General features: G+C 70.2%; 56 protein-coding genes and 1 tRNA gene (1 of these 57 only partly in view). 31 read left to right on the top strand and 26 right to left on the bottom strand.

What is annotated here, in order from left to right; all coding sequences use genetic code 11:
• The coding region (locus QNJ12_RS03075; protein WP_300618625.1) for an SDR family NAD(P)-dependent oxidoreductase at window positions 1-506 on the bottom strand (506 nt) is incomplete at its 3' end.
• A 116-nt stretch (window positions 507-622) separates the two neighbouring features.
• Here QNJ12_RS03075 and QNJ12_RS03070 point away from each other — a divergent pair.
• The 4 genes from QNJ12_RS03070 to QNJ12_RS03055 are packed head-to-tail and all read left to right on the top strand — an operon-like array spanning window position 623 to window position 3,838.
• The gene (locus tag QNJ12_RS03070) at window positions 623-1,531 is read left to right on the top strand and encodes a MoxR family ATPase (protein WP_300618623.1); all 909 of its coding nucleotides are present in this window, start codon (window positions 623-625) and stop codon (window positions 1,529-1,531) included.
• A gap of 6 nt (window positions 1,532-1,537) precedes the next feature.
• Window positions 1,538-2,668, top strand: a complete 1,131-nt coding sequence (locus tag QNJ12_RS03065) for a VWA domain-containing protein (protein ID WP_300618621.1) — start codon at window positions 1,538-1,540, stop codon at window positions 2,666-2,668.
• Between the two features lie 49 nt (window positions 2,669-2,717).
• Entirely contained in the window at window positions 2,718-3,035 is a 318-nt protein-coding gene (locus QNJ12_RS03060) for an XdhC family protein (RefSeq protein WP_300618619.1), read from the top strand.
• Window positions 3,032-3,838: an XdhC family protein gene (locus QNJ12_RS03055; protein ID WP_300618617.1), complete on the top strand. Its 807-nt coding sequence runs from the start codon at window positions 3,032-3,034 to the stop codon at window positions 3,836-3,838. Before QNJ12_RS03060 ends, QNJ12_RS03055 begins: the two co-directional genes overlap by 4 nt.
• A gap of 276 nt (window positions 3,839-4,114) precedes the next feature.
• On the opposite strand, the gene QNJ12_RS03050 is transcribed toward QNJ12_RS03055, so the two are convergent.
• A complete protein-coding gene (locus QNJ12_RS03050; RefSeq protein ID WP_300618615.1) occupies window positions 4,115-4,738 on the bottom strand; it encodes a C40 family peptidase in 624 nt (207 codons plus the stop codon).
• A gap of 191 nt (window positions 4,739-4,929) precedes the next feature.
• Between QNJ12_RS03050 and QNJ12_RS03045 the strand changes: the two genes are divergently transcribed.
• From QNJ12_RS03045 to QNJ12_RS03030, 4 genes are all read left to right on the top strand, one after another.
• Window positions 4,930-5,547, top strand: a complete 618-nt coding sequence (locus QNJ12_RS03045) for a nucleotidyltransferase family protein (RefSeq protein WP_300618613.1) — start codon at window positions 4,930-4,932, stop codon at window positions 5,545-5,547.
• Window positions 5,514-6,194 carry an SRPBCC family protein gene (locus QNJ12_RS03040; protein ID WP_300618611.1) on the top strand — a complete coding sequence of 227 codons (681 nt, stop codon included), beginning with the start codon at window positions 5,514-5,516 and terminating at the stop codon, window positions 6,192-6,194. Before QNJ12_RS03045 ends, QNJ12_RS03040 begins: the two co-directional genes overlap by 34 nt.
• The gene (locus QNJ12_RS03035; RefSeq protein ID WP_300618609.1) at window positions 6,191-7,108 is read left to right on the top strand and encodes a DUF501 domain-containing protein; all 918 of its coding nucleotides are present in this window, start codon (window positions 6,191-6,193) and stop codon (window positions 7,106-7,108) included. Before QNJ12_RS03040 ends, QNJ12_RS03035 begins: the two co-directional genes overlap by 4 nt.
• 68 nt (window positions 7,109-7,176) lie before the next feature.
• Entirely contained in the window at window positions 7,177-7,743 is a 567-nt protein-coding gene (locus QNJ12_RS03030) for a GNAT family protein (protein WP_300618607.1), read from the top strand.
• Window positions 7,744-7,800: 57 nt separating this feature from the next.
• On the opposite strand, the gene QNJ12_RS03025 is transcribed toward QNJ12_RS03030, so the two are convergent.
• Both QNJ12_RS03025 and QNJ12_RS03020 read right to left on the bottom strand, forming a co-directional pair.
• A complete protein-coding gene (locus QNJ12_RS03025) occupies window positions 7,801-8,121 on the bottom strand; it encodes a hypothetical protein (RefSeq protein WP_300618605.1) in 321 nt (106 codons plus the stop codon).
• Window positions 8,122-8,330: 209 nt separating this feature from the next.
• Window positions 8,331-9,089, bottom strand: a complete 759-nt coding sequence (locus tag QNJ12_RS03020) for an enoyl-CoA hydratase-related protein (RefSeq protein WP_300618603.1) — start codon at window positions 9,087-9,089, stop codon at window positions 8,331-8,333.
• Window positions 9,090-9,284: 195 nt separating this feature from the next.
• Here QNJ12_RS03020 and QNJ12_RS03015 point away from each other — a divergent pair, with 195 nt between their 5' ends.
• The 8 genes from QNJ12_RS03015 to QNJ12_RS02980 all read left to right on the top strand — a co-directional run bounded on the left by QNJ12_RS03015 (window position 9,285) and on the right by QNJ12_RS02980 (window position 19,100).
• The gene (locus QNJ12_RS03015; protein WP_300618601.1) at window positions 9,285-10,541 is read left to right on the top strand and encodes a BMP family ABC transporter substrate-binding protein; all 1,257 of its coding nucleotides are present in this window, start codon (window positions 9,285-9,287) and stop codon (window positions 10,539-10,541) included.
• Window positions 10,542-10,646: 105 nt separating this feature from the next.
• The gene (locus QNJ12_RS03010; RefSeq protein WP_367281740.1) at window positions 10,647-12,191 is read left to right on the top strand and encodes an ABC transporter ATP-binding protein; all 1,545 of its coding nucleotides are present in this window, start codon (window positions 10,647-10,649) and stop codon (window positions 12,189-12,191) included.
• Window positions 12,191-13,300 (top strand): ABC transporter permease, encoded by a 1,110-nt coding sequence (locus tag QNJ12_RS03005; RefSeq protein WP_300618597.1) that lies wholly within the window; start codon window positions 12,191-12,193, stop codon window positions 13,298-13,300. The genes QNJ12_RS03010 and QNJ12_RS03005 overlap by 1 nt, the downstream gene beginning before the upstream one ends.
• The gene (locus tag QNJ12_RS03000) at window positions 13,300-14,547 is read left to right on the top strand and encodes an ABC transporter permease (RefSeq protein ID WP_300618595.1); all 1,248 of its coding nucleotides are present in this window, start codon (window positions 13,300-13,302) and stop codon (window positions 14,545-14,547) included. The genes QNJ12_RS03005 and QNJ12_RS03000 overlap by 1 nt, the downstream gene beginning before the upstream one ends.
• Before the next feature lie 129 nt (window positions 14,548-14,676).
• On the top strand, window positions 14,677-15,546 hold the full coding sequence (locus tag QNJ12_RS02995; RefSeq protein ID WP_300618593.1) for a phytanoyl-CoA dioxygenase family protein: 870 nt from the start codon (window positions 14,677-14,679) through the stop codon (window positions 15,544-15,546).
• 58 nt (window positions 15,547-15,604) lie between these two features.
• Complete coding sequence (locus QNJ12_RS02990; protein WP_300618591.1) at window positions 15,605-16,684, top strand: adenosine deaminase; 1,080 nt, start codon at window positions 15,605-15,607, stop codon at window positions 16,682-16,684.
• A 207-nt stretch (window positions 16,685-16,891) separates the two neighbouring features.
• Window positions 16,892-17,527, top strand: a complete 636-nt coding sequence (gene upp, locus QNJ12_RS02985) for a uracil phosphoribosyltransferase (protein WP_300618589.1) — start codon at window positions 16,892-16,894, stop codon at window positions 17,525-17,527.
• On the top strand, window positions 17,493-19,100 hold the full coding sequence (locus QNJ12_RS02980; protein WP_300618587.1) for a glycosyltransferase family 39 protein: 1,608 nt from the start codon (window positions 17,493-17,495) through the stop codon (window positions 19,098-19,100). Before upp ends, QNJ12_RS02980 begins: the two co-directional genes overlap by 35 nt.
• Before the next feature lie 6 nt (window positions 19,101-19,106).
• Here the strand turns inward: QNJ12_RS02980 and QNJ12_RS02975 are convergent, their stop codons facing one another.
• Together QNJ12_RS02975 and QNJ12_RS02970 are read right to left on the bottom strand one after the other, a co-directional pair.
• Entirely contained in the window at window positions 19,107-20,702 is a 1,596-nt protein-coding gene (locus QNJ12_RS02975; protein WP_300618585.1) for a phospho-sugar mutase, read from the bottom strand.
• A gap of 223 nt (window positions 20,703-20,925) precedes the next feature.
• Window positions 20,926-21,933 carry an adenosine kinase gene (locus tag QNJ12_RS02970; RefSeq protein WP_300618583.1) on the bottom strand — a complete coding sequence of 336 codons (1,008 nt, stop codon included), beginning with the start codon at window positions 21,931-21,933 and terminating at the stop codon, window positions 20,926-20,928.
• Between the two features lie 116 nt (window positions 21,934-22,049).
• On the opposite strand from QNJ12_RS02970, the gene QNJ12_RS02965 reads away from it, so the two are divergent.
• From QNJ12_RS02965 to QNJ12_RS02950, 4 genes are all read left to right on the top strand, one after another.
• A complete protein-coding gene (locus QNJ12_RS02965) occupies window positions 22,050-24,584 on the top strand; it encodes a M1 family metallopeptidase (RefSeq protein ID WP_300618581.1) in 2,535 nt (844 codons plus the stop codon).
• Between the two features lie 131 nt (window positions 24,585-24,715).
• Entirely contained in the window at window positions 24,716-25,528 is an 813-nt protein-coding gene (locus tag QNJ12_RS02960; protein ID WP_300618579.1) for a DUF4397 domain-containing protein, read from the top strand.
• Window positions 25,529-25,536: 8 nt separating this feature from the next.
• Entirely contained in the window at window positions 25,537-26,367 is an 831-nt protein-coding gene (locus QNJ12_RS02955) for a class F sortase (protein ID WP_300618577.1), read from the top strand.
• A gap of 170 nt (window positions 26,368-26,537) precedes the next feature.
• Window positions 26,538-27,014 carry a nitroreductase family deazaflavin-dependent oxidoreductase gene (locus tag QNJ12_RS02950; protein WP_300618575.1) on the top strand — a complete coding sequence of 159 codons (477 nt, stop codon included), beginning with the start codon at window positions 26,538-26,540 and terminating at the stop codon, window positions 27,012-27,014.
• A gap of 15 nt (window positions 27,015-27,029) precedes the next feature.
• Here the strand turns inward: QNJ12_RS02950 and QNJ12_RS02945 are convergent, their stop codons facing one another.
• Together QNJ12_RS02945 and QNJ12_RS02940 are read right to left on the bottom strand one after the other, a co-directional pair.
• Complete coding sequence (locus QNJ12_RS02945; RefSeq protein ID WP_300618573.1) at window positions 27,030-28,208, bottom strand: UxaA family hydrolase; 1,179 nt, start codon at window positions 28,206-28,208, stop codon at window positions 27,030-27,032.
• A gap of 5 nt (window positions 28,209-28,213) precedes the next feature.
• The gene (locus tag QNJ12_RS02940) at window positions 28,214-28,498 is read right to left on the bottom strand and encodes a UxaA family hydrolase (RefSeq protein ID WP_300618571.1); all 285 of its coding nucleotides are present in this window, start codon (window positions 28,496-28,498) and stop codon (window positions 28,214-28,216) included.
• 235 nt (window positions 28,499-28,733) lie between these two features.
• Between QNJ12_RS02940 and QNJ12_RS02935 the strand changes: the two genes are divergently transcribed.
• On the top strand, window positions 28,734-29,360 hold the full coding sequence (locus tag QNJ12_RS02935) for a hypothetical protein (RefSeq protein ID WP_300618569.1): 627 nt from the start codon (window positions 28,734-28,736) through the stop codon (window positions 29,358-29,360).
• 41 nt (window positions 29,361-29,401) lie between these two features.
• On the opposite strand, the gene QNJ12_RS02930 is transcribed toward QNJ12_RS02935, so the two are convergent.
• A complete protein-coding gene (locus tag QNJ12_RS02930) occupies window positions 29,402-29,647 on the bottom strand; it encodes a hypothetical protein (RefSeq protein WP_300618567.1) in 246 nt (81 codons plus the stop codon).
• 229 nt (window positions 29,648-29,876) lie between these two features.
• Here QNJ12_RS02930 and QNJ12_RS02925 point away from each other — a divergent pair, with 229 nt between their 5' ends.
• A complete protein-coding gene (locus QNJ12_RS02925) occupies window positions 29,877-31,529 on the top strand; it encodes a carboxylesterase family protein (protein ID WP_300618565.1) in 1,653 nt (550 codons plus the stop codon).
• A gap of 45 nt (window positions 31,530-31,574) precedes the next feature.
• Here the strand turns inward: QNJ12_RS02925 and QNJ12_RS02920 are convergent, their stop codons facing one another.
• Complete coding sequence (locus QNJ12_RS02920) at window positions 31,575-32,384, bottom strand: LLM class F420-dependent oxidoreductase (protein ID WP_300618563.1); 810 nt, start codon at window positions 32,382-32,384, stop codon at window positions 31,575-31,577.
• 83 nt (window positions 32,385-32,467) lie between these two features.
• Window positions 32,468-32,830, bottom strand: coding sequence for a VOC family protein (locus tag QNJ12_RS02915; RefSeq protein ID WP_300618561.1), 363 nt, complete (start codon window positions 32,828-32,830; stop codon window positions 32,468-32,470).
• Between the two features lie 201 nt (window positions 32,831-33,031).
• Here QNJ12_RS02915 and QNJ12_RS02910 point away from each other — a divergent pair, with 201 nt between their 5' ends.
• Complete coding sequence (locus QNJ12_RS02910; RefSeq protein ID WP_300618559.1) at window positions 33,032-34,264, top strand: HDOD domain-containing protein; 1,233 nt, start codon at window positions 33,032-33,034, stop codon at window positions 34,262-34,264.
• A 14-nt stretch (window positions 34,265-34,278) separates the two neighbouring features.
• Here QNJ12_RS02910 and QNJ12_RS02905 read toward each other — a convergent pair whose 3' ends face one another.
• Window positions 34,279-35,148, bottom strand: coding sequence for a hypothetical protein (locus QNJ12_RS02905; RefSeq protein WP_300618557.1), 870 nt, complete (start codon window positions 35,146-35,148; stop codon window positions 34,279-34,281).
• 109 nt (window positions 35,149-35,257) lie between these two features.
• On the opposite strand from QNJ12_RS02905, the gene QNJ12_RS02900 reads away from it, so the two are divergent.
• Window positions 35,258-35,863, top strand: coding sequence for a TetR/AcrR family transcriptional regulator (locus QNJ12_RS02900; protein WP_300618555.1), 606 nt, complete (start codon window positions 35,258-35,260; stop codon window positions 35,861-35,863).
• A gap of 104 nt (window positions 35,864-35,967) precedes the next feature.
• Here QNJ12_RS02900 and QNJ12_RS02895 read toward each other — a convergent pair whose 3' ends face one another.
• Together QNJ12_RS02895 and QNJ12_RS02890 are read right to left on the bottom strand one after the other, a co-directional pair.
• Entirely contained in the window at window positions 35,968-36,099 is a 132-nt protein-coding gene (locus QNJ12_RS02895; protein WP_300618553.1) for a hypothetical protein, read from the bottom strand.
• Window positions 36,100-36,240: 141 nt separating this feature from the next.
• Window positions 36,241-37,035: a DUF4386 family protein gene (locus tag QNJ12_RS02890; protein WP_300618551.1), complete on the bottom strand. Its 795-nt coding sequence runs from the start codon at window positions 37,033-37,035 to the stop codon at window positions 36,241-36,243.
• 221 nt (window positions 37,036-37,256) lie between these two features.
• Here QNJ12_RS02890 and QNJ12_RS02885 point away from each other — a divergent pair, with 221 nt between their 5' ends.
• Window positions 37,257-38,156, top strand: coding sequence for a DUF6206 family protein (locus QNJ12_RS02885; RefSeq protein ID WP_300618549.1), 900 nt, complete (start codon window positions 37,257-37,259; stop codon window positions 38,154-38,156).
• Window positions 38,157-38,219: 63 nt separating this feature from the next.
• On the top strand, window positions 38,220-39,521 hold the full coding sequence (locus tag QNJ12_RS02880) for an aminotransferase class III-fold pyridoxal phosphate-dependent enzyme (RefSeq protein WP_300618547.1): 1,302 nt from the start codon (window positions 38,220-38,222) through the stop codon (window positions 39,519-39,521).
• Between the two features lie 57 nt (window positions 39,522-39,578).
• Here QNJ12_RS02880 and QNJ12_RS02875 read toward each other — a convergent pair whose 3' ends face one another.
• From QNJ12_RS02875 to glp, 8 genes are all read right to left on the bottom strand, one after another.
• Window positions 39,579-40,436 carry a hypothetical protein gene (locus QNJ12_RS02875; RefSeq protein WP_300618545.1) on the bottom strand — a complete coding sequence of 286 codons (858 nt, stop codon included), beginning with the start codon at window positions 40,434-40,436 and terminating at the stop codon, window positions 39,579-39,581.
• 320 nt (window positions 40,437-40,756) lie between these two features.
• Entirely contained in the window at window positions 40,757-41,512 is a 756-nt protein-coding gene (locus QNJ12_RS02870) for a hypothetical protein (RefSeq protein ID WP_300618543.1), read from the bottom strand.
• 557 nt (window positions 41,513-42,069) lie between these two features.
• A tRNA-Ala gene (locus QNJ12_RS02865) sits at window positions 42,070-42,142 on the bottom strand.
• A gap of 41 nt (window positions 42,143-42,183) precedes the next feature.
• Complete coding sequence (locus QNJ12_RS02860) at window positions 42,184-42,822, bottom strand: hypothetical protein (protein WP_300618541.1); 639 nt, start codon at window positions 42,820-42,822, stop codon at window positions 42,184-42,186.
• 208 nt (window positions 42,823-43,030) lie between these two features.
• The gene (moaC, locus tag QNJ12_RS02855) at window positions 43,031-43,516 is read right to left on the bottom strand and encodes a cyclic pyranopterin monophosphate synthase MoaC (protein ID WP_300618539.1); all 486 of its coding nucleotides are present in this window, start codon (window positions 43,514-43,516) and stop codon (window positions 43,031-43,033) included.
• Window positions 43,517-43,578: 62 nt separating this feature from the next.
• Window positions 43,579-44,481, bottom strand: coding sequence for a hypothetical protein (locus tag QNJ12_RS02850; protein WP_367281742.1), 903 nt, complete (start codon window positions 44,479-44,481; stop codon window positions 43,579-43,581).
• A gap of 80 nt (window positions 44,482-44,561) precedes the next feature.
• Window positions 44,562-45,563, bottom strand: coding sequence for a GTP 3',8-cyclase MoaA (moaA, locus tag QNJ12_RS02845; RefSeq protein ID WP_300618535.1), 1,002 nt, complete (start codon window positions 45,561-45,563; stop codon window positions 44,562-44,564).
• A 75-nt stretch (window positions 45,564-45,638) separates the two neighbouring features.
• The gene (gene glp, locus QNJ12_RS02840) at window positions 45,639-46,841 is read right to left on the bottom strand and encodes a gephyrin-like molybdotransferase Glp (RefSeq protein ID WP_300618533.1); all 1,203 of its coding nucleotides are present in this window, start codon (window positions 46,839-46,841) and stop codon (window positions 45,639-45,641) included.
• A 107-nt stretch (window positions 46,842-46,948) separates the two neighbouring features.
• Between glp and QNJ12_RS02835 the strand changes: the two genes are divergently transcribed.
• Window positions 46,949-47,500: a putative glycolipid-binding domain-containing protein gene (locus QNJ12_RS02835; RefSeq protein WP_300618531.1), complete on the top strand. Its 552-nt coding sequence runs from the start codon at window positions 46,949-46,951 to the stop codon at window positions 47,498-47,500.
• Window positions 47,501-47,537: 37 nt separating this feature from the next.
• Here QNJ12_RS02835 and QNJ12_RS02830 read toward each other — a convergent pair whose 3' ends face one another.
• Window positions 47,538-48,404 carry a UTP--glucose-1-phosphate uridylyltransferase gene (locus tag QNJ12_RS02830; RefSeq protein ID WP_300618529.1) on the bottom strand — a complete coding sequence of 289 codons (867 nt, stop codon included), beginning with the start codon at window positions 48,402-48,404 and terminating at the stop codon, window positions 47,538-47,540.
• Between the two features lie 138 nt (window positions 48,405-48,542).
• On the opposite strand from QNJ12_RS02830, the gene QNJ12_RS02825 reads away from it, so the two are divergent.
• The 3 genes from QNJ12_RS02825 to QNJ12_RS02815 are packed head-to-tail and all read left to right on the top strand — an operon-like array spanning window position 48,543 to window position 50,314.
• A complete protein-coding gene (locus tag QNJ12_RS02825; protein ID WP_300618527.1) occupies window positions 48,543-48,860 on the top strand; it encodes an FmdB family transcriptional regulator in 318 nt (105 codons plus the stop codon).
• Window positions 48,860-49,660 (top strand): S-methyl-5'-thioadenosine phosphorylase, encoded by an 801-nt coding sequence (locus QNJ12_RS02820; RefSeq protein WP_300618525.1) that lies wholly within the window; start codon window positions 48,860-48,862, stop codon window positions 49,658-49,660. The genes QNJ12_RS02825 and QNJ12_RS02820 overlap by 1 nt, the downstream gene beginning before the upstream one ends.
• 45 nt (window positions 49,661-49,705) lie before the next feature.
• On the top strand, window positions 49,706-50,314 hold the full coding sequence (locus tag QNJ12_RS02815; RefSeq protein WP_300618523.1) for a hypothetical protein: 609 nt from the start codon (window positions 49,706-49,708) through the stop codon (window positions 50,312-50,314).
• A gap of 13 nt (window positions 50,315-50,327) precedes the next feature.
• Here the strand turns inward: QNJ12_RS02815 and QNJ12_RS02810 are convergent, their stop codons facing one another.
• Window positions 50,328-51,158 (bottom strand): undecaprenyl-diphosphate phosphatase, encoded by an 831-nt coding sequence (locus QNJ12_RS02810; protein WP_300618521.1) that lies wholly within the window; start codon window positions 51,156-51,158, stop codon window positions 50,328-50,330.
• Between the two features lie 34 nt (window positions 51,159-51,192).
• Between QNJ12_RS02810 and QNJ12_RS02805 the strand changes: the two genes are divergently transcribed.
• Window positions 51,193-51,987, top strand: coding sequence for an SDR family oxidoreductase (locus tag QNJ12_RS02805; protein ID WP_300618519.1), 795 nt, complete (start codon window positions 51,193-51,195; stop codon window positions 51,985-51,987).
• Window positions 51,988-52,246: 259 nt separating this feature from the next.
• On the opposite strand, the gene QNJ12_RS02800 is transcribed toward QNJ12_RS02805, so the two are convergent.
• Together QNJ12_RS02800 and QNJ12_RS02795 are read right to left on the bottom strand one after the other, a co-directional pair.
• Window positions 52,247-53,614, bottom strand: a complete 1,368-nt coding sequence (locus tag QNJ12_RS02800) for a TldD/PmbA family protein (protein WP_300618517.1) — start codon at window positions 53,612-53,614, stop codon at window positions 52,247-52,249.
• A protein-coding gene (locus QNJ12_RS02795; protein ID WP_300618515.1) for a TldD/PmbA family protein crosses the window boundary here: on the bottom strand, window positions 53,611-54,805 show its 3' portion. 212 nt of this gene lie beyond the right edge of the window; 1,195 of the gene's 1,407 nt are visible here — the last part of the coding sequence; its start codon lies off the right edge, out of view — the gene reads right to left on this strand; its stop codon occupies window positions 53,611-53,613. Before QNJ12_RS02795 ends, QNJ12_RS02800 begins: the two co-directional genes overlap by 4 nt.

Below are 54,805 nucleotides of genomic sequence, written 5' to 3'. Positions count from 1 at the left end.
CGGGCGAGCGTCTTGAGGAAGCCGGTCGCGCCGGCGCGCGCGGTGTTCGACAGGATCAACTGGGGCATCGGTTGCCGGACGGCCACCGACGTGATCGCGACGACTCGTCCCCACCGCTGTGCCCGCATCGCCGGCACGGCCGCCATGCACATCGCGACCACCGACATCAGGTTGAGCTCGATCGCGGGCGGGTACGACCCGAGCGGCGTGGTGGCGAAGTTGCCGTGCGGCGGTCCACCGGCGTTGGGCACGAGGATGTCGATCCCGCCGAGCTCGGCGGCCGCGGCTTCCACGAAGTGAGTCGCGCCCTCGGGTGTCCCGACGTCGGCGACGACGGGGATTGCGTCCGAACCGATTCGCTCGACGGCAGCGTCGAGCCGCGAACGGTCACGACCGCAGATCGCGACCGACGCGCCCTCATCCGCCAGCGCCTTCGCGCTCGCGAAGCCCAGGCCCGTCGATGCCGCCGCGACGGCCGCTCGCCTTCCACGAATTCCGAGATCCATGACCACCGACGGTAGTACCAGTCCGTCGATGGCCAGCCCCCGCAACGACGGCCGGGCGGTCGGGGTCGGCGCGCTCGAAGGCACCGCACCGCGCAGGGGCGGGTAGCGTCGCACCTGTGACTCCGGCCGACGTCTCAGCGGCACTCACCGCGCACGGGTACCTGCCCGACGACGGGCTGTCCACGGCGGTCTTCCTCGCGCTCGAGTTGCAGCGGCCGCTACTGCTCGAGGGCGAAGCCGGCGTGGGCAAGACCGAGCTCGCCAAGGTGCTCGCCTCGTGGACCGGCGGCGAGCTGATCCGCCTCCAGTGCTACGAGGGCATCGACGCGGCACAGGCCGTCTACGACTGGGACTACGCCCGTCAGTTGCTGCATCTTCGAGCCGCCGAGGCGACCGGTGAGACCGAGGGCCGTTCGTCCGACGCGATCGAGGCCGATCTCTACCAAGAGCGGTTCCTGGTCAAGCGGGCCCTGCTGCGTGCGATCGGCCACGGCGACGGGCCACCACCCGTGCTGCTGATCGACGAGGTCGACCGCGCCGACGACGAGTTCGAGGCGTACCTCCTCGAGGTCCTCTCCGATTTCCAGATCACGGTGCCCGAGCTCGGCGTCTACCACACCGACACACCACCGATCGTCGTGCTGACCTCGAACCGCACTCGCGATGTCCACGACGCGCTCAAGCGACGGTGCCTCTACCACTGGGTCGAACACCCGAGCTTCGAGCGCGAGGTGTCGATCGTGCGGCTCCGCGTGCCGGCCTGCTCCGACGACCTGGCCCGCCAGGTGGCGGCGGCCGTCGAGACGATGCGCGACCTGAACCTCTACAAGCCGCCGGGCGTCGCCGAGACGATCGACTGGGCGACCGCGCTCGGCCGTCTGGGCGTCAGCCGGCTGGACGAGCACAGCGTCGCGACGACGCTCGGCACGGTGCTCAAGTACCGCGAGGACCATCGGCGCGTCGAGCAGCACGGTGTTGCGGACATCGTCAAGCAGGCGTTCGAGCGCGGCATGCGCACGGGCTGAGCCCCCATGTCGGCCGCGACGCGTGATGCCGGCGAGATCGCCGTCGCGTTCAGCCGGGTACTCCGCGGGGCGGGCATCGCGGTGCCGACGAGCTCGACCATCGCGTTCGGCGAGGCGTTGACCGCGACCGGCCTCGGCGACCGCGACGTCACCTACTGGGCCGGCCGGGCGACGCTCGTCCGCAAGCCCGAGGACCACGAGGTCTACGACCGCGCGTTCCGGGTGTTCTGGGATCACGATGCGGGCGCGACCGGCGAGACGGTGGAGGACGAGGTGATCCACCTCACGCTCGCGGTCGACGACGACAGCGCGGACGAGGACGATCAGCCCGCCGAGGCCGAGCCGTCGGACGACCCGGTGATCGAGCTGCGCTTCAGCGCCACCGAGGTGCTGCGGAGGAAGGACTTCGCGGACTACACCGCCGAGGAGTTGGCCGAAGCGCAACAGCTGATGGGCCGGCTGCGGCTGATCGGTTCACCACGGCGGTCGTTGCGCCTCACCGCCGCCGACTTCCGCACCGACCGACCCGACCTGCGGCGAACCGTGCGCGAGGCGATGCGGGCCGGCGGTGAACCGGTGCGCCGCCACTTCCGGCGGCCGAGCACACGGAACCGGCGGCTGGTGCTGCTGCTCGACGTCAGCGGTTCGATGGAACCGTACGCGCGGGCGCTGATCCGGTTCGTCCACGCCGCGGTGGCCGGCCGTCAGAAGGTCGAGGCGTTCGCCCTCGGCACGCGGCTGACACGGCTCACCCGCGAGCTCTCCTCGCGCGATCCCGACGAGGCGCTGCGGCGCGCCGGCGACCGCATGGCCGACTACGGCGGCGGCACGCGACTCGGCGACGGCCTCGGCATCTTCAACGACGAGTGGGGCCAGCGCGGCATGGCCCGCGGCGCGATCGTCGTCATCCTGTCCGACGGCTGGGACCGCGGTGACCCCGAAGTGCTCGGCGAGCAGATGCAGCGCCTCCACCGTGTCGCGCACAAGGTGGTCTGGGTCAACCCGTTGAAGGTCACACCCGGCTACGCACCGCTCGCCCGGGGCATGGCGGCGGCACTCCCCCACGTCGATGCCTTCGTCGAGGGCCACTCGATCGAGGCCATCGACGAGCTGGCGCACGTCATCAGCGCGCCCTGAACTGCACCCGACCTGGGGTCGGGCCGCGTCGGTGCGGCAGACTGGGCCCATGAAGGAGCTGCTGGACGATCTCGATCGGTGGCGCGGCGAGGGCAAGCGCGTCGCCGTCGCACGGGTGGTCGACATCGAAGGGTCGGGGCCGCGTGACCCGGGCGCCGCGATGGCGGTCAACGAGGTCGGCGAGGTCGTCGGCAGCGTGAGCGGCGGGTGCGTCGAGGGCGCCGTCGTCACCGAAGCCCTCTCGATCCTCGAGGGCGACCGCGATGCCGGCGTGATCACGTTCGGCTACAGCGACGACGAGGCCTTCGCCGTCGGCCTCACCTGCGGGGGCACGATCCGGCTGTTCATCGAAGAGCTCGACTGGTGAGCGAGATCTACGACGCGCTGTCGACGGCGATCCGCGCCGAGGCCCCGGTCGCGTTGGCGACGGTGATCGAGGGCCCGTCCGTCGGGGCCAAGCTCCTGGTACGCCAAGATGTCGGCCCGCTGGGATCGCTCGGCAACGACGAGCTCGACCGGGTCGCGGCACGCGACGCTCTCGCCGAGCTCGAGGCGGGGCGATCCGGTGTCCGCCACTACGGGCCCGCCGGGGAGACGACTCCCGAGGACCTCGTCGACACGCCGCTCGTGCGGGTGTTCGTCGAGAGTTGGGCGCGGCCGCCGCAGATGTGGATCTTCGGTGCCGTCGACTTCACCGCCGCGCTCGCTCGGGTGGCCAAGGTGCTCGGCTACCGCGTGCTCGTGTGCGACGCGCGCGAGATCTTCGCCACGGCGCGCCGCTTCCCGATGGCCGACGAGGTGCGCGTCACCTGGCCGGGACCGATCTTCGAGGAGCGCGGCGCCGAGCTCGGCCCGCGGGACGCGGTGTGCATCCTGACCCACGACCCGAAGTTCGACGTGCCGGCGGTGCAGGGGGCGCTCGCGTCCCGAGCCGGGTACATCGGCGTGATGGGCAGCCGGAAGACCCACGACAAGCGGCTCGAGCGCCTGGCCGACGTCGGTGTCAGCGACCCAACCGATCTCGGTCGGTTGATGTCACCGATCGGCCTCGACATCGGGGCGCGAACTCCTGAGGAGACGGCGATCTCGATCTGCGCCGAGATCAGCGCCAGGCACACCGGCCGCACCGCCCCGTCGCTCCGCGACGGCTCCGGCCCGATTCACTCGTAGCGGGCTGCGCACGTGGCGCCGCTGATGTAGCGGCCGCCCTCCGGAGCTGCGGGGCGAACCAGTTCTCGCAGAGAACTGGCGCGCTCCTCGCCTCCCCGCCCTCGAGGTCGCGGTCTGACTCCCGCGAGATGACTGGCTACGCCTGACCGAGCTCGCATCTCCGCTCCGCTCCGACGCTCTCTCCCCTCCACTCCGCGTCGCAGTCGACCTGCGAGATGAGCGCGCTCAGCCGCAGCAACCCGTCTCCGCCAGTTGCGAGGGCTCCCGTCGGACGCGCTACGTCAACGCGTCGCCGTACGACAACGAGCGGTCGGGCATCGGGGCGATCTCGACGGTCTGTCCGTAGTCCGGGGCATGCACGTGGAGACCGGCGCCGACGAAGATCGAGACGTGGCCCGGGTAGTAGACGAGGTCGCCGGCTTCGAGCTCGGCCTCGTCGACACCGGTGGACTCCCTGATCTGGTCCCGGCTGATGTTGGCCAGCTCGACGCCGACCTCGCCGTACGCGAATCGCGTCAAGCCGGAGCAGTCGAAGGCGACACCGGGCTCCGACGTGGCGTACCGGTAGCCGACCCCCAGCTGCGACACGGCGGCGAGGAGGGCGCGCTGCTTCTCGAGGTCAGTGCTCGCCCACGCCCTCTGCATCTCGGCCGCATCGACGGCCAGCTCGGTCGCGGCGTGCTCGGCCGTCAGGCCTCGGAGCCGCACGTAGCGGGTGAAGTCGGCGGGGCTGCCGGTGGTCTCCCACCGTTCGAAGGCCGTGATGGCCTCGGTCGCATCGGCCGCGACGAGCGCGGAGGACGTCCGCGCCCCGGCATGGGCGACGGTGACCGGCGTCAGTGCGGTCAGGGCGAGGGAGGTCGAAATGATGGCGAGCAAGCGCCGGCGGGGGGTGAGCATCGGTTGTTTCCTTCTCGTGACGGGCGAGCCCAACACTCGCCGTCCATCACGAAGTTATCGTCATCTGTCCGTAACAACTGAGTGATCTTGACATGATTTTGAAATATTTCATCGCTGTCGTTCACCCCTCCGTCACACGTGCGTCACCTCGTCGCCGGCACGCCGGGCCGATCCCGGCCATACTGCGGGCCGTGCACGAGGACCGCGCGGACGACGCACACGACCGCCCCGAGGTGATCGTCGCGGTGGTGCTGGCGGCGGGCTCGGGCAGCCGGTTCGCGGCCGACATGCACAAGCTGCACGCCGTGATCGACGGGCGGCCGGTGGGCGCCATCGCGATTGCGACGGCCGCCGAAGCCGGGATCGGACCCGTCGTCGTCGTCGCAGGCGCTGCCGAGCCCCCGCTGCCCGGTGCCGCCGTGCGGGTCGTGCACAACCCCGACTGGCAGGAGGGCCAGAGCACGTCGCTGCAAGCGGGGGTGCGGGCGGCGAACGAGCTCGGCGCCGACGCCGTCGTGGTCGGCCTGGCCGACCAGCCGTTCGTCGAGGCGGAGAGCTGGCGTCGGGTCGCTGCCTCCCGGTCGCCCATCGCGGTCGCCACGTACGACGACGAACCCCGCAACCCGGTCCGGCTGCACCGCTCGGTCTGGCCGCTCCTCCCGACCGAGGGCGACGTCGGCGCGAGGGGCGTGGCTCGGATGCGACCGGATCTGGTCGAGCGGGTACCCTGCCCGGGGTCGCCGGCCGACATCGACACTGTGGAGGACCTCGAGAGATGGCAGAACAGATCGTCAACGAATTCACCGTGAACCGCCCGATCGAGGAGGCGTGGCCGATCATCTGTGATGTCGAGCGGATCGCGCCGTGCCTTCCCGGCGCGCAGCTCGAAGAGATCGAGGGCGACATCTACCGAGGGCGGGTCAAGGTGAAGCTGGGCGCGGTCTCGACGCAGTTCAAGGGCGAGGCCCGGTTCGTCGAGCGCAACGACGACAGCCACCATGCGACGTTGCACGCGAAGGGGCGCGACACCGGCGGTCGCGGGAACGCCGAGGCCGACATCATCGCCCAGGCCGAGGCGCTCTCGCCCACCAGCACCAAGTGCGTCGTCACCGCCGACCTCCACATCACCGGCAAGGTCGCCCAGTTCGGTCGCGGCATCATGGGCGACGTCAGCAAGAAGCTGATGGACCAGTTCTCGGCCAACCTCAACTCGATGCTCGACGAGCAGTCGGCCGAGTCGATCGAGGCCGACACGGCAGGTGACGCCGGCGAGGCGCCGGCCGAGCCGACGGCGGAGGCATCTGCGACTTCCTCGCCCACCGTCCGCAAGATCAACGGTCCGGCCGCCGAGCCGATCGACATGGCCGACATGGCCGGCCCGGCGCTGCTGAAGCGCCTCGGGCCCGTGATCGCCGCCGTGCTCCTGGTGCTGTTGCTGCTCCGCCGCCGCAGGTGACTCGTTCCGACGACGATCGCGTCCGCGAGCTGCTCGGGCGTGAACCGCGCGGCGACTACGACGTGGTCGTCCGCGACCCCGACGGCGACCCCGTGGTGCTCCGCAACGCGCCGCTGTTGGGCGACGGCACGCCCATGCCGACCCGCTACTGGCTCGTCGGACCCGAGGAGACCAGGCGCATCGGCCGGCTCGAGGCCGAAGGTGGCGTCGACGCCGCCGAGGCCGCCGTCGACGCGGCCGAGCTCGCCGCAGCACACGATCGCTATGCCGCCGAACGCGACGCGGCCATCCCGGCCGACCACGCGGGTCCACGCCCATCCGGAGGCGTCGGTGGCACCCGGCAGGGCGTCAAGTGCCTGCACGCCCACTGGGCATGGCACCTCGCCGGCGGCAACGATCCGGTCGGGCGCTGGATCGCCGACGCCCTCGCCCGAGAGCGAACGATGGTGGTGGCCGTCGCCGAGCAGGAGACCTCGGTCGGCATCGGGCTCAAGACGACCGCCAGCATCCCCTGGGGACCCGAGAGCCTGACGGACCGGTGGCTCCGCGACGATGATCCCCCTCGGCCCGAGGCGCTGACGAACGCACTCGGCACCGTCACCGATCATCTCGACGACATCATCCGTGAGCATCCGGAGGCGGCGTCGATCGAGACGCTGTCGCTCGTCGGCCCGTCGATCTCCGCGCTCGCTCGGCTCGAGGTCGGCGCCGATCACGTGCCCGACGACATCGAGTTGCACCGCGACGACGCCGAGGAGATCTTCCGCATCGTCGCCACCGAGCCGGCGGTCGATCGGGCCCACAACCCGGGACTACCGTCGCGACACGTGGAGACGATCGTCGCGACGTGCTGCATCGTGCTCGCGCTGATGCGGCGCCTCCACCTCGACCACGTCCGCCTCGGCGTCGCCTGACCGTGGCACGGCACCCCGCCTCACTGCTCCGGCGGCAGCCGAGTCCGCGCCTCTACGGCAGGCGCGTCATGTTGCGACCGCTGGCGGTTCACGACTTCTCGGCGTGGCGCGAGGTCAGGGTGCGCAACGAGGAGTGGCTCCTCCCGTGGGAGCCGATCCGCCAGCCGTCGATGCCCGACCCGACCCGCGATCGAGCAGCGTTCGAGAACCGCTGCTCGGCGCGCGACCGTGAACGCGCCGCCGACCATGCCTACCCCTTCGGCGTGTTCGTCGACCAGCAACTCGCCGGCGAGGTCAACATCAACAACGTCACCCGGGGCGCGCTGCAGAGCGCCACGATCGGGTACTGGATCGACCAGGCGAAGGCCGGCCAGGCCTACATCGCCGAGGCGGTCATCGTCGCCGTGCAATTCGCCTTCGAGCAGCTCCACCTGCATCGGCTCGAGGTGTGCATCGTGCCGCGCAACACCAACAGCCGGCGGGTGATGGACAAGCTGGCGTTCCGGAGCGAGGGCGTCGCCGAGCGCTACCTCGAGATCAACGGCACGTGGGAGGACCACGTGCGGTACGCGATCACCGTCGAGGAGTGGCGGGCGCGAGAGGACGAACTCGTCGCGGCGTGGATCGCCGGCTGACGGCCGTCCGACCGGTGGTCGGGGCCGCCAGCCGGGACCCGTTGGTGCGGGCGTCGGTCAGGCGTCGCCGGCCAGGCGGAATGCCTCGGCCTTGTCCTGGCGCATCTTCGAGCGCCGCTTCCACATCTTGGTCTTCCAGTGACGCCGGCTCCGCCCTTGCTTGGCGATCTTGGTCTTGGCGACCTCGGCGTCGTGGTGGTGGGCAGGCTTCCAGGCGGTGCCTGGTTCGTGGAGGTCCTCGGGCTCGAGCCCGGCACTCACGTCCTGCGCGACCTGGTTGAGCTCCACATGGATCCGCTGCCGTTCGCTGTGCGCTCGGGCTCGCAGTTCCTGTTTCGGCGGCAACGGCACCTCTGCAGTGCGATGACGCTGGCTCATGGGCTACCTCCTGTGTGGTTGCGGTGTAGCACTTCCCTGTGGCCACAGATTAGGCCACCGTTCATCACGGGTTTCCAGGGTCTTCGGTAACAGTTCTGCGCGATTTTGCCCGACCTTCCGGACAACGTTGTGATGGCAGCGATGCGTTGCCACGCAGCGTGAGATCTCGGCCGCTTCGGTCACTCCCCCGCCGGCCGAACCGTCACCGCTCAGCGCGATCTGCCCGAGATCTTGGCCTTGAGCGCTGCGATCCGCTCCTCGAACCACGGCTGCTGCACGGTCCAGAGCTGCGGATCGAACTCCCGCGTCACGGCATCGGGGTGGGTGTCGATGTCGGCCATGTCGAGCAGGGTCTGCTTCGTGAGGATCGCCAGTTCACGCGGCGCCGTCGCGGCGCCGCGTGCGAACTCGTGGGCGGCGTCGAGCAGCTCGGCGTCGGGCACGCAGCGGTACGCGAGACCGACCCGCTCGGCCTCGGGACCGTCGAGGACCTGGCTGAACACGACCGCCGCCATCGCCGCCTGCGGCCCGACGATGCGGCGCTGCATCCAGGTGTGCCCACCCCCAGGGTGCAGGCCGATCTGCAGGAACCGGGTGTCGAACCGGGCCCGCTCGGCGGCGATCCGCACGTCGCAGCCCAGCGCCAGGTTCATGCCGGCGCCGACCGCCGGCCCGTTGACGGCCGCCAAGGTCGGCAGCGGGCTCCGGGCGATCCGCAGGAAGCCCTCGTAGACCACCGCCAGGCTCTCGCGGGTTGCGGTCTGCAGGTTCCCGAGGTTGGCGCCGGCGCAGAACGCGGAGCCGGCGCCGGTGACCACGACCGCCCCGACCGAGTCGTCGGCCTCGAACGCATCCATCGCCGCCACGATCTCGTGCACCATCGGCTCGGTCATCGTGTTGCGCTCGTCGGCGTTGTTCAGGGTGAGGCGTGCGACGCCCTCGCGAATCTCGGTGATGACCAGCGACATGCCGCCAGTCTCGCGGAAGGGCGCCCACCTGCCGCGATCGGCGGAGGACGTGGCGGTCGTCACGCGCCACCGCCGCGCACGGCTGTTCTCCGCGCGTGGTGACCAGCGGGTAACCTGAGAAGTGTTCACGTGAACACGTAACACCAGCATGCTGTTGCGCAGCATGTTCCACGAATGTCCCGAGAAGGGGGAGACATGATCAAGAGCAAGCGCCTGCTTGCAGCAGGTCTCGCAGTCTCGCTGGTCCTGGCGGCCTGCGGCGACGACGATGACGACGACGCGAGCGGTCCCGTCGAAGACACGACCGAGGCGACCGACGCCGCCGACGACACCACCGCCACCACTGAGGCCGAAGGCGATGACATGGCCGAGGACGAGGGCGACGACATGGCCGAGGACGAGACGCCGGCCACGACCGCTGCCCCCGACGAGGGTGACGACATGGTCGAGAGCGACCTCACCGTCGGCCTGACGTTCGACCTGCTCGGACGCGGCGACCAGTCGTTCAACGACTCGGCTGCCGCCGGCATCGACCGCGCCATCGCCGACTTCGGCATCAGCGTCAACGAGGTCACGCCGACCGACGCGTCGGCACGCGGCACCGACCTGCAGCTCCAGGCCGAGAACGCCGGCCTCGTCATCGGCGTCGGCTTCTCGTTCGCCAGCGACCTGGCATCGGCCAACGACGAGTGCGAGGTGAGCGGAGTTGCCCTCGAGAACCCCGATGTCCCCTTTGCGATCGTCGACGACTCGATGCTCAACTTCTGCACCGACCCGCCCTCACCTCTCGCCGAGAACGTCGCCGGACTCGTGTTCAGCGAGGAGCAAGGCTCGTACCTCGTGGGCGTCGCCGCGGCGCTCAAGTCGACCACGGGCAAGGTGGGGTTCATCGGCGGCGTCAGCGGCATCGGCCTGATCGAGCGGTTCGAGGCCGGCTTCATCGCCGGCGCGAAGTCGATCAATCCCGACATCGAGGTGGCCTCGGCGTACATCACCGAGTTCCCGGACTTCGCCGGCTTCGAGGACCCGGCCCGCGCCAAGGAGATCGCTGACGCGATGTACTCCGAGGGCGCCGACATCGTCTACGCCGCCGCCGGGCTCTCCGGTTCGGGCATGTTCCAGGCCGCCGCCGAGGTCTCTGCAGCCACCGGCACCAAGGTCTGGGGCATCGGCGTCGACTCCGACCAGTACAACACGGTCGACCCGGCCGTGCAGGAGTTCGTCCTGACGTCGATGCTCAAGCGTGTCGACGTGGCCGTGTACGAGGTGACCAAGTCGGTCGTCGAGGGCAACTTCCAGCCGGGTGAGGTGCGCTACGACCTCGCCGTCGACGGCGTGGGCTACTCGACGTCGGGTGGCTTCGTCGACGACATCGTCGACCAGCTCGAGGCGGCCAAGGCTGCCATCGTGTCGGGCGACGTGGTCGTACCCAACGATCCCGCCGACGCCTGATCCGACACCGTCATCGCTGACCTCGGCCTTGCCGAAGGGTCAGCAGCTTTACCGCCGAAGCGGGACCGGGCTAACGTCCGGTCCCGCTTCGGGCTTTTCGGGCCCATGTGCGGAGGGAGGGTCAACGTGGCGCTGGCGATCGAGTTGATCGACATCACCAAGCGGTTCCCGGGTGTCGTCGCGAACGACCGGGTCAACCTGCAGGTCGAGGAGGGCGAGATCCACGCCATCGTCGGCGAGAACGGCGCCGGCAAGTCGACGCTGATGAAGATCCTGTACGGGATGCAGCGTGCGGACGAGGGTCGCATGCTGGTCAACGGCACCGAGGTCGAGTTCGACTCACCGAGCGAGGCGATCGACCTGGGCATCGGCATGGTCCACCAGCACTTCATGCTCGCCGACAACCTGACGGTGCTCGAGAACGTCATCCTCGGATCCGAGCCGATGCGCGACCCGGTCCGCATCGACTTCACCGAGGCCCGCCAGCACCTGATCGAGGTCGGCGAGGCCTACGGCCTCGACATCCACCCCGACGACCTCGTCGAAGAGCTCGAGGTCGGCGAACGCCAGCGGATCGAGATCATCAAGGTGCTCTACCGGGGCGCCAAGATCCTGATCCTCGACGAGCCGACCGCCGTGCTCGTGCCGCAAGAGGTCGAGGCGCTGTTCGCCAACCTGCGCGAGCTCAAGGCGAGCGGCGCCACGATCCTGTTCATCAACCACAAGCTGCTCGAGGTCCTCGAGATCGCCGACACCATCACCGTGCTCCGCCAGGGCCACACGGTCGCCAGCATGCCCGCGGCCGACGTCACGGCGGCCGAGCTCGCCGAGCTGATGGTCGGCAGTGAGCTGCCGACGCCCGACACGACCGAGTCGACCGTCACCGACGAAATCGCTCTCTCGGTCCGCGACGTGACGGTGCTCGAGAACGAGCGCCCGGTCCTCGACGCCGTGTCGCTCGATGTGCGCCGGGGCGAGATCGTCGGCGTCGCCGGCGTCGAGGGCAACGGCCAGGGCGAGCTGATCGGTGCCATCATCGGCACCGAACCCATCGCGTCCGGCTCGATCACGCTCATGGGAGACGACATCACGCACTGGGCGGTGCGACCGCGGCGCGAGGCCGGCATCGGCCTCGTCCCCCAGGACCGTCACGAGGAGGGCCTCCTGCTCAACTCGCCACTCTGGGAGAACGCTGCGCTCGGGCATCAGACCGAGGCGCCGTTCTCGAAGGGTGTGTGGATCGACCGGCCGGGTTCGAGACGGCACACCGAGTTGGTCCGGTCCGAGTACGACGTCAAGTCGCCGAACATCGACGTGGCAGCGCACGCACTCTCGGGCGGCAACCAGCAGAAGTTCATCATCGGGCGCGAGATGTCCACCGACCCCAAGCTCTTGATCGCCGCCCACCCCACGCGCGGCATCGACGTCGGCGCCCAGGCCGCGGTGTGGCAGTCGATCCGCGACGCCCGTTCGGAAGGGCTTGCGACCCTGCTGATCTCGGCCGACCTCGACGAGTTGATCGGCCTGTCGGACACGATCGTGGTGATGTTCCACGGCAAGATCGTCGCCCAGCTCGACCCCTCCGAGATCACGCCCCGCGACCTCGGTTCGTACATGACCGGCGCGGCCATTGCCGAGGAGGTCAACTGATGCAGTCCAGATTCCGGTCGTTCGCGCTGCTCGTCGCAGCCCCGGTCACGTCGATCCTGTTCGCGTTCCTGCTGTCGTCGATCGTCCTGCTGATCGCCGGGAGCAACCCGTTCACGGCGTACAAGGACATGGTCCAGCACGGCACGACGCTCGAGACGGTCATCGACATGCTCAACAAGGCCACGCCGCTCTACGTCTCGGGCGTCGCCGCAGCGATCGGGTTCCGGATGAACCTGTTCAACATCGGCGTCGAGGGCCAGTACCAGATGGGCGCCTTCTTCGCCGCCGCGGCCGGCGGTGCGATCGTGTTCCCCGGCTTCCTGCACGTGATCTTCATCGTCGTCGTCGCCATGATCGTCGGCTCGCTGTGGGCCGGGCTCGCCGGTGTGCTCAAGGTGAGCCGGGGGGTCAACGAGGTGATCTCGACGATCATGCTCAACAACATCGCGCTGGCCGGCGTGCTCGCCTGGCTCACGGTCGCGTGGCGCGACGGCGAGCTGTCGACCAACTCGGGCACCAAGCTGATCGAGGAGTCCGGCTGGATCTTCGACCTCAACTGGCTGGTCGAGATCTTCACCCGCGAGATCCTGCGCGGCCGCGAGCTCAGCGGCGTGCTGCTGATCGCGATCCTCGCCGGGGTCGCGTACCACCTCTTCGTCAGCCGGTCACGGCTCGGCTTCGACCTGCGGGCGAGCGGCTACAACCCGCTCGCGGCACGCGCGAGCGGCGTGCCGCCCAAGCGCATGGTCGTCCTCGCGATGTTGCTGTCGGGGGCCGCCGCCGGTCTCGTCGGCCTGGTCGACATCCTGAGCCGCAACCACCGTTTCGACCAGAACTTCACGCCAGGTCTCGGCTTCGCAGGGATCGCCGTGGCGCTGCTCGGCCGCAACCACCCGGTCGGCATCGCGGTCGGCGCGCTGCTGTTCGCGTTCCTCGACGCCTCGTCGAGCATCTTGCAGATCACCGGTTCGGCGTCGAAGGAGATCGTCACCATCATGCAGGGCGTCATCCTGCTCGCGGCGGTGATCTCGTACGAGTTCGTCCGCCGCATCCGTGAACGAGAAGAGGTCAGACTCGCCTCACTCGCGATCGCAGGAGCCGAAGCCTGATGCTCGAGCGATTCAACGCCCTGCCCGCCTGGGCCCGTTACATGATCTATGCGGCGATCGGCATCTTGATGCTGGCCCTCGTCGAGTCGTTCGAGAGCGGCGATCCCGGCCGCCTCACGTCGGTGCCCGTCTCGCAGGCGATGCTCCGCTGGAGCGTGCCGATCCTCCTCGCCGGCCTCGGCGGTCTGTACTCCGAGCGCGCCGGCGTCGTCAACATCGGGCTCGAGGGCATGATGATCCTCGGTACGTGGTGCGGCGCGTGGGGCGCACTCGAGTACGGCCCGTGGGCCGGAGTCCTCATCGGCCTGCTCGGCGGCGCGTTCGGCGGTCTGCTGCACGCGATCGCCACCGTCAGCTTCGGCGTCGACCACATCATCTCGGGGGTCGCGATCAACATCCTCGCGCCCGGGGTCGCACGCTTCCTCAGCCAGGAGGTCTTCGACAACCCGACCCAGTCCCCCGACGTCGGCGGCCTCGAGAAGTTCAACATGCCGGTGCTCGCAGGCGGAGACTTCTTCGGCATCGGCACGCCCGACATCCTCGGCGACATCGACGACGAGGACATCTTCTTCGTCTCCGACATCACCGGCTTCCTGCGCGGCCTGATGAGCGAGCTCTCCCTGTTCACTCTGATGGCGCTCGTCCTCGTGCCGATCACGGCGTGGGTGGTCTGGAAGACCCGCTTCGGGCTCCGGCTCCGCATCGCCGGCGAGAACCCGCAGGCCGGCGAGTCACTCGGCGTCGACATCATCCGCCAGAAGTACATCGGCGTCGTCATCTCCGGCGCGCTGGCCGGGATGGGCGGCGCGTTCATCTCGATGGAGCTCGCCGGCTTCTTCCAGGAGGGCCAGACCACCGGTCGCGGCTTCATCGGCCTGGCCGCGCTGATCTTCGGCAACTGGCGACCGCAGGGCGTGCTCGTCGCCGCGTTGCTGTTCGGCTACCCGTTCGGCACCTCGTTGCGCGACCTGGACGGCCAGTCCACCCACGCGCTCCTGCTGTTCGTGGCCCTCGCGCTCGGCGCCTTCGCCGCCTTCACGTGGACCAGGGGCCGCCAGCGCGACTCCGTCATGGCCGCCGCGCTCAGCGTCGGCATGATCATCTGGTACCTGGCGTCGGACACCGCACCGAGCTGGCTCCCCAACACGATGCCGTTCGCACTCGTCATCATCGTGCTCGTCTTCGCCAGCCAGCGGTTGCGCATGCCGGCCGCCGACGGCCAGATCTACCGCAAGGGTGAGACCTGACGCGGCCGCGCCGCGTCAGGTGCCTGGCGGTTCCGACCGCGAACGCCGGCCGCGTCGCCGGCGACACCCGGCCGCGTGCCGCAATCGGCGGCTGAGTCCGGGCCGGGTCGTACGGCCTACGCTGGCGCGGTGCTGAGCCCCGAGCAGATCGAGAGCTTCCGTCGCGACGGGTTCCTCGTGCTGGAGGAATTCGTCGAAAGCGACGCTTGCGCGGCGCTGCGGGCACGCGCGATCGAGATCGTCGACGACTGGCAGCCGAGCGAGACCCGAACCGCGTTCACCACGATCGAGGACGAGTCACCGCGCAACGCCGAGTTCCTCGCGAGCGGGGGCATCGTCTGGTGCTTCTTCGAGGAGGAGGCCTTCGGACCCGACGGCCAGCTGCGGCAGCCGAAAGAGCTCAGCATCAACAAGATCGGCCACGCGATGCACGATCTCGACCCGGTGTTCGAGCGATTCACGTACACGTCCCGGCTGGCCGAGGTGGCGGCCGACATCGGCCTCGTGGACGCCTTGGCGCTGCAGAGCATGTACATCTTCAAGCAACCGTCGATCGGCGGCGAGGTGACGTGCCACCAGGATGCGACGTTCCTGTACACCGAGCCCATCAGCGTGACGGGGTTCTGGTTCGCCATCGAGGACGCGACGCTCGAGAACGGCTGCCTCTGGGCGGCGCCCGGCGGGCACAGGACCGGACTGCGCCAGCTCTTCAAGCGCACCGGTGCGATGACCGACGAGGACGGCACCGTCATCGAGACCCTCGACCCGACACCCCTCCCCACGCCGCCGGACGACCTCGTGCCGCTCGAGGTGCCGGCCGGCACGATGGTCGTGCTCGATGGGCAGCTCCCGCACTGGAGCGGCGCGAACCGGTCGGCGCACAGCCGGCACGCGTACACCGTGCACTGCATCTCCGCCGCCGCCGACTACCCCGCGTGGAACTGGCTGCAGCGCCCCGCCGACATGCCGCTTCGGCGCCTCGCTACGGTTGCCGCATGACCCCACCGGCACCGACGCGGCAGCGACTCCGGCGCTCGGGACTCGGTACGGTGTCCGCATGATCCGCGGCCTGATCGAGCGGGCTCCCAAGGTGCTGCTCCACGACCACCTCGACGGCGGCGTGCGACCGTCCTCGGTCGTCGAGCTGGCGGCCGAGTACGGGTACGACAGGCTGCCGACCACCGACATCGGCGAGCTGAGCACATGGTTCAACCGGGGCGCCAAGCGCAACGACCTCGTGCTGTACCTCGAGACCTTCGCCCACACCGTCGGGGTCATGCAACAGCGCGACGCCGTCGAGCGTGTGGCGTTCGAATGCGCCGAGGACCTCGCGAACGACGGCGTCGTCTACGCCGAGGTGCGCTTCGCTCCCGAGCTGCACATGGAGGGCGGGCTCGAGCTCCAAGAGGTGCTCGATGCGGTGCTCGCCGGGTTCGAACGCGGCTCGAACGGCACCGATCTCACGATCTACACGATCTGTTCTGCGATGCGGACCGCCGCCCACAGCCGTGAGATCGCCGAGCTGGCGGTCGCCAACCGCGATCGCGGGGTCGTCGGCTTCGACATCGCGGGCGCCGAGGCCGGCTACCCGCCGTCGCGGCACCTCGATGCGTTCCAGTACGTGATGCGCGAGAACTTCCACTCCACGATCCATGCCGGCGAGGCGTTCGGGCTGCCGTCGATCTGGGAGGCGCTCCAGTACTGCGGCGCAGCCCGCCTCGGTCACGGGGTTCGCGTCGTCGACGACATCACCGGCCCCGAGGGCGACGAGCAGCTCGGCAGGCTGGCGTCGTACGTCCGCGACCGGAGGATCTGTCTCGAGCTCTGCCCGACGTCCAACGTCAACACCGGCGTCTGCGCCTCGATCGCCGACCATCCCATCGGTCTGCTGCGCCGGCTGCGGTTCCGAGTGACGCTCAACACCGACAACCGGTTGATGAGCGACACGTCGATGACCAGGGAGATGCTCCAGCTCCACGATGCGTTCGGCTGGGATCTCGCCGACCTCGAGTGGCTCACGATCAACGCCATGAAGTCGGCGTTCGCGCCGTTCCCCGAGCGGCTGAAGATCATCAACGGGTTCATCAAGCCCCGCTACGCGCTGCTCAACGCCGAGGCCTCGATGGGAGCGGGTTGATGCAGACGAACCCCGCCGCGGGCGACCACCTGCGCGCCGAGCCGCCCACCTGAACGCCGGAGCACACATGTCCGTCACCGTCACCCCCGTCGACCACCCGCTCGTCGCCCCACCCCGGGAGCTGCGCCCCCGAACCCCATCACCGGCCGGCTCCCTGGCAGTCGCACGACCGGGCGCCGAGCCACCCACCTGAACGCCGGAGCACACATGTCCGTCACCGTCACCCTCGTCGACCACCCGCTCGTCGCTGACTCCCTCGCGAGGATCAGGGACCGGGACACGCCGAACCCGCTGTTCCGCAACAACCTCGAGCGCATCGGCACGCTGCTCCTCGCCGAGGCGACCAAGTCGTTGCCAACGATCGACGGCACGGTCGAGACGCCGCTGACCACGGCCCCGGCGCGGCGGCTGGCGGTACAGCCCGTGATCGTGCCGGTGTTGCGTGCCGGCCTCGGCTTCGTGCACCCCGCGCAGGAACTGATGCCCATCGCCGACGTCGGCTTCATCGGGATCTCCCGCGACGAGGCCACGTTCCAGCCGCACCCGTACGTCAACAAGCTGCCCGAGACGCTGGCCGGTCGACCCGTCATCGTGATCGACCCGATGCTGGCCACCGGGGGCTCGCTGGTCCACACCGTCGAGCTGTTGGTGGCCCGCGACGCGCCGACACCGATCACCGTCGTCTGTGCTCTCGCCGCGCCCGAGGGCATCCAGCGGCTCCGCGACGAAGGCCTCGAGCTGCACGTGTACACGGCCGCCGTCGACGACCACCTGAACGACACCGCATTCATCGTGCCCGGGTTGGGTGATGCAGGCGATCGACAGTTCGGTAGCGGCGTCTGATCTCGGCGTCGCCCCGGCGCCTCCGCCGCACGCGGCTCGCCGCTTCCCGTGGCGGGGCGCCCTGCTCGCCGTCGTCGTCGGGGCGATGGTGGCCATCATGTACTCGTCTCATCGCTCGGGCCACTGGTGGGGCGACGACTGGGCGCTCTACATCCGGCAGGCCGAGAGCCTGCTCGACGGCGACCCCGGCCGGGTGACCGACGAGAACCGCTTCACCGTCGATTCGTCGTCCGGTGCGCCGTTCAGCCCCCCGCTCTACCCGTGGGGCTTCCCGATGCTGCTGGCACCGGTCGTCGCCATCGTCGGACCCGACGTCGACCAGCTGACGATCGTGCCGGTGCTCTGCTCGGTCGTCTTCGCCTGCTGCTGGTTCGCACTCGCCCGTCCACGGCTCGGCACCACACCGGCTCTCGTCGGCGTCGTCGCCGTGACCCTGACGCCGCTGCTCCTGAGTTGGACCGAGCTGATCCAGTCCGAGTGGCCGTTCCTCGCGATCACAGGCGTGATGCTGGTCGCCCTCGACCGGGTGGCCGAGCGGGACCTGTACACGAACACAGCGGCCGCGCTCGCTCCGCTCGTCCTGCTCGGTATCGGCGCCGCCGCCGCGTTCTCGGTCCGCCGTGAGGGTCTGGCGATGATCGCCGGCATCGCGGCCGCCCAGCTCGCCGCCCTGGTCGCACACCGGCGCGAACTGCGGGAGCAGGCCGACTGGACCGCACTCGGCCTCCGCCTGCTGACGCCCCATCTCGCGGCGCTGGCGTCGGTCGGCCTGCTCCAGGCGATCCTGCCGAGCACCCTGATCCCGCAGTACAGCGGCACCGGCGTGGGCAACGTGTGGAAGTTCCGCCGCCACCACGTCGAGCATCTCGCCGAGGTCTCGGGTCTCAAGCGCCAGTGGGAGGCGAGCCCCGACGTGTTCGGAGTCGAGTGGCTCGGCTGGTTCGTCATCGGTGTCTACCTGGCTGCCGCACTGGCCGGCATGGTGCTGGCGGTCACGAAGTTCCGCGCCCGCGATGTCCACCTGGTCGCGTATGCCCTCGGCGCGTTCGTCATCGGCGCGAGCTTCCGCGGCGCACTCAACCGCTACGTCGCCACGGTTGCGCCGATCCTGCTGCTCCTCGGGCTGGTGGCCGTCTCGACGCTGGTCGCGTGGCGCGGCCGGTCATGGATGCCTCCCCTCGCGACCGCGCTGCTGCTCGCGGCGATCGCCGCCGGGAACATCGCGAACGCGAACGTCCGTGTCGACCGGGCGAGCGAGTTCGCCGACCTCGGCGCGGTCGAGTGGGGCCCGACGCACCCCGAGGCGCAGGCGATGTTCGGCGCCGTCGAGCAGCTGACGGGGCCCGACGAGGTCGTCGCTGCGCCCAAGGCGAGGGCGATGACGCTCGAGACCGATCGGCTCTCGATCCAGGTCGACGACTACCGGCCGCTACCGCGCGACGTCCCGGTGGCGCTGATCGTCACCGAGTGGGGCACCGACCTCAACGAGGAGCTGATGGCCGAACCCGATCGCTACCGACTGGTCTGGGAGAACGCGAGCTTCGCTCTGTTCCGGCCGCGCGCAGCGACCTGACCCGGATCACGCGAGCAGCGCAGCGAGGGCGTCGACGAACGGTTTCGGGTCCTCGTCGACCGCCTCTCCGTAGAGCTTCACCTTGGGCTCGGTACCGCTCGGTCGGATCTGCACCCGGACGCCGCCCTCGAGCTCGAAGCGGACGAGGTCGGCCTCGGGGTACTCGTCGGTCGCCACCACGGCACGACCGCCGATCGCCGCCGGCGGCGCCGCCCGCAGCGCGGCCACCTTGGCCGCCGCGTCGGCCGGCTGCATGCGGACCGCGGCGTCAGCGAGCACGTGACGGCCGAAGCGGGAAGCGAGGTCGTCGAGCCAGTCCTGCATCGTCCTCCCCTCGGCAGCCGCGACGGCGGCCATCTCGGCGAAGAGCACGGCGGCGGTGATGCCGTCCTTGTCGAGCGGCGCAGCGGCCACGAGGTAGCCGAGCGCTTGTTCGTAGCCCATGACGAACCGCAGGTCGGGATGCTCGTGCACCGCCCGCGCGATCCACTTGAAGCCCGTGAACGTCTCGGCGGCGTGGACACCGTGGGCGGCCGCCATCTTGCCGAGCAACGAGGACGACACGAGCGTGGTGACGACCAGTCGATCGGCGCCGGTGTCGCTGCCGAGCAGGTAGTCGGCGAACAGCCAGCCGATCTCGTCACCCCCGAGCCGTCGCCACGACCCGTCCGCCTGGGGGATGGCCACGCCGAGCCGGTCGGCGTCGGGGTCGTTGGCGAGTGCGGCATGTGCACCGGACGACTGCGCCACGCTCATCAGCAGGTCCATCGCACCCGGTTCCTCGGGGTTCGGGAACGACACCGTCGGGAACGAGCCGTCGGGCTCGAACTGCTCGGCGACGACGGCGGGTGCCGGCAGGCCGGCCGCCTCGAACGCCCGGAGCACGGTCTCGCCGCCGACCCCGTGCATGGCGGTGTATGCCACGGGCACGCCGGCGACGTCGGGTCGACGCCGCACGGCGGGCACCGAGGCGATGTAGGCGTCGACCAGCTCGTCGCCGACGGTGCTGATCAACGGATCGTCGTCGGGAGCGAGCGGCACCGAGGTGGCGTCGACGCGGCCGATGCACGCCGAGATGCCGACGTCGTGCGGCGGGACGATCTGGGCGCCGTCGCCGAGGTAGACCTTGTAGCCGTTGTCGGCGGGTGGGTTGTGCGAGGCGGTGACCACGACGCCCGCCGCGCAGCCGAGGTGGGTGATCGACCACGCCAGCACCGGCGTCGGCACCTGCTGGTCGAACAGGCGGGCCGGGATGCCGACCGCGGCCATGACCCGCGCCGTGTCGGCGGCGAACACGTCGCTCTTGCGCCGGGCGTCGTAGCCGACGACGACGCCACGCTCGCGAGCCAGCGGGTCGGTGTCGAGCAGGTACTGCGCGAGCCCGGCGGCGGCTTGCCGTACGACCAGCCGGTTCATGCGCAGCGGCCCGGCGCCAACGGCGGCCCGCAGGCCGGCGGTGCCGAATTGGAGCCGGTCCGCGAAGCGCGCAGCGAGCTCGTCGGCGTCGCCGTCGATGAGCGCCTGCAGCTCGGTTCGGATGTCGTCGTCGGGTTCGGCCGCCAGCCAGCGTCCAGCGGTGGAGCGGAGGTCGTCGCTGTTCACGCGACCAGCGTACGCAGCTCGACCAGCGGACGCCGCTGCCGACGTGCGAGATCACCGCGGCAGGAGCGATCGATCCGAGCCGACCGGACCGGTCGAACGGCCGCCGCTGTTCACGCGACCAGCGTACGCAGCTCGACCAGCGGACGCCGCTGCCGACGTGCGACGCCACTGCGGCAGTAGCGATATCGATCCCGAGCCGATCACCCGCGGCCGCGGCCGCTGCTCACCCGACCAGCGTACGCAGCTCGACCAGCGGACGCGGCCCGACGTGCGAGATCACCTCGGCAGCAGCGATCGATCCGAGCCGACCGCACTCGTCGAGCGGCCGCCCGGTGGTCAGGCCGTGCAGGAACCCGGCGGCGTAGAGGTCGCCGGCCCCCGTCGTGTCGATCACCCTGCGGACCGGAACGGCGGGGATCTCGATGAGATCGTGATCGGTGATGATGATCGAGCCGTTCGCGCCGACCGTGATGGCCGCGAACTCGCAGTGCTGGCGGAGCTCGGCGACCGCGTCGTCGAACGTCTCGGTCTCGTAGAGCGCGATCAACTCGGCATCGTTCCCGAAGAGCAGGTCGACCTCGTCGGTGACGAGCGAACGGAAGTCGTCGCGATGACGATCGACGCAGAACGAGTCCGAGAGGGTGAGCGAGACCATCCGTCCGGCCTCGTGCGCCACCTTGGACGCATGGCGGAACGCCGCCTTGGCCTCGTCACGGTCGTACAGGTACCCCTCCATGTAGAGCACCTTCGAGTCGGCGATGGTCTCGTCGTCACAGTCGCTGATACCGAGCAGGCTCGACGCCCCGAGGAACGTGTTCATCGTCCGCTCGGCATCGGGCGTGACGACGATGATGCTGCGTCCGGTGGGCACGTCGTTCTGATCGTCGCCGGGCCGGAACTGCACGCCGACGGCGAGCAGGTCGTGGCCGAAAGCGGCTCCGAGCTCATCGTCGGTGACCTTGCCGACGTACGCGGCGGACCCACCGAAGCTCGCCACCCCGCACATGGTGTTGGCGGCCGAACCGCCGCTCATCTCGACCGCCGATCCGAGCGCCTTGTAGAGCGACACGGCGCGCTCGGTGTCGATCAGGTCCATCCAGCCCTTGGTCAGCCCGTGTTCGTCGAGGAACTCGTCGGAGGCGTGTGCGATCACGTCGACGAGCGCATTGCCGATGCCGGTGACATCGAAACGCGCGCCGTCGGAGAGCGTGGGGGCGGGATACGCATCCACGGCCGGGCACGCTACCGTGCGCGCAGCGTCGACCGGCGACCCGCCACGACCACGGTGCGCAGTCGAGCCCGGGTGACCGCAGGCCGGCGGCCCCGAGGGCCGGTACCATCCGCCGGGTGACCAAACAGCTCGCTGGAGAACTCGACCCGCATCGGCTCCCCCGGCATGCGACGCCGAGCCGCTACGACCTGGTGCTCGAACCCGATCTCGAGGCGGCCGGGTTCGCGGGTTCGGTCGAGATCTCGCTCACGTCCGAGGCGACCGACGTGCTGGTGTTGAACGCGATCGAGCTCGGCATCGACACGTGCGCGGTCGACGGCGAGCCGGCGTCGTTCGATCTCGACGAGGCGTCCGAGCGGCTCATCGTGGCGACGCCTGGTCTCGCGGCAGGCGAGCATGTGCTGTCGTTGTCGTTCCGGGGCGTGCTCAACGACCAGCTGCGTGGTTGGTACCGGAGCACCTACCGCGACGAGGACGGCCACGAGCAGGTCATCGCCACGACCCAGATGCAGTCGACCGACTGCCGCCGCGCGTTCCCGTCGTGGGACGAGCCGGACTTCAAGGCGGTGTTCGGGGTGACGCTGGTCGTCGAACCGGGCCACCTCGCGGTCTCCAACGGCGAGGAGGTCGAGCGCACCGAACGCCCCGACGGCAAGGTCGCCGTGCGGTTCGCCGACACGATGCCGATGAGCTCGTACCTGGTGGCGTTCGTGGTCGGGCCGCTCGAGGCGACCGACTGGCTCGACGTCGACGGCGTGCCGATCCGCGTCGTGCACGTGCCCGGCAAGGGCGACCTGACCGAGTTCGGGCTCGAGGTGGCTGCGTTCTGCCTGCGCTGGTTCCAGGACTACTACGCGATCCCCTACCCGAGCGACAAGGTCGACCTGATCGCGCTGCCCGACTTCGCGGCCGGCGCGATGGAGAACCTGGGCTGCATCACCTTCCGCGAGAACCTCCTGCTGGTCCACCCCACGAACGCGACCCAGAACGAACGCCAGCTGGTCGCCGACGTCGTCGCACACGAGCTCGCCCACATGTGGTTCGGCGACCTCGTCACGATGGGGTGGTGGAACGGCATCTGGCTGAACGAGGCGTTCGCGACGTTCATGGAGGTCGCGGCCTGCGACGCGTTCCGGCCCGAGTGGGACCGCTGGACCACGTTCGGTCTCGAGCGCAGTGTGGCGTTCGAGACCGACTCGCTCGCCGCGACCCGCCCGGTCGAGTACGAGGTGAAGTCGCCGGCCGATTGTGAGGGCATGTTCGACGTGCTGACGTACCAGAAGGGCGGCGCACTCCTGCGCATGCTCGAGCAGTACCTCGGCGAGGACGTCTTCCGCGAAGGCGTCGGCCACTACCTGCGCACCCACTCGTACAAGAACACCGAGACCAACGACCTGTGGGACGCGATCGAGTTCACCTCGGGCCAGCCGGTCCGCCGGATCATGGACTCCTGGATCTGGCAGCCGGGCTACCCGCTCGTGTCGGCGTCGGTCGACGGCAGCGATCTGGTGCTGTCGCAACGCCGCTTCTCGTTCGATCAGGAGGAGGCGTCGACGGCGCTGTGGGCGGTGCCGCTGCGCGTTCGGCAGGGCGACCACGTCGAGTCGGTGCTGCTCGACGGCGACGAGGCGCGCCTGCCGCTCCGCGACGGGCCGGTCGTCGTCAACGCCGGCGGCCACGGCTTCGTGCGCGTGGCGTACTCGGACGAGCTCCGCGACCTGCTGACCGCCGAGGTCGTCGCCGGCCTGACGACGCTCGAGCGGTACAACCTCGTCGACGACGCGTGGAATGCGGTCGTCGCCGGCTCGCTCGACGCCACCGGCTTCGTCGAGCTCGTCGGGCGCTTCGGCGCCGAACGCCACTACGGCGTGTGGCAGGCCCTCGCGATCGGGCTGCGCGGGGTCCGGCGACTGCTCGACGAGAACGAGGCAGCGGTCGCAGGCTTCCGCCGGCGCGTGCTCGAGCTCGCCCAGCCGGCCTTCGAGGCACTCGGCGAGCCCGTCGACGGCGAGCCCGACCTGACCGGGAAGCTGCGCGGCCTGCTGCTCGCGGTCATCGCGATCCAGGGCGGTGACGAGACGGCGCAGCAGCGGGCGCGGGCGTACTACGACGCATGGGAAGCGGACCCCGATTCGGTCGACGCCGAGCTGGTGGCCGCAGCCACCGCCGTCGTCGCGGCGATCGGCGACGAGGCCGACTACGAACGGATGCTCGAACGGTCGCGGAGCGGCGCAACGCCCCAAGAGCAGCTCCGCCACCTGTACGTCCTGGCCGAGTACGACGACGCGACGCTGATGGAACGCACGTGCGAGCTCGCGATGAGCGACGAGGTGAAGACGCAGAACGCGCCGTTCCTGCTGCGCGCTTGCATCGGCAATCGTCGCCACGGCGAGCAGGCCTGGCAGTTCGTCCGCCGGCACTGGGCGGACGCCAACGAGGCGTTCCCGCGCAACACGATCGCGCGCATGATCGAGACGATCAAGCTGCTCGACCGGCCCGAACAGGTGGTCGACGTGCAGGGCTTCTTCGCCGAGCACCCGATCGAGCAGGCCACCAAGACGCTCGAGCAGCTGCTCGAGCGGCAGCGGGTCAACGCCGGCGTGCGCGAGCGCAACGCGGCGCCGCTGCAGGAGGCGCTCGCCGCCGACTGAGGCCTGACCGGACATGAGCGAGAGAAACTTCGTCCTCGCTGCATCCAGATCCGGCGGTCGGTCCGTAGCAGCGGGTGAGTCTGGGGACGGTCGTGCCCGGGCGACCTCAAACCGAAAGGCAGACACTTCCCATGAAGCGAATTCTCGCAGGCATCGCAGCGCTCGCTGCGGTTGCCATCGCTCCCGGCGTGGCCAACGCACAAGATGGCGTCGCGGTCACGCTCCTCCACGGCATCCCCGGTGCGACCGTCGACGTCGCGGTCGACGGCGACGTCGTCGTCCCCGGGTTCGAGCCCGGTGACACCGCGGACCTCACGGCGTTCGCCGGTCAGACGCTCGTCAACCTCGAGGTCCGCGCCGCCGGCACCGAAGACGTGGTGATCGGCCCCGTCGCCGAGTTCGCCGTGCCCGACGCGGGCAACTGGACCGTCATCGCACACCTCGACGCCGACGGCAACCCGACGGTGACGCCGTTCGAGAACAACGAGGCCGACGCCGGTGACGGCAACGGACGCCTGACGGTTCGCCACACCGCCGCAGCGCCTGCGGTCGACGTGGTGCTCGGTGACGCCCGCCCGATCGAGGGCGCCGCCAACGGCGACAGCGCCGAGCTCGACGTGCCGGCCGGCGAGATCGCCGGTGCGCAGATCGCCCCGGCCGGCGGCGACCCGATCGCCGACGTCCCGACGGTGAACGTGTCGGCCGGTGTGAACCTGATCGTCTACGCCGTCGGCTCGCTCGACGACGGTTCGTTCACCTTCCTGACCCAGACGGTCGAGCTCGAGTCGGCCGGTGACGGCGATGCGACGCCCGCTCCGACCGCGGTCGACACCGGTGAGCCGGTGGGTGACTCGGTGAATGCCGCGCTGCTGGCTGCAGCGGCGGGCATGATGGTGCTGGCCGGTGGTGCGTTCGTGCTCCGCCGCCGCACCGTCGAGAGCTGAACCCACCCGTGACGAGCAACGCCCGACCCCACCGCCGTGCAACGGCCGCGGGTCGGGCGTTGCTCGCGCTCGGCGTCGGGGCGGCCGTGCTGGGCGCGGGCCTCGGCGTCTACGCAGTTGCCGGCGGTGACGACGACTCGGCCGTCCTGGTGGTCGAGGACGCCGTCGCCCTGGCGCCCCCGTCGACGATCGCCCCGCTGGTGACGTCGTCGGCCGAGTCGGATGAGTCGGACGGGTCGGACGAGCGGTCGGCGCCGGCTGCGCCGGCCGAGTCCCTGGACACGAACCCGACCACCCCCGCCACCGATCCGACCACCACGACGTCGACCGTGCCGCTCTCGCCGCTCGCCGCGCTCGTCGGCGAGCGCGGCACGGCGATCCCCGAGGACATCGAACCGCGCGTTCGCCCGAACGGGTTGGTCATCGACGAGCTCGGCCTCGACGGCGCGGTCCGCGACGTCGGGCTCCGCGACGACGGGGCGCTGGAAGTGCCCGGCGCCACCGAGATCGGTTGGTATCGCTACGGTGCCGCACCGGGCCACGAGGGCGCCACCGTGCTGGCGGCCCACGTCACCTGGAACGGCGATCTCGGTCCGTTCCTCAAGCTCGGCGAGCTCGAGCCCGGCGCCCGCGTCGACGTGGCGCTCGAGGACGGCACCACTCGCACGTACGAGGTCACCGAGCGCACGATGTACGACAAGGACGCACTCCCCCGTGAGCGGATCTGGCGCAACACGGGCCCCGAGACGCTGGTGCTGATCACCTGCGGCGGCGACTTCAATCCCGACATCCGCCGCTACCGCCAGAACATCGTCGTCTACGCCGTCCCCGTCGCATAGTCACGGGTTGTGCAAGGGAGCCCAGCCGAGAGGCGGGGCGACCCAACCGTTGCCGTGCACGGAGTCGCCTGCGAAGCAAGGCGACGAGCAAGCCGTTCGCCGCGCAAGGCGTACCTCTCCGCTGAAGCCCCAGGCACAACTCGTAACGATGCGGCTCTAGAGTCCCTTGCATGCCGTCGTTCACCGGCCGGATCGCCAACTTCCTGAGTACCCGCATGGGAGGGTTGGCGAAGGCGTCGGCCCGTCAACACGTTGCGCGCTACCGCAAGAGCGACGGCAAGCGGTTCCCGAAGTTCCTCGGCAAGCCGGTGTTCCTGCTCGACGTCGTCGGACGGACCAGCGGCGAGCCGCGACCGGTGATGCTGATGCTGGTGCGCCGCGGCGACGACCTCCTCGTCTGCGGCTCCAACGGCGGCAACCCCCAGACGCCGAACTGGTATCGCAACCTGATGGCGGCCGAGCGCACCCAGGTGCAGGTCGGCGCCGACCGGTGGTGGGTCGCGGCGCGGGAGCTGCCGGAGGGCGACGAGCGAGACGAGTGCTGGAGCCTCCTGACCGCGGGCTACCCCGACTTCGCCAGCTACCAAGAGCTCACCGACCGCCGCCTCCCGGTCGCAGTACTGGAACGTGTTACAGAAGGTGTCTGACACCCTCTGTAACGGTTAGGCGCTCTGGTAGAGCTTGGTGAAGATGAACTCGCGGTGGCCGAGCGTCTCGGCGCACGTCATGCGGCCGTTGGCGGTGCGCACGACCACGTCGATCAGGTTGTCGCCGGCCTCGTCGAGGGTCAGCTCGCCGCGCAGCAGGCCGGACACGTCGACGTCGATGTGATCGGCCATCAGCCGCGCGGTTCGGGGATTGGCGGTGACCTTGACGACCGGCATGATCGGGTGACCGATGATGTTGCCCTGGCCGGTGGTGAAGATGTGGAGCGCGAAGCCGGCGGCGGCCTGCAGCGTGTTGCACTCGGCAGCCGCTGACGACGTGTCCATGAAGTACAGCCCGGGGCCCTTGGTCGGCGGCTGGGCGGGCGTGAGCACGTCGATGAACTGCGACGTCTTGCCGATCTTCTGGAGGTTGCCGAACGCCTTCTCCTCGATCGTGGTGAGGCCGCCGGCGATGTTGCCGGCGGTCGGCTGGCTCTCGGACAGGTCGCTCGTCTTGTGACGGTTGATCATGTCGTTGTACGCGTTCCACGTCTCGAGGAACTTCTCGCGCACCTCGGGCGTGGCCGCGCGCTCGGCGCACACCATCTCGGCGCCGGTCAGCTCGGACGTCTCGCCGAAGCACAGGTAGTTGCCCTGCGGTTCGAGCTTGTCCATCAGGTTGCCGACCGTGGGGTTGCTGGCGAGGCCGGAGGTCGTGTCTGACTCGCCACACTTGGCGGCGATCCACAGTGCGCTGAGCGGCACCTCCTCGCGTTGCAGCTCGGTGGCGTACTGCACGAACTCCTGCGCCTTGCGGCCGGCGACGGCCGCGATCTCGAGATCGCCGTGCTCCTCGATCGAGAAGCCGGCCACCGGCTTGCCGGTCTTGGCGATGCCGTCGACGACGCGCTGGGTCCACTTCGGTTCGATGCCGATCACGATCGCCGCAGCGACGTTGGGATTGGCGCCGGTACCGATCAGCGTGTCGAACGTCAGCTCGAGGTCGGGGCCGAACTGGAGGCGGCCGTACGCGTGCGGGAGCGCGAGCGTGCCCTCGACGTTGGCGGCGACCTTCTCGGCGCAGGCGTTCGAGATGTCATCCACCGGGAGGACGATGACGTGGTTGCGGATGCCGACCCGCCCGTCGTCGCGGCGGAAGGCGTGGATGGTCCTGGCGCTGGTTCCGTCGGTCATCGTGCTCACCACCGCTTGGTCTTGGCGTTGTGGACGTGGACGTGGCCGCCGATCGGACAGCTGGCGATCATCCGCCCGATGTCGTGGCCGTACTTGACGAGGGTGTCGCCGTCGGTGAGGTTCACCATGGCGATCTTGTGCCCGAGCGGGATCGGTTCCTTCGACACCACCGACGCCGACTCGTTCGTGTCCATGATCCAGACGGCCAACTCCTGGTCCGCCTCGATCCCCTCGACCACGGCCACGCCGACCGAATCGGTCGGGTCGTGGATGACGATGTCCGGTTTCATCTGCGCTCACACCTCCGCTGCTCGGGCGCTGCTGTGACGTTGGCGAGTGGGCGGAACCCACCTTCGCCATCGTGCGCAGAACGGCAGCCCGGGCCGCTAGAGGCGGAGTCCCTTGTTCGACCGGACACGCGCGATGTACGTCGCGTGCACCCCTCCGGCCGGAGGCTCGCCGCACAGAGCCTCCGGGCGCTCGATCCGGCCGGCGACCCGGGGCAACCTGCCATAGTCTCGACCCATGGCTCTCTTCCATCGTGCGACCCTGACGCCGACCAAGGCCGAGCTCATCGCCGAATGGGCGCCGACCCAGCCGTGGGGTCCGCCGGCCGACGCCCCCCTGGAGGTCATCGGCGCCTTCCGCTTCGACGACCCCGAGGGGCGGGTCGGCATGGAGACCCACGTCGTCAGCGCGGGCGGAATGCTGCTCCAGGTGCCGCTGACCTACCGGGAGGCACCGGTCGAGGGGGCCGACGCCTCCCTCGTCGGCCAGACCGAGCACTCAGCGCTCGGCACGCGCTGGGTGTACGACGGGCTGGCGGACCCGCAGTTCGTCGTGATGCTCGCCGCCGTCGCCATGACCGGGCAGGGCGAGGCGATCGGCATGGTCGAGGTCGACGGTCGCTGGCTCGTCGCGCCGGCCGGCGTGCGCATCCAGGGTGGGGGTTGGACGCAGGAACGAGTCGCGGTCGACGGCTTCGAAGCACAACCCGCCAGCGACCCGACGGAGATCGTGTTCCACAACGACCGGTTCGAGATGACCGTGTTCCGGCGCCTCGTCCCCGGACCGCGCCCCGCCATCGGCCTCACGGCCACATGGGAGGGGCACACCGACCCGGTCGTGCTCGCCGACGTCCGCGAGCGCTGAGGCCGATGAGTCGTCGACGCCCGACCCGAACGTGAGGTGCGTCAGGCCCGCACGCGGGCGGCTGTGTCGACATCCCGGCGTCGCACCATCACTCGATACTGGCTCGTGCTGTCGGTGACGTAGCTGAAGGCCTCGTCGCCGATCGCGTCGATGCCGGCCTGCTGCAGGCGGGCGACGAGCATCGGACCCTCGGTGATGCGCACGACGGCGAACTCGACGAACTCGTCCGGGTCGGCGTCCTCGGCCCCGCCGCCGAGCACTCGTTCGATCCAGGTCCGCACGCTCATCACCGATCGCCCGCACCAGCTTCCCACACCCCGGCCGGCATGGAGTGGGTCGTGAGGCCGAGCAACGACGGTTCGGATTCGAAGAAGGCCGGGATCGGCGGGCATCCCAGGATCCGAGGCGCCTCGGCGAGCGGCGACGGGATCGTGCCCTGGCACGGACCCAGCCAGCGGGCCGACGGTACGCTCGCGGCCGGGTGACGAGCGCCCAGTCACAGATCGGGAGGGCACGATGGTCGGACGACCCGCACCGAAAGTCGAGATCGACCAGGGGCGCCTGGCCGGCCGGTGGGCGGCGAAGGGAGAGGTCGCGGTGTTCCGCGGCGTCCCGTACGCCGCCCCGCCGGTCGGTGACCTGCGATGGCGGCCGCCGCAACTCGCCGCACCCTGGAGCGGCGTCCGCGCAGCGACCAAGGCCGGCCCGTCCGCGATCCAGCACGAGGTCGGGCTCGAGAAGTTCCTGCACGCGCTCCTCAGCAGGCACGGCTGGAGCGCCGCCCGAACCCGGTCGATCGAGGCGCTCGTCAAGCGGGCGCCGAAGCCGCCTCAGAGCGAGGACTGCCTTCATCTCACCGTGCGCACACCTTCCCCCGACCCCGCCGCCAGGCTGCCGGTGATGGTGTGGATCCACGGCGGCGACCACCAGGACGGCAGCAGCACCGAGATCCTCTTCGAGTCGAACGCCCTCGCCCGCCATGGCGTCGTCACCGTCGCGGTCAACTACCGGCTCGGCGTGATGGGCTACTTCGCCCACCCCGAGCTCGTCGACGAGTCCGAGCACGGCGTCGCCGGCAACTACGGCACGCTCGACCAGATCGCGGCGCTCGAGTGGGTGCGCGACAACATCGCCGCCTTCGGCGGTGACCCCGGCAACGTCACGATCTTCGGTGAGTCGGCCGGCGGCGAGTCGGTCATGCACATGATGACGTCGCCGCTCGCCCGCGGGCTCTTCCACCGCGCGATCCCGCAGAGCCCGGCCAACAGCGGCCAGATGATCCACCTCGACCGGCCGTTCCTCGCCTGGGAGAGCGCCCTCGACCAAGGCCTCCGCTTCGCCGACGCCCTCGGTGCCACCGGCCGCGATCAGCTCCCCCGCCTGCGCGCACTGACGCCCGACCGGCTCTACGCACTCGCCCGGGCGAGCCTCAAGCTGGGCTACCAGTACCCGGTGATCGACGGGCACGTCCTGCCCGAGTCGCCGTTCGCAGCGTTCGCCGGCGGGCGTCAGGCCCCGGTCCCGCTGATGATCGGCTCGACCGCCGAGGAAGGGTCGATCATCCAGTCGCTGTTCGACGCCCCGATGGCCGAGTACCGCTTCCGGCCGATCCCCGACGACCGTCTCCAGCCCGAGATCGCCGCCGACTTCGGCGACGACGTCGACGGCCTCCTCGCCCACTACCCCGGCCTCGACCGGCGCGACCCGATCGCCGAGGAGGCCTTCGCCGGCGACACCCTGTTCGGCGGCCCGGTGTACCACTACGTGCGGCACCACCGGCGGGCCGGCCACCCCGCCTTCCTCTACCTGTTCGCCCGCACGCCGCCCTCGCCGACGCAGACCGTCGGCGCCTACCACGCCGCGGAGCTGGCGTTCGTCCACGGCAGCCGCGTCGCGCCCGTCCTCCCGATGACCGCCGACGACCGTGCGCTGTCGGCCGAGATGATGCGGTACTGGACCGACTTCGCGAGATCCGGCGACCCCAACGGCGGTGCGCCGACCGCGGACCATCCCGAGTGGCGACCCTTCGACGATTCCGACCCGACGTGGATGCGCTTCGACCACGAGATCGCCGTGGTGCCGGTCGACCGGTGCGACCGCTACGACATCTTCACCGCCCGCCTCGCCCGTCTCGTCGACCAGATGTCGTCAACGGCTTCGAACGCGTGAGGCTGTTGCGCCAATCGTGCGCAGGAACCTCACGCGATCGCCCGCTCAGCGAGCGTTGACGTCGTCGCGCCAGGCGAGCCAGTCCTCGAGACCCGCGTACGAGTAGTCGGGTCCGTTCGTCCCGAACGTGAACTGGGTGAACCCCAGCGACAGGTACTCGTCGGCGTGCTCGGCGAGCACCCGCGGTGCGTCGCCGGGCTGGAGCCCGATGCCGGCCTCGATCTCCGCAGGGTCCCGGCCGTACTCGGCGCACCAGTTCCGCAGGGTGTCGACCGAGCCGCTGACGTCGCCGGGTGACCCGGGGAACAAGGCATGCCAGATCTGCGCATGCTCGGCGACGAAGCGGAGCGTCTTCCTCGGGCCGACACCGCCGATCAGGATCGGGATGTCGCGGCTGGGTGCCGGATTGAGCTTCGACCACCGGTCCTTGATCACCGGCAGGTTCTCCCCGAGCCGGTCGAGGCGGCTCCCGACCGTCCCGAACTCGTAGCCGTACTCGTCGTAGTCGCGCTCGAACCATCCGGATCCCATGCCGAGGATCAGCCGGCCGCCGCTGATGTGGTCGATCGAGCGAGCCATGTCGGCGAGCAGGTTCGGGTTGCGGTACGAGTTGCACGTGACGAGACAGCCGATCTCGATCCGCGACGTCTGTTCCGCCCACGCCGCCAACATCGTCCAGGCCTCGAAGTGCTTGCCGTCGGCGTCGCCGTACAGGGGGAAGAAGTGGTCCCAGTTGTAGACGACGTCGGCGCCCAGGTCCTCGGCCCGGGCGACGGCATCACGGATGGCGGCGTAGTCGGCGTGCTGGGGATGCAGTTGGACGCCGATGCGGACGGGACGGTGCGGTGCGGACATGCCAGCGACCGTACGACTTCGACCACGGTTGACGTCAAGCCGTGCGTGTCGGTCGAGGGTTCCTGCGACGAGCGGCGGGCGGGCTACGAGGACGCTTGCCGAGCCCTCAGCACGCAGAACTCGTTGCCTTCGGGGTCGGCCAAGACGATCCACGTCACGTCGCCCTGTCCCACGTCGACGCGTGAGGCCCCGAGCGCGAGGAGTCGGTGCACCTCCGCGTCCTGGTCCCCTGGTCGGAAGTCCAGGTGGAGTCGGTTCTTCTCCGTCGGCTTCCTCGCGTCGACCGGTTCGAAGAGGATCCCGGGCAACCGGTCGGGCGTCGCCCGGATCTCGAACTCGTGAGCGTCGTCGCTCACGATCACCCAGCCGAGCGCGTCGGCCCACCACCGGCCGAGCGCCACAGGATCGCGAGCATCGATCACGACCTGCTCCAACTCCAGGGCCATTCGAGCATGCTACGAGCGACCCGCGCCTGCGGGCCTGCGGCGACGACGTCCGGACCGTTGGAAGGTGTGCGTCGGTGCCAGGGTCGCACGCATCGAGGAGGAATGGGCGACCGTGCCGAGCATCTGGAAACCCGAACGTGTGCAGGTCGGCCACGTGGTCGGAGATCTGCCCGACGCGGGCCGAGCCCTGACGGAGGGTCGATGAGTTCGGTGAAGTCCGGGGCGTTCCAGGCCGTGGTCGACGATCCCGGCGTGGACGAGACAGCTGCCAACGGTACGGCAACGGTCGTGTTCGTCGGCAGCGACCCCGCAGTCGTCGAGCCGATGCGTGCCGCCATGACCCGTCGGCAGGACGTGTGGGACGTGCACGTCGTCGAGACCGGACAGGCGGCGCTCGCGCTGTTCGACGAACTCCCGCGCGTCGACGTCGTGGCCACGCACGTGGACGTGTCCGCGCTCCCGGTGGCCGATCTCCTCGACGAGGTGCGTCGGATCTCCCCGCACACCGCTCGGGTCGTCCTGTCGGGCCGATCCGATCGTGGTGTGGTGCTCGGTCTGATCGGCGTCGCCCATCAGTTCGTGTCGGTGCCCGTGGACATCGAGGTCCTCGTCGATCTGATCGACCACGTCCGGAGCGCGGCCAGCACCACCCTGCGCGATCCGGTCAGGACGTTGGTCGGACGAGTCGATCACCTGCCGAGTCCACCGGCGATGTTCGTGCGGCTCGGCGAGATGATCCTGGCGGAGGATTGCTCCGCCGACCTCCTCGCCAACGAGATCGCTCAGGACGTGGCGCTGACCGGCGAGGTCCTGCGGCTCGTCAACTCCTCGCTGTACGGGATGGCCGAACGGGTCACGTCGGTGAGCCGAGCGATCACCTTGGTGGGCCTCGACCTGATTCGCTTCGTCGTGCTCGGCAACCGGCTGTTCCAGCCCGACGAAGACGTCGACACGTGGGTCGATCTGGACCGACTCGCCGGCCGGTCGAGAGCGGTGGCGCTCGGCGCGCGTGCGCTGGCGATCCGCGATCGCGCCTCGTCGGAGACCTCGGCCGTGGCGTACCTCACCGGCGTGGTGTCGGAGATCGGTCTGCTCGTCCTGGGCCGCGTCCCCGACATCGCCCCGAGCATCGCCCAACCAGTCAACGTCTCGACCTACCTCGGTGCCGAGCGAGCGATCTTCGGCGGTGACCGGTTCGAGGTCGGCGCCCACCTGCTCACGCTGTGGGGCTTCGAACAACCCGTCGTCGATGCGGTTCGACAGCTCTCCAGCGATGAGACCCCACGAGCCGGGGGGCTCCCGTGGTACGTCGCTGCGTCACGGCGACTCGTCGTGGAACAGGGGTTCGACCCCCACGACCTGGCGAGCCGCGCCGGCTCCAGGCACGATCTCGACGATGCGATCGACGAGCTCCGCCACGACGCCGACCGCTGACGGTCGGTCTCGGGCTATGCGGTCGTTCCCTCGCTCATCGTGCCACCGGCCCGCGTGTGGTTGCTCCCGAGGCTGGAGTACGTGGCCGGCAGGTGCATGAACTTCGAGTAGGTCCGGATCGTCCACGAGACCGGCCCCCGGAAGAAGTACACCTCGGGCGATGCGATCCGGTCGATGTCCTTCTTGTACTTGTCGGCCGTGCCCTTCGTGAGGTGGAACTTCAGCTCGCTCGTGTCCTCGAACGTCTCGTGGATGATCAGCGCGTCCTCGCCCGCCACCCGGTAGGCCTCGAACCGCACCATCCCCTCTTCCATCGAGTGGGCATCGGTGGCGACTTGCTGCCACCAGTGCTCGAGCTCGTCCAGCCGCGAGCCGTCGTCGGGCGTGCAGGTCCACTTCGCGGTCACCTGGATCGCCGTCTCGGGATCGGGTCGCCGGTAGTCGTGCTTCACGAACCCGTAGATCAGCTCGCCCAACGCGACCGGCACACCCTTCGCGGAGATTGCCTCCCGCGCCGCCGCCGGCACCTCGACGCCCCGCACGAGATGCAGCTCCGGCTTCGCCACCTTCGTGAGGGCGCCCATGTGGGCGGTCGCCGTCGTCGCGAAGTAGTGCACCATCGCATCGGCGTCGCGGAACACGTGGTGCACGAGCACGGCGTCCTCGCCGACCGCATGGTTGATCTCGGTCGCCAGCACACCCTCGTCGGCGCGGGCGCCGGCGTGGATGTCCTCCCACTCCTGGAGCATCTCCTTCGTCTCGTCCGACTTCCGGAACCGCCCTCCGGGCTTCGTCGGCACCCACTTGCCCGTCACGCTGATCTCGGTGCCGATCCGTGACGGCTCGGTGAGGAACGGGGCGAGTGGTTCGCGGGTCTGGGTCATCGGTCGGCCTCCTCCGTGCGTTCGTGACGCTCATTAGAACCGAACGGTTCCAAAGTGTCAAGAGATTTGTTACCATGAGGTTCGATAATCCCTGCGCCCTGATGAAGACATGAGCGACGCACCCGCCCGACCCCGCGGTCGACCCCGCACCTTCGACGAGGAAACCGCGCTCGACGAGCTGACCGCGCTCTTCTGGCGCAAGGGCTACTCGCAGACCTCAGTCGCTGACCTCGTCGAGTCGAGCGGCGTGCACAAGCCCAGCCTGTACCGGATCTTCGGCTCCAAGGAGGAGCTGTTCGCGACGGTCCTCCGCCGCTACATGAACACCCGGATCGAGATGTTCGGGCAGCTCGTCGACGGCGTCGGCCCCGGCATCGAGGGCATCCACACGTTCCTCTCGTTGCTCCGCGACGACGTCGTGTCCGGCACCAGCCGCCACGGCTGCCTGCTCGTCGCCTCCTCCACCGAGCTCGGCGGCACGACCCCCGGCTTCGAGGACTTCGGTCCCGCGTACCGCGACGCGGTTCGACGCTTCACGCGGCGCCTCGTCGAGCGTGCCGGAGGCAGCGAGGAGCTCATCGCCCAGCGCACCGAGCTCCTGGTCACCTGGATGCTGGGGCTCGACGTCACCACCCGGGGCGCCGGCGACGAAGCCGAGATCGACCGCATCGTCGACGCCATGCACGCCACCGTCGACACCTGGTCCACCGACTGACGACCGGTCGTCTCCGGCAGGTCAGCGGGTCAGTGCCGCAGGAAGTCCCTCACACCCGTCGCGAGCAGGGCCACGCCGCCGAACGTCAGGAAGATCAGGAGCAGTCAACCGGGATCGGTGAAGCTCTCGATGTCGACGACCTCGGCCTTGACCAGCCACGACACCACACACGACGCGGTGAGCGCGGTCCCGGCGATCGCCACGGCGGCCGCTCCGACACGCCTCCACGCCCGCACGCCCGCTCCGTCCGCCATCACCCATGGCGTCTCCGTCTCGATCCACCTCCATCGTCCGCCCGTCTCGGCGGGAGGGCCCGGTCGCCCGCCGGCGGGCGAGCGGCCATCGCTCGGCCCCGTCGGACCACGGCGTCCGTGTCGTCAACCGACCGGGGTCGGCTCGTCGCTGGCGACTTGGACGCGCTCCTGGTCGCCGAGCCTGAACGTCCACCAGCCCGTGACGAGATGGAACAGCACGATCGCGAACACGCTGGCGGCGGAGACGTCCGATCCGGGAACGACGATCTCGATCGCCGCTCCGAGGGTGCCCACCGCGCCGACCACGAGGGCGAACGTGGCGACGCCGGAGCCGAACGCCGGTGCTCGCCACATCGCGACGCCGAGCAGGACGATTCCGATCGGGACGAGCAGCAGGCCCGTCGCCAGCATCGTGTCGAACACGCTCTGGGCGCCGTGCCAGGCGTACTCGATCGCCGGCAGGTCCTCGGCGGGCGTGTCCGGATCGGTGTACAGGTCCGACAGCGGCGACGTCGACATGTGCAGCACCGAGCTGGCCGCCAGGATCACGAACCCGAACGCAGCCGTGACCGTGCCGAACAGGGCGGCGGCCTGGTGGGTCGCCCTGAGTACGCGATGCAGGACGAACACGTGGAGGGCGAACGCCACCAGCGCGCCGAGGTAGAAGAAGTGCTCGGCGATGCGGCCCGACTCGATGTCGGCGAAGTCGGTGAGCGTCTCGGAGTCGGACGCGTCCGGCAGCCCGAGCGCGACCACGACGACGATCGCGCCGATCATGCTGACCACACCTGCCAGTCCCGAGACCCCGCCCCACCGGAGCAACTCGCGGTCCGCGACCCACTCCGATCGCGACGGCTCCGCGCGCTGTCTCGGACCTGCCTGCGTCTGACGCGCCTCGGGCGGGGTTGAGATGGCCATGACTGCCTCCTTCACGGCACGGGGGCCACGGTCGAGTCCCCGGCCGGCAGCAGCGACACGTTCGGCTCGGAGACCCTGTCTCGATCCTCCTCCGACGCCCCCGAACGCGGTAGGGGCCTACGTCACCGGGCCCCTCGACGACCGAGCCGCCGACCTGGGAACGCTCGGCCGAGTGCGCCCGTATTAGCGTCCGGTTCGACGGCCGAGAGGGGTGACGGCCAATGCACGAGATCGAGATGAGCCAGGCCGAGCTCGCGGCGCTCGAGGCCGCCGTCGCCGACGCGCTGCGGGCCCGGGACGACTCGACGTTGCATGTCGTCGGCCGCGGCGAGATCACCATCGCGCTCGGCTGGCCGTTCGACGAACCCCGGTTCGCCTGCAAGCGGATCACGCCGTTCACCGACGATGAGTTCCGGCGGTATGCATCGCTCGTCGACGAGTACGTCGACCGGGTGCGGGCGTGCGGTCTGGCGATCCCCGACACCACGGTGATGGCGACCGAGCATCCGCGCGGTGTCGTCGGCTACGTCGTGCAACCGATGCTCGAGCCGTCCTCGTTCGGCAACCAGGTGCTCGCGGCGGCAGAACCTGACCCCGATCACCCGTTCCTGGCCGCAGTGGCCGACGCTCTCGGCGTCGTCGACCCGACGTTCAGCATCGACGCCCAGGTCACCAACTTCTCGTGGGACGGGGCGACGGCGACGCTCGTCGATGTCGGCACACCGTTCCTGTGGACCCCCGACGGACGCCTCCGCTTCGACATGCGGCCCTTCGCCAAGATGATCCCGGCCCCCGCCCGCCGGTCGGCGATGCGGGAGCTCACCGCGACCATCGACCGGTGGTCGCAGCCGCGGGGTGTGGCGGTCGACATCGTGGCCAACCTGATCCGGGAGGGCCTGACGGCGTGGGTCGACCCGATGCTGACCGCGCTGAACCGCCGCATCGACCTCGACCGGCCGATCACGGCCCGCGAGGCGCAGCGGCATTACGAGGACGACGTCGCGACGTTCCCGCGCCTGAAGCGCCTGCAGGCCGTCGAACGGTGGTGGCAGGAGACCGTGCGTCGACGCCCTTACGAGTGGTTCATCTGGACCCTGTACGACATCGAGTCGGGCGCCTGAACCGGACCGCGAGTGGTACACATGGAACAGATCTCGTCCGAGTCACGGAAGGGCCCGACACCCATGGGAGCCACCCCGATGCCACCGGACCTCGAGCGGCACCTCGCCGGGATGTCCGAGCACAAGCAGGACATCCTCCGCCGCTCGCACGACTACCTGATGCCCCATCGCGTGGCGACGTGGCTCGGGGCGGGCGTACCGCTCGTGATCGGTCGCCGCGAGGGGTACCGCATCTGGGACGTCGACGGCCACGAGCTGCAGGATCTGCACCTCAACGGCGGCACGTTCAACTTCGGCCACCGCAACCCCGAGCTGGTCGCCGAGCTCGTGGACGCCGTGCGGACGCTCGACGTCGGGAACCACCACTTCCCCAGCGAGGCACGCGCCCTGCTCGCGGAGCGCCTCGCCGAGCTCACGCCCGGCGACCTCCAGTACAGCGTGCTCGCACCCAGCGGCAGCGAGGCCATCGACATGGCGATCAAGTCCGCTCGCCGCGCCACCGGCCGCCGCAAGGTCGTCTCGTTCGAGCGCGGCTACCACGGCCGCTCCGGCCTCTCGGGCGCAGCGGGCAACGACGACCACGCCCGCTTCTTCGACAGCGCGTTCGACGACGACTTCGTGCGGGTCCCCTTCAGCGACGCCGACGCGCTCGCCGACACCCTCTGCGATGACGACGTCGCCCTCTTCATGGCCGAGCCACTCCCGGCCACAGCCGGCTTCCCGATCCCCGAACCCGGCTTCTACGCCGAGGCGCGTCGGCTCTGCGACGAGCACGGCACCCTGCTCCTCGTCGACGAGGTCCAGACCGGCCTCGGACGGTCCGGCAGGCTGTGGGCGATCGAGCACTTCGATGCCGAGCCCGACATGCTCGTGACCGGCAAGGGGCTCGGCGGCGGCCTCTACCCGATCGGCGTGCTGGTCCTCTCCCCCGATGCCGCCGGTTGGCTGCACGAGGACGGCTGGGGGTACGTCTCCACCTTCGGCGGCTCGGAGCTCGGCTGCCGCATCGCCCTCACGGCACTCGAGATCGCCACCCGTCCGGCAACGACGCAGCTCGTCGAGCGGAACGCAGCCCGCCTGCGCGCCGGCCTCGACGAGCTGGCCGAGCGGCATGCCCACCTCGTCGAGATCCGGCAGCTCGGTGTGATCTTCGCACTCCGGTTCGCGGGCGACCACGGCGCGCTCGTCATGGCCGCCGAGCTCTACCGCGCCGGGCTGTGGGCGATGCCGGCCGGATTCGACCGCAGCGTCCTCCAGTTCAAGCTCGGCCTCCTGGTCGACGACGCCTACTGCGACGAGGCCCTCGAGAAGCTCGACGGCGCACTCGCGCGAGTCGGCGGCGGGCCGTCCGGGTCGGCCGGTTGATCGACGCGGCCGCAGTACCGGCTCGGCGGCGCGCCGACGGCGTTCCGCAGGCCGTCGTCAGATGCAGGCCCCGGTCGCGGCATCGACGCCACGGGTGCAGAGGCTGGATGCCTCGACCGACACCAGCTCGTACTCGACCGAGGCGGCGAACGCGGTCTCCGGGAGGTCGTCGGCGGGCACCTGGCGACCTGTGACCCGTAGCCGAGCACCACGAGCGGCGTCGTCACCGAACGCCTCGTCGGGGAACACGTCGTACACGACCTCGGCGGTCGGTCCGTCGCCCGGCGCGGCCGCGAGCACCACATCCGGGGGCGGCGTCTCGGGGTCGGCGTCGAGGACCATCTGGCCGAGCTCGAGCATCGTCGGAGCGGTCGGCTGCATCCCGATCGCCGACACGACCTCGTCGGTGATGTCCCTCGGTGCGCCGAGGTAGACGAGCGACCACTGGGAGATCCACCCGGTCACGTCACCGGCGGTGACCTCCACCCAGGGCACCTGCGTCCGACCGCTGTCGATCTCCTGGGCGCGGCCGGTGAACACGAGCGGCGTCAGCGCCGGCAGCGATGCGGCCTCCGGCTGCTCGTCGCCCGGGAGGGTCCTGACCACGAACGTCTCGTCGAAGGCGACGCCCGGCACGTGGGCCACGGTCCCGGCGATGGCGACGTCGACCGGCTCGCCGGGCAAGGTCGTCGTCGTGGTCGTCGACGTCGTCGTGGGCGCCGGGCCCGCCGATTCGACGGCGACCGTCGTGGTCGATGCCGCCGTCGTGGTGGTCGCAGCGTCCGTCGTCGACGTCGTCGACTCGTCCGGTGCTGCCGCCGGACGCGGCAGCGTCTCGTCGGCGGAGCCGCCGCAGGCACCGACTGCTGCGAGCAGCGCGGCCCCGATCGCGAAGCGTCGGGGGTTCGTCCTCACACCACCCACATGCGCACACGGCGTCGCTTCCCGCAAGCGCCATCGGCCCACCGACTGCCCGGGCCCAATTCACCGACTCGCAGGAGCTCACGTTGTGAGCGTGCGCCATCGGCCGACGCACGAGGAACTCGACTGCGGAGTGGAGCTGAGGGAACCGCGAAGCCGCTTCGATGCGACGCGTCGGTCGTGTCCTGTTCGCGCTCCCGACGCGAAGACACCCGAGTGGGCCCCTGCAGAAGAGGGGCCCACCCGGGTTGCTCGGTGTCGGTCGTGGCGGACCGACCGACGCTGATGGGACGTGTGGTCGACTTCGGAGGCCGTCAGGCCGTGGCGGACTCCTTGCCCTCGATGGTCTCGGTGAGGAAGGCCTCGGGCACGGTGTCGGGGATCTGCTTGCCGTCTTCGCGCCGGACGTGCCAGACGAAGGCGGCGCCCATCACGGTGCAGATCGCACCGAGACCGAGGAGGAGGAACACGACGCCGAGCGAGAGCTGGAGGGTGCTGTGGGTGACGGCGCCGACGCCGAGCTCGCCGACGAGTGCGTGGGCGGTGCCGCTCCAGGCCTGGCTACGGGCGGGGCCGTCGAGCAGGTCCATGCGGTTGAAGCCGGTCCAGTAGCGACCGTCGACCGGGACGGTGTAGGCGCCGGGCTCGAGCACCTGGCCCTGGTAGGCGCTGACGACGCCGTTGTAGGTGCCGTCGGCCCCGAGCTGGCCGGACTCGATCGCGGCGTCGATGCCCGCCTGGTCGAGCATGACCGTCTGCTCGCCGTGCAGCACGTGGTAGACGATCGTCGCCATCTGGTACATGTACTCGCTCTGGTTGTTGACGACGGGGTCGTTGGGGTCGAGGCCGCCGGCGCCCATCACGACCGGGAAGTTCCAGTCGTCTTCGAGGAGTTGCATGATCGCCTGCGCACCTTCGGTGGTGCCGCGATCGACGAGCTCGCCGTCGTCGTTGTAGTTGAGCTCGACGTTCTGGGCGGCGCTGAACGCCTCGAGCGAGTTGTAGCCGGCGTCGACCTTGGTCCACGCCCAGCCGGCACCGACGAAGTAGCCGATCCCGACGATGATCATGAAGACTCCTAGGAGCCCGAGCGGCTTCCTGAGCATGTTGGCAACCCTTTCTGATCGGGGTCACTTCGTGAAACCGTTCACGAAGTGCTGATCCGAGTATGTTCCCTTGCGTGCGCAAATGTTCAGGGGACAACGTCACGGTCGGTGAGAGGTAGGTCACTTTGCGTTGGGACCAAAGTCCCTGACCTGGCGTGACGCGTGTGTCGATGGTCATCGACCGGGGGGCGTCTGACCCGGTCGCGTGTTGTTGGGCCCATGCCCGACGCGTTCATCGCCGATGCCGTCCCTCCACCCGTCGGCCACCGTCGCGTCGGCCTGTCGCGAGTCTCGTCAGCTGATGGCGTGTTCGACCTTGCCGTCGGCTCCCCCGCACCTCGATGCGGGAGTCGTCGTCCCCACGGAACCGGATACGCGTGCGCGTGGCCGAGTCATCCTCGAGCTCGGAGCAACGCTCCATCGACGTCGGCGGACGTCGACGCACCCTGTCGGACGTCCTGGGTCAGGGAGCGATTCGGGGGCGATCCGGCCCAGCGGTCACTCGCCCGAATCCCGAAGAGTGGAGCTGAGGGGAATTGAACCCCTGACCTCGTCATTGCGAACGACGCGCTCTGCCAACTGAGCTACAGCCCCGTGTGTCGGCCGGTGAGTCTACCGGCGCCGAGTCGGGATCGTCAGGAGTGCATCCAGTCGGTCGGCCAACTCTGGGCCTCCCGCTGGCGGGCCTGCGAGAGCAGGTAGGCGTACCCGCACAGCGCCAGGAAGGCGAGTGCGAACAGGTACAGCATCGCCGCGGCCTGGGTGGTGGCGGCGAGGAAGAGGGTGCTGCCGGCGACGAGCACGAGCATGAACAGCACGTTCGACCGCCGGCGGCGCAGTTGCTCGGCCGCTGACATGCCGTGACGCGCGACGTGGGTCTGGCGGTGCTGCTGACCCTGCTCGTGGTGCGGGCGAGGGTGCCCGCCGGTCGGGTCGCCGTGCGTGCGGCGGCGCTGGGTCGGCTGGTGCGGCGGCGCGAGCGTCGCGGTGCGGCCACCGTGGCTGCGCCCGGCGCTGCGACGGATCTGGGCCGGCTGCATGCCGGGGCGTCCACCGGCCGCCGGGCGCTGCAGCGGCGTCTGCGCGAGCGGGCGGGCCATGCCGCGCATCGGCGCACCGGCGCGACTCGGCACCGTGCTCTCGAGCTTGTTGAGCTGACGGCGGAAGTCGGTGACCGACGAGTTGGGCCGGTTCTCGATGCGACTGCGGAGGAGCGGCGGGATCAGCACGGCTGCCCAGGCAGCTCCGATGACCAGCAGGACGAGTTCGCCCATGTTTCAGAATCCTTCGATTGGGTGCAGGGACGCGAGCGGCGTCGTCTCGACGTGACGGCGGCGGCAACACCGCGGCGGAGTCGGAGAACAACGTTTCATTACGATTCTACGACATTCGTAACAGATCTGGCAACGCGAAACGTGGCAATCGTCACACCCGCGTCACCCGGTGTTCACGGGGCGACCACGCCGCCGGCGCACGCAACGGTCAGTCCTCCGCCCGGCGGTACGTGCCGGACCGCCCGCCGGTCTTCTCCCAGAGCGCGAGCTCGCCGATCGTCATGCCCCGATCGGCCGACTTGCACATGTCGTAGATCGTCAGCGCCGCGGTCGAGCAGGCGTGCAGCGCCTCCATCTCGACCCCGGTGCGATCGACCGTGTCGACGAACACCTCGACGGCCACGTGGTCGTCGCCGATGTCGAAGCTGACCGAGACCGCCCCGACCAGCAGCGGGTGGCACAGCGGGATGATGTCGGCGGTGCGCTTGGCGGCCTGGATGCCGGCCACCCTGGCGACGGCGAGCACGTCGCCCTTCTTGACCTCGCGGTTGGCGATCGCTGCTGTGGTCTCGGGCTTCATGAACACCTTGCAGCGCGCCACGGCACGCCGGTGCGAGGGTTCCTTCGGGGTGACGTCGACCATGCGGGCGTGGCCGAGCGGATCGAGATGGGTGAACTCGAGGTCGTCGTTCATGCACGGCCGAGGCTAGTGCGCGGCGCACACCCGACCCGGGCGATCCGCCCCGCCGGACACGCTCACGTGCCGAGGACGGGACCGGTGTCGACCACCTCGAACGCCGAGCCGGGGATCCCCTTGAGCTGGCCGAGATCGTCGTCGTCCCAGCCGGGGCTGGGAGCACCCTGGAAGAACCAGTTCGAGCCGTTGTCGGCGACGATCACCCCGTAGCGCTGCATCGCCACCGCGATCACCCGGGCCTGGCCGGTCAGGCCCGACGTGTCGTACGACGACGTCAGTCGCAGCCGCAGACCCATCGGCGGCAGGTCGGCGTCGGTGCGATCGGAGGCGAAGTGCGTCGCCGGCAACACGTAACCGCGACGGGTCCGTGAGAAGGTGATGCGGATCGCGTGGCGGATCTCCCCTGCGGCCACCTCGTCGTAGCGGACCAGCCCGGGCAGGATCGGCAACCCGGCCGCGTCGGCGCTCGTCCAACCGAGCGGGCGCAGGTCGTTCGAGGTGAGGTCGAACCGGGCGCCGCTGTCGGCGGCCCAGCCACCGCCCGACCGGAACGCCCGGTACAGCTCGAAGAGCTCGCAGGTGCCCGACCGCAGCACCAGCACGTGACGATCACCGCCGGCACCCGCGCCACCCTCGACGGGGGCGTCGAGCGGGATCGGGAAGGGCCCGGGATCGCTCTCGTCGCCGAAGGCCCGGTACTCGATCGCCACCTCGGGCTGGTCGGCCGGCACGACCACGAAGGGGATGCCGAAGTCCGGGTTCTCGCCGAAGTCGGGGTGCAGTCGGGTGCCGCCCGACGAGTTGATGCGGGCGATGATCGCGTCGGAGTCCGGGTGGAGCGGCGTGTCGGCGATCTCCTGGTTCCACGCGTTGTCACCCGGGAACACCGGGCAGCCGCCGACTCTCGGCCCGGGCGGGAGGACGCGGTCGGCCTGCTCGCCGACGGTGGCGGGCTCGTCGATCGCCGAGATCGCGGCGACGACGACTGCGCCGATGCCGAGCACGGCGGCGGACACTGCGACCGCTGCCGTGCGGCGCACGCTCAGCCGCCGATCTGGCTCATCGAGCGTTGCGGACGGATGAAGTTGACCTGGTTGATCTGGTGCCCCGCCCACTTGGTGCCGACCGCCGCCTCGATGCGTGCGGCGAGCTGGTCGTCGGTCTCGCCGCTGCGCATGGCGTCGCGCAGGTCGAACTCGTCGGTGGCGAACAGGCATGTGCGGAACTGTCCGTCGGCCGTCAGTCGGACCCGGTCGCAATCGCCGCAGAACGGGTTGGTGACCGTCGGGATCACCCCGACCTTGCCGGCGCCGTCGGCGTATCGCCACATGTTGGCCGGCGCCGCGCCGCGCGCCGGCAGCTGCTCGACCGCCCACTCCGCCGCGATCATGTCGACGATCTCCGCCTGGCCGACCACCTTCGCCCGCTGCCACTCGTCGGAGGCGTCGAGCGGCATGAACTCGATGAACCGCATCTCGAGGCCCTCGTCGCGGCCGAACCGCGCCAGGTCGACGACCTCGTCGTCGTTGACGCCGCGCTCGACCACCGCGTTGATCTTCACCGGGTCGAACCCGGCGGACTTGGCGGCCTGGATGCCGGCCAGCACGTTGTCGAGCTCGTCGCGACGCGTCATCTGCGCGAACTTCTCGCGGTCGAGCGTGTCGAGGCTGATGTTGATGCGGCTCAGGCCGGCCTCGCGCAGGTCGAACGCGCTGTTGCGCAGCGTGGCACCGTTGGTGGTGAGCGCGAGATCGACGCCGAGCGCGGCGAGCTTCGCCACCAGCGTCGTGACGTGCGCCCGGATGGTCGGCTCGCCGCCGGTGAGCCGGATGCCGTCGAAGCCGTACCGCTCGACGCAGATGCGGGCGATGCGCTCGATCTCCTCGAACGTCAGGATCTCGGACCGCGGCATCCACTGCATGCCCTCGGACGGCATGCAGTAGGTGCACCGGAAGTTGCAGCGGTCGGTGACCGAGATCCGCAGGTCGCGCACGACGCGATCGAACGGATCGACCAGGTCACGCGCATGGGCCCCCGAGGACATCGGCCCAGCCTACGGTGGTCGGCCGCCATCCGTCTGCTCGGGCGGCCGGCCCGCCGACAGCAGGGCGGGCCGTGGTCAGCCCTGCATCATGACGATCGCGACCTCGGCGCCGGCGGGCAGGCCGTCGCCGTCGGGCACGACCGCGATCGCGTTGGCGAGGGCGGTCGCAGCGAGCTGATGGCTGCCCTGCGCCCTGGCCGACCGCACGTGGCAGCGGCCGTCGTCCTCGAAGCCGGCGAGCACCCGCATCAGGTGCACCTTGCCGTCGGGGCGTCGGCTGAGGTCGTCGTCGGCGATCGCGACGAGGCTCTGACGGGCGAGCTTGCGGTGCCCCATCATCCTCCGCAACGCGGGGCGGGCCAACATCTCGAAGCTCACGATCGAGCTGACCGGGTTGCCCGGCAGACCGAAGATCGGCGTGCCCCCGATGGTGCCGAACGCGAACGGCTTGGCGGGCTTGATCGCGATCTGCATCCACGTCATGTCGGCGATGCGGCCGAGCACCGCCTTGACGACGTCGTAGTCGCCCATGCTGACACCACCGCTGGTGACGATCGCGTCGCACTCCGCTGCCGCAGATCGGAGCACCCCTTCGAGCTCGGCCTCGTCGTCGCGCACCGTGCCGTGGTCGACGACGTCGCAACCCGTCTCGCGGAGCATCCCGGCGAGCATCCGCCGGTTGCTCTCGCGGATCTCGCCGGGCGCCAGCGGGCGGCCGTCCTCGACCAGCTCGTCGCCCGTCGACAACACCGCGACCCTGGCCCGCGGATGTGCGCTGACCGTGCGGGCGTTGATGCTGGCCAGCACACCCACGATCGCCGGCGTCACCACCGTGCCGGCGGGGAACAGCAGGTCGCCGGGTTGCACGTCGTCGCCCGCCCGCCGCACGGCCGCGCCCGGCTCGACGGTGGCGCGCACACGCACGCGGTCGTCGCCCACGCGCTCGGTGTCCTCGACCATGACGACTGCGTCGGCGCCCGCCGGCATCGGCGCACCCGTCATGATCCGGATCGCCTCACCCGGCTGCAGGACGTGATCACTTGCGGCTCCGGCCGCCACCTCGTCCACGACGGGGAGCTCGACCTCGCCGGTCGCCGTGTCGGCGGCGACGACGGCGTACCCGTCGACGGCCGTGTTGTCGAAGGGCGGCACCTGCTCGGTCGCCGACACGTCGGCGGCCAGCACCAGGCCCTCGGCGTCGGCGAACTCCACGTCGGTCGCCGCCATCGGCGGGCACGACCCGATCACGAAGGTCTGGGCTTCCTCGAGCGGCTTCACCCGCCGAACGGTACCGCCGGGCGCTCGGGGCCGCCCCAACCGTGCCGTCGCGAACCCACCTCGACGTCAGCGCAGGAGGATCGGGCGCGACCCGGCACACTGTCCCCGTGACCGACCTGCTCGCCTTTCCCGCCGACGGCTTCGAGGCGCGATGGACCCGGTGGGACGGCGGCGACACCGAGTCGCTCGCACTGCGGTGGGAAAACGAGGCGTGGACGGCCGTCGTCCACCTCGACCGGGAGGATGTCGACTACGTCGTTCGGCTGTCCCCGCTGTGGCAGGTCCGACAACTCCTGCTGTTCCGCGACCTCGACGAGCCGGATCTCTGGTTGGGCACCGACGGGCGCGGCAGGTGGGGGGAGGTGAACGGCGCGCACCGCCCCGACCTCGACGGCGCCCACGACGTGTTCGTCGGGGGCAGCGTCTTCGCGCTCGCGCTCCCGATCCGGCGACTCCCGCTCCAGGTCGGCCACGCCAGCGACGTCACCGCGCTCGACATCGACGTCGAGAACCTGGGGGTCGTGCGCGCCCACCACGGCTACCAACGTCTCGCCGAGCACCGATGGGCGGTCTCGCTGGGCGACGAGCGGGTCGAGTTCGACGTCGACGCGTACGGGCTGCCCCACGACGTCGACGGCGTCGGCAGACGGTTGCACTGAGTCGCCGGCGACGCGGGCGACCCGATCGCGGGCTCGCTCAGACGACGAGTGACGCGAGGTGGGCTCGCAGCTCGTCACCCATCGACCGGTCGCGAAGCCCGAACGCGATCGACGCCTCGAGGAACCCCAGCGGGTTGCCGGTGTCGTGGCGCGACGTCCGCGCGAGCACCCCGTGGAACGGAGAACGCGCGGCCTGCGCCCGCAGCGCGTCGGTGAGCTGCAGCTCGCCGCCGCTCCCCGGCTCGAGGTTCGCGATCTCGTCGAAGACATCGGGCGTCAGGACGTAGCGACCGATGATGATGTAGTCGCTCGGCGCCTCGGCGACCGGCGGCTTCTCGACCAGGTCGGCGACGGGGATCACGCCGGCCTCGTCGATCGGCGCCGACGGTGCGAGCACGCCGTACGAGCTGACCTGGTCGCGTGGCACCTCCTTCACGCCGACCACGCTGCCGCCGCTGCTCGAGCACACGCCGTTCATCTGGGCCAGCAGCGACGAGTCACCCATCAGCTCGTCGGGCAGCAGCACGGCGAAGGGCTCGTCACCGACGGCCTCACGCCCGCAGCCGACCGCGTGACCGAGGCCGCGCGGGTTGTCCTGGTACGCGATCGTGACGCGCCAGTCGCGACCGATCGCCGCGAGCCGATCGGCGACATCGTCCTTGCCCTTCTCGCGAAGCGTCGCGACGAGGGCGTCGTCGGGCGCGAAGTACTGCTCGATCGCCGGCTTGGTTCGGCTGCTGACCACCACGATGTGTTCGATGCCCGCACCGAGCGCCTCGTCGATGATGATCTGGATCGCCGGCGTGTCGCCGATCGGCATCAGTTCCTTGGGGACCGCCTTGGTCGCCGGGAGGAAGCGGGTGCCCAGACCCGCGGCGGGGATGACGGCGCTACGCACGAGCATGGCGCGAACCATAGGACACCGGCACGGCGGTGACCACGAACACCCTGCGGTCGCTGCCGGCCGGTCCCGTGGGCCGACCGCGGAACCAGGCGTCCGACCCGCTTCGTCGCCCGCGAACGCCGATATCTTGCTGGTGTCATGCCGACGTACGTGTACAAGTTCATCGAGACGGGCGAGACCATCGAGGTCCAGCAGTCGTTCGCCGACGACACGCTGACCGAGGCCGTCCACCCCGACAGTGGCGAGACGATGGCGGTCAAGAAGGTCTTCTTGCCGGTCGGCGTCACCTTCAAGGGTGACGGCTTCTACAAGAACGACAGCCGCTCGAGCAACGGCTCGTCCAAGGATTCCTCCAAGGATTCGTCGTCGTCGAGCGACTCGTCCTCCTCGGGCGACTCGTCGTCGAGCTCGAGCTCGGTGGGCTCGGGCGCCTCCTCGTCCTCGTCCTCCGACTGATGCTGATCCCGCTCAGCGACCGGGCATCCGACCTGGGCGCTGAGGTGGGCGTCATCGGCGGCTCGGGCTTCTACGAGCTGCTCGACGACGCCGTCGAGGTGTCGATGCCGACGCCGTTCGGTGAGCCGGCGGGAGCGATCACCGTCGGCGAGCTCGCCGGACGTCGGGTGGCGTTCCTCCCCCGGCACGGCCGTCACCACGAGTACGCTCCGCATCGCGTCCCGTTCCGCGCCAACGTGTGGGCGCTCGCCTCGCTCGGCGTCCGGGCCGTCGTCGGGCCGTGCAGCTGCGGCTCCCTGCAGCCCGACCTCCACCCCGGCGACTTCGTCGTCGTCGACCAGCTCGTCGATCGCACGTGGGGGCGACCCGATACGTACCACGACGTCGGCGCCTCCGACGAGACGCCGGGTCACGAGGGTTCGGTGCACCATCAGGCGTTCGCCGACCCGTACGACGCCGACCTGCGACGGGTGCTCGTCGACGCCGCACGAGCAGCCGACGTCACGGTCCACGACGGCGGCACGATGGTGGTCATCAACGGGCCACGGTTCTCGACCCGCGCCGAGAGCGCCTGGTTCCGGCAGATGGGCTGGTCGGTGGTCAACATGACGGGCTATCCCGAGGCCGCGCTCGCCGCCGAGGCGGGCCTCCCGTACGCTACCGTCGGCCTGGTCACCGACTACGACGCCGGCGTCGACGGTCACGAGCCGGTCACGATGGAGGCCGTGCTCGAGGTGATGCGCCAGAACGTCGCGCGCCTCCGCGGCGTGCTCGCCCTGGCCGTCCCGGCGATAACCTGACCCGCAGCCGACTTCCCCTCGTCCTGTCTGTCAGGGAGGGTTGAGATGTCCGTTGTTCGCAGCCTCGCCGCGGCGCGTCGAGCTGTCGCCGTACGGAGGGTGGTCGCCAGGTACCCGTGGCTCCACTGGCTCGCAGTGCTCGTCGTCGCCGCCGCGCTGTCGGCGTCGGTGCTCGAACGACTCGATCGAGTCGATGCCGCCGCGGCGTCGTGGGGGTCGACCTCGTCGGTCTGGATGGCCACGCGGGCCGTCGGCCACGGCGAGCCGGTCGCGGCCGAGCTCGTCGAGTTGCCCGACGCCGTCGTCCCCGAGGGCGCCGTCATCGACGGCGACTTCGACGTCGCAGGCACGATCGCGCGCCAGCACATCGCAGCGGGCGAGATCGTCATGACGCACGACGTCGCCGTCGGCGACGGTCCCACCGCGCTCGTGCCGCCGGGTTGGCTCGCCGTCCCCGTGGTCGAGTCGCCGCCGTCGAGTGCCGGCGTCGGTGACCGGGTCGTCGCGGTCAGCGACGGGTTCGTGATCGCCGACGACATCGTCGTCACCGCCCGCGTCGACGACGTGACGCTGGTCGCCGTACCGGCCGACGCGGCCCCACTGCTCCCGGCCGCCGCCGAGGCGGGTTCGTTGACGTTGCTCCTCCGGCCCTGACGCAGGCGCGGCGTCAGCGCCAGCCGGCTGCGACCACCACCAGCACCAGCGCGCCGAGCGCGATCCGGTACACGACGAAGGGGGTGAACGTCCGGGTCCTGACCAGGCGGAGCGTGCCCCACACCGCCACCCAGCCCGAGATGCCGCTGGTGACGATCCCGACGATCATCGGCACCACGAGATCGTCGGGCACGCCATCGGCGAGCATCCCGCCGACCTTGAGCACGACGGCGCCGGCGATGACCGGGATGCTCATCAGGAAGCTGAGCCGGGCGGCCGAGTCACGATCGAAGCCGATCTGCCGAGCCGCGGTGATCGTGATGCCCGATCGCGACGTGCCGGGGTTGAGCGCCAGCGCCTGCGCCGCGCCGACGAGCAGCGCGTCGCGGGTGTTGAACTCGTCGACGGTGCGGCGGCCGAGCAGGCGGTCCGCCCACCACAGCAACACACCGAAGCCGATCAGCGAGATCGCGATGATCGTCGGCGTGCCGAGTTGCTCGTCGATCCATTCCTCGAACAACGCACCGACCGCCGCTGCCGGCAGCGTCGCCACCACGAGCAGCCAGGCGATGCGGCCTTCCGCGGTGACGGGTCGCTCGCGCCGGTACAGCAGCCGGACGCCCTCCCTGACGTACACGACGAGCTCGCGCCTGAAGTACGCGACGACGGCGACGAACGTGCCGAGGTGCAGCGCGACGTCGAACGATTTCTTCACCGATGGATCGTCGAGGTCGTTCCAGTCGAGCAACCACGGCACGAGCAGCAGATGGCCGCTCGACGAGATCGGCAGGAACTCCGACAGACCTTGCACGAGGCCGAGGACGATCGCATGGAGGATCGGCATGACCCCCGGACGGTACCGCCGTACCATCGTGATGATGAGGCATCCGCGCCGGTTGTTCGTGACGGGTGGCTCGGGGTTCCTCGGGCGCCACATCGTCGACGGCCCGGCGTCCGAGGGGTGGGAGGTGATCGCGCCGACGTCGCGGTCGCTGGACCTGCGCGACGCCGTATCGGTCCACGAGATGATCGCCGGCCGGCAGCCGGCAGCGATCATCCACACCGCGTATCGCAAGGACGATCGCACCTCGATCGTCGACGCCAGCCGTCACGTCGCGTCGGCAGCGGCACGGTGCGGCGCCCGCCTCGTGCACGTCTCGACCGATGCGCTGTTCGCCGGTCGCCTCGCGCCGTACACCGAGGCCGACGAGCCCACGGCTGTGCACGACTACGGACGGGACAAGGCCGACGCCGAACGCGAGGTGGCCGCGGCGTGCCCCTCGGCCGTCATCGTCAGGACGTCGCTGCTCTACGGCGTCCACGAGCTGTCCGGGCACGAACGAGCCGTGCGCGACGCCGTCTCGGGCACGTCGTCGATGACGTTCTTCACCGACGAGGTCCGCTCAGCGCTGCTGGTCGATGATCTGGCCGTCGCGTTGGTCGCACTGGCCGACCGCTCCGAGCCGAGCGGCGTGCTCAACCTCACCGGCCCCGACCCGCTGAGCCGCGCCGAGCTCGCCACGATGACGGCGCGACGGCACGGCTGGGACGCGAGCAGACTCCGCTTCTCCACCATCGAGGAGTCGGGCATGACCCGACCGGGCCACGTCGTCCTCGACTCGACCCTCGCCGCCGGCCACGGCCTCGAGGTCCGCGGCCCCGCCAGCTGGTAACGAACGACGATTCCGCGGGCCAGAGCCACCCACCGACGCCCATCTCACCGCCCGACCGCGTCGAAATACCGAGGTGGGCCGAGCCCGCAGGGCTCGCAGCGTCGAAGCGCAGCGAAGACAGCGAGCTCGGTCAGGCGAAGCCAGTCATTTCACTGGAGTCGACCGCACCCGCGCGGGCAGGGAGGTGAGGAGCCCAGCCAAGCGAGCAGCCGAGCTCCGGGAGGCGAGGGCTGCTAGCCCCAGCCCGTGCGAAGCCCGTTCAGCTCGCGCCGGACATCGTCACGTCACGGATCACGAGGCTCACGCCGGCTGCACGCATCGGCAACCAGTCGACGTCGTTGCCGATCTCGACGATGTCGAGCAGCATCCGCTGCAACGTCGACGCGATCGTGAACTCGCGCACTGGCTCGCCCACCTCGCCGTTGCGGATCATCAGGCCGGCGGCGCCTGTCGAGAAGTCGCCGCTGACGGGGTTGACCCCCGAGTGGATGCCGGTGACGCTCTGCACGAGGAGGCCGTCGTCGATGTCGGCGATGATCTCCTCCTGCGATCGAGAACCGGGTTCGAGCGACAGCGCGAGCGCCCCGACCCCCGGCGTGCCGGCATAGCCACCGCGGGTCGCGTTGCCGGTCGAGACGGTGCCGGCCCGGCGCGCCGAGTACGAGTTGTGCGTGAACCGGCGCAGCACGCCACCCTCGATCAGTGCGTTCCGGCGCGCTGCGAGCCCTTCGCCGTCGACGTCGGTGGCCGTGTAGGCGAGCGGGTTGGTCGGGTCGTCGATCAGGTTGACGAACGCGGGAGCGACCTCGTCGTCGAGGCGGTCGCGGAACAGGCTCCGCCCCTTGACGACGGCCTCGCCGTTGAGCGTCGAGGAGATGATGCCGAGGAACTGCGCGGTGACGAACGGGTCGAGCACCACCGTCGTGCGCGCGGACGGCGGCTTCGTGGCACCCAGCAGCCGGGTCGCGCGTTCGGCGCCGTCCTTGGCCGCCCGTTCGATGTCGAGCGCCGTCGGCGTGCGGCCGACGCTGAAGCCGAAGCCGGTCTGGGTCTCGTCGCCGTCGTCGGCCAACGTCGAGATGCTGACGTAGCACCCGTTCTCACGACCCCACTGCCGGATGCCGGTCGTGCTCGCCACCGCCGCCTCGCCGTACGCATCGGCGTAGTTGGAGTCGTCGATCCGGATCCGCGAGTCGTGTGCGGCCGTCAGCCGCTCGAGCTCCTTCGCCAGCTCGATCTTGGCGTCGGTGTCGAAGTCGGCGAGCTCGTCGTTCCAGAGTGCCTGGTCGGTGACCGGCACGCCGTCGGGCTCGGCGAGGCCGGCCCATTCGTCGATGGTGCCGAACTGGACGTTGTCGCGCGCCTCGGCGAGCACCTCCTCGATCGACTCGCTCGACAGCGTGCCGGCGTACGCGAAGCCGGTGCGGCCGTCGCGCAGCACGCGGATGCCGACACCTTCGGACTGGGCGGCGACGAAGTGCTCGACCTCGCCCTCGTAGACGCGGATCTCGGTGTCACCGCCGCGGGCGACGAAGGCCTCGACCTGCTCGCCCGGCACAGCCCGCTCGACGACTCGGTCGGCGAGCGCCAACAGCTCCGCGCCCGAGTCGGAGGTCGATGGGCTCACGCCGCGGTCCCGCCGATCGTCAGCGACTTCACCCGGAGGGTCGGCTGGCCGTCGCCGACCGGTACGCCCTGACCGTCCTTGCCGCACGTACCGGGATTGCCCATCGCGAAGTCGTTGCCGAGCAGATCGATGTCGCGCAGCACCTGCGGCCCGTTGCCGATCAGGTTGCCTTCGCGGAGGGGCTCGGTGATCTGCCCGTCCTCGATCAGGTAGGCCTCGCGCATGCCGAAGACGAAGTCGCCGGTGGCGGTGTTGACGCTGCCGCCGCCGAGGTGACTGACATACACCCCCTGGGGCGTCGAGGCGACGATCTCGTCAGGGTCGTCGGCCCCGTCGAGCACGAACGTGTTGGTCATCCGCACCATCGGCAGGTGCATGTAGCTCTGGCGACGACCGTTGCCGGAGGGCGCTCGGCCGTCCTTGCGCGAGCGCAGGTAGTCCCACATGTAGTCGGTGAGCACGCCGTCCTCGATCAGGACGTTGCGTCGCGTCGCGTGGCCCTCGTCGTCGTAGGCGAGCGTGCCCCACTCGCCCGCCATCGTGCCGTCATCGACGAGCGTGACGAGCGGGCTGGCGACGAGCTCGCCGACCTTGCCCGCGTAGACGCTGGCGCCCTTCTGGATGTGGTCGGCCTCGAGGCCATGCCCACACGCCTCGTGGAACAGCACGCCGCCGGTCCCGTTCTTGATGACCACCGGCATCTCGCCGGACGGAGCGGGCCGGGCATTGAGCTTGACGATCGCCTGCCGGGCTGCGTCGCGAGCGAGCTCGTCGAGGTCGACGTAGCCCTCGAAGCTCGGGTCGAAGACCTCCCAGCCGACCGTGTGACCCATCGACTGGAAGCCGGTCTGCATGCCGGTGTCACCGTCGGCCACGGCACTGATGCGGGCGAGGATGCGAACGACGTCGTCCTCGACGTGCACGCCGTCGGTGTTGGCGACGAGCACCCGCTTCCGGCTGTCGGCGTAGCCGGCGGAGACCTGCACGATCGCAGGGCCGGCGGACCGAGCCGCGTCGTCGACGCGCTGCAGGAGCTCGACCTTGGTGGCCTTCGGGATGACCTCGGGGAACTCGGCCACGGCGTTGACCCGGCGGGTCGCCGCCGCCTCGAGTGCCACGGTGCGGGTGCCGCCGTCGCCGCGGCTGGCCGCGGCCGCCGCTGCTTCGGCGGCCGCCGCGAGGCCGCGCTCG

Source organism: Ilumatobacter sp. (assembly GCF_030065885.1).
GTDB lineage: Bacteria > Actinomycetota > Acidimicrobiia > Acidimicrobiales > Ilumatobacteraceae > Ilumatobacter.
Note: the sequence above shows the minus strand (reverse complement) of the source record. Positions and strands in the feature narration are given on the sequence as shown.

Coding starts and splice junctions, on each gene's coding strand:
- QNJ12_RS02935 (WP_300618569.1), top strand. CDS start 28,734: ATGGCTCTCTTCCATCGTGCGACCCTGACGCCGACCAAGGCCGAGCTC.
- QNJ12_RS02860 (WP_300618541.1), bottom strand. CDS start 42,822: ATGGGCGAACTCGTCCTGCTGGTCATCGGAGCTGCCTGGGCAGCCGTG.
- QNJ12_RS03050 (WP_300618615.1), bottom strand. CDS start 4,738: ATGCTCACCCCCCGCCGGCGCTTGCTCGCCATCATTTCGACCTCCCTC.
- QNJ12_RS02925 (WP_300618565.1), top strand. CDS start 29,877: ATGGTCGGACGACCCGCACCGAAAGTCGAGATCGACCAGGGGCGCCTG.
- QNJ12_RS02825 (WP_300618527.1), top strand. CDS start 48,543: ATGCCGACGTACGTGTACAAGTTCATCGAGACGGGCGAGACCATCGAG.
- QNJ12_RS03030 (WP_300618607.1), top strand. CDS start 7,177: ATGTTGCGACCGCTGGCGGTTCACGACTTCTCGGCGTGGCGCGAGGTC.
- QNJ12_RS02830 (WP_300618529.1), bottom strand. CDS start 48,404: ATGCTCGTGCGTAGCGCCGTCATCCCCGCCGCGGGTCTGGGCACCCGC.
- QNJ12_RS02920 (WP_300618563.1), bottom strand. CDS start 32,384: ATGTCCGCACCGCACCGTCCCGTCCGCATCGGCGTCCAACTGCATCCC.
- QNJ12_RS02980 (WP_300618587.1), top strand. CDS start 17,493: ATGCAGGCGATCGACAGTTCGGTAGCGGCGTCTGATCTCGGCGTCGCC.
- QNJ12_RS02940 (WP_300618571.1), bottom strand. CDS start 28,498: ATGAAACCGGACATCGTCATCCACGACCCGACCGATTCGGTCGGCGTG.
- QNJ12_RS02820 (WP_300618525.1), top strand. CDS start 48,860: ATGCTGATCCCGCTCAGCGACCGGGCATCCGACCTGGGCGCTGAGGTG.
- QNJ12_RS03040 (WP_300618611.1), top strand. CDS start 5,514: ATGGCAGAACAGATCGTCAACGAATTCACCGTGAACCGCCCGATCGAG.
- QNJ12_RS03025 (WP_300618605.1), bottom strand. CDS start 8,121: ATGAGCCAGCGTCATCGCACTGCAGAGGTGCCGTTGCCGCCGAAACAG.
- QNJ12_RS02960 (WP_300618579.1), top strand. CDS start 24,716: ATGAAGCGAATTCTCGCAGGCATCGCAGCGCTCGCTGCGGTTGCCATC.
- QNJ12_RS02950 (WP_300618575.1), top strand. CDS start 26,538: ATGCCGTCGTTCACCGGCCGGATCGCCAACTTCCTGAGTACCCGCATG.
- QNJ12_RS03015 (WP_300618601.1), top strand. CDS start 9,285: ATGATCAAGAGCAAGCGCCTGCTTGCAGCAGGTCTCGCAGTCTCGCTG.
- QNJ12_RS03010 (WP_367281740.1), top strand. CDS start 10,647: ATGTGCGGAGGGAGGGTCAACGTGGCGCTGGCGATCGAGTTGATCGAC.
- QNJ12_RS02815 (WP_300618523.1), top strand. CDS start 49,706: ATGTCCGTTGTTCGCAGCCTCGCCGCGGCGCGTCGAGCTGTCGCCGTA.
- QNJ12_RS02885 (WP_300618549.1), top strand. CDS start 37,257: ATGCACGAGATCGAGATGAGCCAGGCCGAGCTCGCGGCGCTCGAGGCC.
- QNJ12_RS02990 (WP_300618591.1), top strand. CDS start 15,605: ATGATCCGCGGCCTGATCGAGCGGGCTCCCAAGGTGCTGCTCCACGAC.
- QNJ12_RS03060 (WP_300618619.1), top strand. CDS start 2,718: ATGAAGGAGCTGCTGGACGATCTCGATCGGTGGCGCGGCGAGGGCAAG.
- QNJ12_RS03005 (WP_300618597.1), top strand. CDS start 12,191: ATGCAGTCCAGATTCCGGTCGTTCGCGCTGCTCGTCGCAGCCCCGGTC.
- QNJ12_RS02805 (WP_300618519.1), top strand. CDS start 51,193: ATGAGGCATCCGCGCCGGTTGTTCGTGACGGGTGGCTCGGGGTTCCTC.
- QNJ12_RS02890 (WP_300618551.1), bottom strand. CDS start 37,035: ATGGCCATCTCAACCCCGCCCGAGGCGCGTCAGACGCAGGCAGGTCCG.
- QNJ12_RS02810 (WP_300618521.1), bottom strand. CDS start 51,158: ATGCCGATCCTCCATGCGATCGTCCTCGGCCTCGTGCAAGGTCTGTCG.
- moaC (WP_300618539.1), bottom strand. CDS start 43,516: ATGAACGACGACCTCGAGTTCACCCATCTCGATCCGCTCGGCCACGCC.
- QNJ12_RS02910 (WP_300618559.1), top strand. CDS start 33,032: ATGAGTTCGGTGAAGTCCGGGGCGTTCCAGGCCGTGGTCGACGATCCC.
- QNJ12_RS02870 (WP_300618543.1), bottom strand. CDS start 41,512: ATGATCATCGTCGGGATCGGCTACTTCGTCGGTGCCGGCTGGGCGTGG.
- QNJ12_RS02905 (WP_300618557.1), bottom strand. CDS start 35,148: ATGACCCAGACCCGCGAACCACTCGCCCCGTTCCTCACCGAGCCGTCA.
- QNJ12_RS02880 (WP_300618547.1), top strand. CDS start 38,220: ATGGGAGCCACCCCGATGCCACCGGACCTCGAGCGGCACCTCGCCGGG.
- QNJ12_RS03065 (WP_300618621.1), top strand. CDS start 1,538: ATGTCGGCCGCGACGCGTGATGCCGGCGAGATCGCCGTCGCGTTCAGC.
- QNJ12_RS03000 (WP_300618595.1), top strand. CDS start 13,300: ATGCTCGAGCGATTCAACGCCCTGCCCGCCTGGGCCCGTTACATGATC.
- QNJ12_RS02900 (WP_300618555.1), top strand. CDS start 35,258: ATGAGCGACGCACCCGCCCGACCCCGCGGTCGACCCCGCACCTTCGAC.
- QNJ12_RS02945 (WP_300618573.1), bottom strand. CDS start 28,208: ATGACCGACGGAACCAGCGCCAGGACCATCCACGCCTTCCGCCGCGAC.
- QNJ12_RS02915 (WP_300618561.1), bottom strand. CDS start 32,830: ATGGCCCTGGAGTTGGAGCAGGTCGTGATCGATGCTCGCGATCCTGTG.
- moaA (WP_300618535.1), bottom strand. CDS start 45,563: ATGTCCTCGGGGGCCCATGCGCGTGACCTGGTCGATCCGTTCGATCGC.
- upp (WP_300618589.1), top strand. CDS start 16,892: ATGTCCGTCACCGTCACCCTCGTCGACCACCCGCTCGTCGCTGACTCC.
- QNJ12_RS03020 (WP_300618603.1), bottom strand. CDS start 9,089: ATGTCGCTGGTCATCACCGAGATTCGCGAGGGCGTCGCACGCCTCACC.
- QNJ12_RS02930 (WP_300618567.1), bottom strand. CDS start 29,647: ATGAGCGTGCGGACCTGGATCGAACGAGTGCTCGGCGGCGGGGCCGAG.